52 protein-coding genes and 1 tRNA gene (2 of these 53 cut by a window edge) are annotated in these 55,584 nt (G+C 67.0%); 31 read left to right on the forward strand and 22 right to left on the reverse strand.

Annotated elements, in window-relative coordinates; translation table 11 throughout:
• The 3 genes from ACSFBL_RS12160 to thiD all read right to left on the reverse strand — a co-directional run.
• A protein-coding gene (locus ACSFBL_RS12160; RefSeq protein ID WP_435516041.1) for a hypothetical protein crosses the window boundary here: on the reverse strand, nt 1-61 show its beginning. The gene continues 422 nt to the left of window position 1, outside the view; the window shows 61 of its 483 coding nt (coding positions 1-61); its start codon is at nt 59-61; its stop codon lies off the left edge, out of view.
• 5 nt (nt 62-66) lie between these two features.
• Nucleotides 67-1,350 carry a glutamate-1-semialdehyde 2,1-aminomutase gene (gene hemL / locus ACSFBL_RS12165; protein ID WP_435516042.1) on the reverse strand — a complete coding sequence of 428 codons (1,284 nt, stop codon included), beginning with the start codon at nt 1,348-1,350 and terminating at the stop codon, nt 67-69.
• A 126-nt stretch (nt 1,351-1,476) separates the two neighbouring features.
• Complete coding sequence (thiD, locus tag ACSFBL_RS12170) at nt 1,477-2,442, reverse strand: bifunctional hydroxymethylpyrimidine kinase/phosphomethylpyrimidine kinase (protein WP_435516043.1); 966 nt, start codon at nt 2,440-2,442, stop codon at nt 1,477-1,479.
• A 110-nt stretch (nt 2,443-2,552) separates the two neighbouring features.
• Here thiD and ACSFBL_RS12175 point away from each other — a divergent pair, with 110 nt between their 5' ends.
• From ACSFBL_RS12175 to ACSFBL_RS12200, 6 genes are all read left to right on the forward strand, one after another.
• Complete coding sequence (locus ACSFBL_RS12175; RefSeq protein ID WP_081781356.1) at nt 2,553-2,723, forward strand: rubredoxin; 171 nt, start codon at nt 2,553-2,555, stop codon at nt 2,721-2,723.
• A gap of 79 nt (nt 2,724-2,802) precedes the next feature.
• Nucleotides 2,803-3,198: a response regulator gene (locus ACSFBL_RS12180; RefSeq protein WP_028249488.1), complete on the forward strand. Its 396-nt coding sequence runs from the start codon at nt 2,803-2,805 to the stop codon at nt 3,196-3,198.
• Nucleotides 3,198-3,563 carry a response regulator transcription factor gene (locus tag ACSFBL_RS12185; protein WP_435516044.1) on the forward strand — a complete coding sequence of 122 codons (366 nt, stop codon included), beginning with the start codon at nt 3,198-3,200 and terminating at the stop codon, nt 3,561-3,563. Before ACSFBL_RS12180 ends, ACSFBL_RS12185 begins: the two co-directional genes overlap by 1 nt.
• Nucleotides 3,564-3,585: 22 nt before the next feature.
• Nucleotides 3,586-4,119 (forward strand): chemotaxis protein CheW, encoded by a 534-nt coding sequence (locus tag ACSFBL_RS12190; protein ID WP_435516045.1) that lies wholly within the window; start codon nt 3,586-3,588, stop codon nt 4,117-4,119.
• A gap of 41 nt (nt 4,120-4,160) precedes the next feature.
• Entirely contained in the window at nt 4,161-6,488 is a 2,328-nt protein-coding gene (locus ACSFBL_RS12195; RefSeq protein ID WP_435516046.1) for a methyl-accepting chemotaxis protein, read from the forward strand.
• A gap of 16 nt (nt 6,489-6,504) precedes the next feature.
• Nucleotides 6,505-12,771: a hybrid sensor histidine kinase/response regulator gene (locus tag ACSFBL_RS12200; protein ID WP_435516047.1), complete on the forward strand. Its 6,267-nt coding sequence runs from the start codon at nt 6,505-6,507 to the stop codon at nt 12,769-12,771.
• 121 nt (nt 12,772-12,892) lie between these two features.
• Here ACSFBL_RS12200 and ACSFBL_RS12205 read toward each other — a convergent pair whose 3' ends face one another.
• The gene (locus ACSFBL_RS12205) at nt 12,893-14,377 is read right to left on the reverse strand and encodes a cryptochrome/photolyase family protein (protein ID WP_435516048.1); all 1,485 of its coding nucleotides are present in this window, start codon (nt 14,375-14,377) and stop codon (nt 12,893-12,895) included.
• On the opposite strand from ACSFBL_RS12205, the gene ACSFBL_RS12210 reads away from it, so the two are divergent.
• From ACSFBL_RS12210 to ACSFBL_RS12235, 6 genes are read left to right on the forward strand one after another with little or no spacing between them, the layout of a single operon-like run.
• Complete coding sequence (locus ACSFBL_RS12210; RefSeq protein WP_435516049.1) at nt 14,376-14,975, forward strand: YqgE/AlgH family protein; 600 nt, start codon at nt 14,376-14,378, stop codon at nt 14,973-14,975. The two genes, ACSFBL_RS12205 and ACSFBL_RS12210, sit on opposite strands and share 2 nt — an antisense overlap.
• An 11-nt stretch (nt 14,976-14,986) precedes the next feature.
• Nucleotides 14,987-15,400 carry a Holliday junction resolvase RuvX gene (gene ruvX / locus ACSFBL_RS12215; protein ID WP_435516050.1) on the forward strand — a complete coding sequence of 138 codons (414 nt, stop codon included), beginning with the start codon at nt 14,987-14,989 and terminating at the stop codon, nt 15,398-15,400.
• Nucleotides 15,397-15,894 (forward strand): bifunctional pyr operon transcriptional regulator/uracil phosphoribosyltransferase PyrR, encoded by a 498-nt coding sequence (gene pyrR, locus ACSFBL_RS12220; RefSeq protein WP_435516051.1) that lies wholly within the window; start codon nt 15,397-15,399, stop codon nt 15,892-15,894. Before ruvX ends, pyrR begins: the two co-directional genes overlap by 4 nt.
• On the forward strand, nt 15,894-16,856 hold the full coding sequence (locus ACSFBL_RS12225; protein WP_435516052.1) for an aspartate carbamoyltransferase catalytic subunit: 963 nt from the start codon (nt 15,894-15,896) through the stop codon (nt 16,854-16,856). Before pyrR ends, ACSFBL_RS12225 begins: the two co-directional genes overlap by 1 nt.
• Entirely contained in the window at nt 16,853-18,127 is a 1,275-nt protein-coding gene (locus ACSFBL_RS12230; protein ID WP_435516053.1) for a dihydroorotase, read from the forward strand. Before ACSFBL_RS12225 ends, ACSFBL_RS12230 begins: the two co-directional genes overlap by 4 nt.
• 18 nt (nt 18,128-18,145) lie before the next feature.
• Complete coding sequence (locus tag ACSFBL_RS12235; protein WP_435516054.1) at nt 18,146-18,889, forward strand: lysophospholipid acyltransferase family protein; 744 nt, start codon at nt 18,146-18,148, stop codon at nt 18,887-18,889.
• A gap of 254 nt (nt 18,890-19,143) precedes the next feature.
• Here the strand turns inward: ACSFBL_RS12235 and ACSFBL_RS12240 are convergent, their stop codons facing one another.
• The 11 genes from ACSFBL_RS12240 to ACSFBL_RS12290 all read right to left on the reverse strand — a co-directional run bounded on the left by ACSFBL_RS12240 (nt 19,144) and on the right by ACSFBL_RS12290 (nt 32,397).
• Nucleotides 19,144-20,205 carry an NUDIX domain-containing protein gene (locus ACSFBL_RS12240; RefSeq protein WP_435516055.1) on the reverse strand — a complete coding sequence of 354 codons (1,062 nt, stop codon included), beginning with the start codon at nt 20,203-20,205 and terminating at the stop codon, nt 19,144-19,146.
• Nucleotides 20,206-20,273: 68 nt separating this feature from the next.
• Nucleotides 20,274-20,813 (reverse strand): Rrf2 family transcriptional regulator, encoded by a 540-nt coding sequence (locus ACSFBL_RS12245; RefSeq protein WP_435516056.1) that lies wholly within the window; start codon nt 20,811-20,813, stop codon nt 20,274-20,276.
• A gap of 114 nt (nt 20,814-20,927) precedes the next feature.
• Entirely contained in the window at nt 20,928-21,269 is a 342-nt protein-coding gene (locus ACSFBL_RS12250; protein WP_435516057.1) for a hypothetical protein, read from the reverse strand.
• A 63-nt stretch (nt 21,270-21,332) separates the two neighbouring features.
• A complete protein-coding gene (locus ACSFBL_RS12255; RefSeq protein ID WP_435516058.1) occupies nt 21,333-22,325 on the reverse strand; it encodes a Bug family tripartite tricarboxylate transporter substrate binding protein in 993 nt (330 codons plus the stop codon).
• 85 nt (nt 22,326-22,410) lie between these two features.
• A tRNA-Arg gene (locus ACSFBL_RS12260) sits at nt 22,411-22,485 on the reverse strand.
• A 24-nt stretch (nt 22,486-22,509) separates the two neighbouring features.
• Complete coding sequence (locus ACSFBL_RS12265; RefSeq protein ID WP_435516059.1) at nt 22,510-26,574, reverse strand: translocation/assembly module TamB domain-containing protein; 4,065 nt, start codon at nt 26,572-26,574, stop codon at nt 22,510-22,512.
• Between the two features lie 13 nt (nt 26,575-26,587).
• Nucleotides 26,588-28,480 (reverse strand): autotransporter assembly complex protein TamA, encoded by a 1,893-nt coding sequence (locus tag ACSFBL_RS12270; protein WP_435516060.1) that lies wholly within the window; start codon nt 28,478-28,480, stop codon nt 26,588-26,590.
• A 67-nt stretch (nt 28,481-28,547) separates the two neighbouring features.
• Nucleotides 28,548-29,462: a 2OG-Fe(II) oxygenase gene (locus ACSFBL_RS12275; protein WP_435516061.1), complete on the reverse strand. Its 915-nt coding sequence runs from the start codon at nt 29,460-29,462 to the stop codon at nt 28,548-28,550.
• Nucleotides 29,463-29,619: 157 nt separating this feature from the next.
• Entirely contained in the window at nt 29,620-30,807 is a 1,188-nt protein-coding gene (locus ACSFBL_RS12280) for a vWA domain-containing protein (protein WP_435516062.1), read from the reverse strand.
• 6 nt (nt 30,808-30,813) lie between these two features.
• The gene (locus tag ACSFBL_RS12285; protein ID WP_435516063.1) at nt 30,814-31,428 is read right to left on the reverse strand and encodes a GNAT family N-acetyltransferase; all 615 of its coding nucleotides are present in this window, start codon (nt 31,426-31,428) and stop codon (nt 30,814-30,816) included.
• A gap of 126 nt (nt 31,429-31,554) precedes the next feature.
• Nucleotides 31,555-32,397 (reverse strand): AAA family ATPase, encoded by an 843-nt coding sequence (locus ACSFBL_RS12290; protein WP_435516064.1) that lies wholly within the window; start codon nt 32,395-32,397, stop codon nt 31,555-31,557.
• Between the two features lie 150 nt (nt 32,398-32,547).
• Here ACSFBL_RS12290 and ACSFBL_RS12295 point away from each other — a divergent pair, with 150 nt between their 5' ends.
• On the forward strand, nt 32,548-33,231 hold the full coding sequence (locus ACSFBL_RS12295; RefSeq protein ID WP_435516065.1) for a c-type cytochrome: 684 nt from the start codon (nt 32,548-32,550) through the stop codon (nt 33,229-33,231).
• A gap of 74 nt (nt 33,232-33,305) precedes the next feature.
• Here ACSFBL_RS12295 and pcaG read toward each other — a convergent pair whose 3' ends face one another.
• Nucleotides 33,306-33,914, reverse strand: a complete 609-nt coding sequence (gene pcaG, locus ACSFBL_RS12300; protein WP_435516494.1) for a protocatechuate 3,4-dioxygenase subunit alpha — start codon at nt 33,912-33,914, stop codon at nt 33,306-33,308.
• 11 nt (nt 33,915-33,925) lie between these two features.
• Nucleotides 33,926-34,654 carry a protocatechuate 3,4-dioxygenase subunit beta gene (pcaH, locus tag ACSFBL_RS12305; RefSeq protein WP_435516066.1) on the reverse strand — a complete coding sequence of 243 codons (729 nt, stop codon included), beginning with the start codon at nt 34,652-34,654 and terminating at the stop codon, nt 33,926-33,928.
• Between the two features lie 101 nt (nt 34,655-34,755).
• Here pcaH and ACSFBL_RS12310 point away from each other — a divergent pair, with 101 nt between their 5' ends.
• Nucleotides 34,756-35,730: a LysR substrate-binding domain-containing protein gene (locus tag ACSFBL_RS12310; protein ID WP_435516067.1), complete on the forward strand. Its 975-nt coding sequence runs from the start codon at nt 34,756-34,758 to the stop codon at nt 35,728-35,730.
• Here the strand turns inward: ACSFBL_RS12310 and ACSFBL_RS12315 are convergent.
• Complete coding sequence (locus ACSFBL_RS12315; protein ID WP_435516068.1) at nt 35,691-36,125, reverse strand: DUF1841 family protein; 435 nt, start codon at nt 36,123-36,125, stop codon at nt 35,691-35,693. The genes ACSFBL_RS12310 and ACSFBL_RS12315 overlap by 40 nt on opposite strands.
• 61 nt (nt 36,126-36,186) lie before the next feature.
• Here ACSFBL_RS12315 and ACSFBL_RS12320 point away from each other — a divergent pair, with 61 nt between their 5' ends.
• The 16 genes from ACSFBL_RS12320 to ACSFBL_RS12395 all read left to right on the forward strand — a co-directional run bounded on the left by ACSFBL_RS12320 (nt 36,187) and on the right by ACSFBL_RS12395 (nt 51,008).
• Nucleotides 36,187-37,137 (forward strand): LysR family transcriptional regulator, encoded by a 951-nt coding sequence (locus ACSFBL_RS12320; protein WP_435516069.1) that lies wholly within the window; start codon nt 36,187-36,189, stop codon nt 37,135-37,137.
• 75 nt (nt 37,138-37,212) lie between these two features.
• The gene (locus tag ACSFBL_RS12325; protein ID WP_435516070.1) at nt 37,213-37,584 is read left to right on the forward strand and encodes a hypothetical protein; all 372 of its coding nucleotides are present in this window, start codon (nt 37,213-37,215) and stop codon (nt 37,582-37,584) included.
• 175 nt (nt 37,585-37,759) lie between these two features.
• Nucleotides 37,760-38,269 (forward strand): cupin domain-containing protein, encoded by a 510-nt coding sequence (locus ACSFBL_RS12330; protein ID WP_435516071.1) that lies wholly within the window; start codon nt 37,760-37,762, stop codon nt 38,267-38,269.
• 18 nt (nt 38,270-38,287) lie between these two features.
• Nucleotides 38,288-39,295: a hydroxyquinol 1,2-dioxygenase gene (locus ACSFBL_RS12335; RefSeq protein WP_435516072.1), complete on the forward strand. Its 1,008-nt coding sequence runs from the start codon at nt 38,288-38,290 to the stop codon at nt 39,293-39,295.
• Between the two features lie 57 nt (nt 39,296-39,352).
• Nucleotides 39,353-41,095, forward strand: a complete 1,743-nt coding sequence (locus ACSFBL_RS12340; RefSeq protein WP_435516073.1) for an FAD-dependent oxidoreductase — start codon at nt 39,353-39,355, stop codon at nt 41,093-41,095.
• Complete coding sequence (locus tag ACSFBL_RS12345; protein WP_435516074.1) at nt 41,092-41,466, forward strand: c-type cytochrome; 375 nt, start codon at nt 41,092-41,094, stop codon at nt 41,464-41,466. The genes ACSFBL_RS12340 and ACSFBL_RS12345 overlap by 4 nt, the downstream gene beginning before the upstream one ends.
• Before the next feature lie 16 nt (nt 41,467-41,482).
• Complete coding sequence (locus ACSFBL_RS12350) at nt 41,483-41,944, forward strand: nuclear transport factor 2 family protein (protein ID WP_435516075.1); 462 nt, start codon at nt 41,483-41,485, stop codon at nt 41,942-41,944.
• Nucleotides 41,945-42,115: 171 nt separating this feature from the next.
• A complete protein-coding gene (locus ACSFBL_RS12355) occupies nt 42,116-43,579 on the forward strand; it encodes an aldehyde dehydrogenase family protein (RefSeq protein ID WP_435516495.1) in 1,464 nt (487 codons plus the stop codon).
• A gap of 5 nt (nt 43,580-43,584) precedes the next feature.
• Nucleotides 43,585-44,652: a maleylacetate reductase gene (locus ACSFBL_RS12360; protein ID WP_435516076.1), complete on the forward strand. Its 1,068-nt coding sequence runs from the start codon at nt 43,585-43,587 to the stop codon at nt 44,650-44,652.
• A 56-nt stretch (nt 44,653-44,708) separates the two neighbouring features.
• Nucleotides 44,709-45,968, forward strand: a complete 1,260-nt coding sequence (locus ACSFBL_RS12365) for an ABC transporter substrate-binding protein (RefSeq protein ID WP_435516077.1) — start codon at nt 44,709-44,711, stop codon at nt 45,966-45,968.
• Between the two features lie 5 nt (nt 45,969-45,973).
• Nucleotides 45,974-46,693 carry an ABC transporter ATP-binding protein gene (locus ACSFBL_RS12370; protein WP_435516078.1) on the forward strand — a complete coding sequence of 240 codons (720 nt, stop codon included), beginning with the start codon at nt 45,974-45,976 and terminating at the stop codon, nt 46,691-46,693.
• Nucleotides 46,690-47,391: an ABC transporter ATP-binding protein gene (locus ACSFBL_RS12375; protein WP_435516079.1), complete on the forward strand. Its 702-nt coding sequence runs from the start codon at nt 46,690-46,692 to the stop codon at nt 47,389-47,391. The genes ACSFBL_RS12370 and ACSFBL_RS12375 overlap by 4 nt, the downstream gene beginning before the upstream one ends.
• A 25-nt stretch (nt 47,392-47,416) precedes the next feature.
• The gene (locus tag ACSFBL_RS12380) at nt 47,417-48,277 is read left to right on the forward strand and encodes a branched-chain amino acid ABC transporter permease (RefSeq protein WP_435516080.1); all 861 of its coding nucleotides are present in this window, start codon (nt 47,417-47,419) and stop codon (nt 48,275-48,277) included.
• 4 nt (nt 48,278-48,281) lie between these two features.
• Nucleotides 48,282-49,358: a branched-chain amino acid ABC transporter permease gene (locus tag ACSFBL_RS12385; RefSeq protein WP_435516081.1), complete on the forward strand. Its 1,077-nt coding sequence runs from the start codon at nt 48,282-48,284 to the stop codon at nt 49,356-49,358.
• Nucleotides 49,342-50,211 carry an intradiol ring-cleavage dioxygenase gene (locus ACSFBL_RS12390; protein WP_435516082.1) on the forward strand — a complete coding sequence of 290 codons (870 nt, stop codon included), beginning with the start codon at nt 49,342-49,344 and terminating at the stop codon, nt 50,209-50,211. The genes ACSFBL_RS12385 and ACSFBL_RS12390 overlap by 17 nt, the downstream gene beginning before the upstream one ends.
• A 29-nt stretch (nt 50,212-50,240) precedes the next feature.
• Nucleotides 50,241-51,008, forward strand: coding sequence for a class I SAM-dependent methyltransferase (locus ACSFBL_RS12395; RefSeq protein WP_435516083.1), 768 nt, complete (start codon nt 50,241-50,243; stop codon nt 51,006-51,008).
• Between the two features lie 10 nt (nt 51,009-51,018).
• Here ACSFBL_RS12395 and ACSFBL_RS12400 read toward each other — a convergent pair whose 3' ends face one another.
• The 4 genes from ACSFBL_RS12400 to ACSFBL_RS12415 form a co-directional block, all read right to left on the reverse strand.
• Nucleotides 51,019-51,309, reverse strand: a complete 291-nt coding sequence (locus ACSFBL_RS12400) for a GYD domain-containing protein (RefSeq protein ID WP_435516084.1) — start codon at nt 51,307-51,309, stop codon at nt 51,019-51,021.
• Nucleotides 51,310-51,370: 61 nt separating this feature from the next.
• A complete protein-coding gene (gene rbsK, locus ACSFBL_RS12405; RefSeq protein WP_435516085.1) occupies nt 51,371-52,309 on the reverse strand; it encodes a ribokinase in 939 nt (312 codons plus the stop codon).
• Nucleotides 52,310-52,324: 15 nt separating this feature from the next.
• On the reverse strand, nt 52,325-53,311 hold the full coding sequence (dhaK, locus tag ACSFBL_RS12410) for a dihydroxyacetone kinase subunit DhaK (protein WP_435516086.1): 987 nt from the start codon (nt 53,309-53,311) through the stop codon (nt 52,325-52,327).
• A gap of 61 nt (nt 53,312-53,372) precedes the next feature.
• Nucleotides 53,373-54,404: a LacI family DNA-binding transcriptional regulator gene (locus tag ACSFBL_RS12415; protein ID WP_435516087.1), complete on the reverse strand. Its 1,032-nt coding sequence runs from the start codon at nt 54,402-54,404 to the stop codon at nt 53,373-53,375.
• 281 nt (nt 54,405-54,685) lie between these two features.
• On the opposite strand from ACSFBL_RS12415, the gene ACSFBL_RS12420 reads away from it, so the two are divergent.
• Nucleotides 54,686-55,584 carry the 5' portion of an ABC transporter substrate-binding protein gene (locus tag ACSFBL_RS12420; protein ID WP_435516088.1) on the forward strand. It continues 439 nt past the right edge of the window, so only the first 899 of its 1,338 coding nucleotides appear in the window; the start codon lies at nt 54,686-54,688; the stop codon falls past the right edge of the window.

The raw sequence follows: 55,584 nt of genomic DNA on the forward strand, positions 1-55,584 counted from the left end.
GGGCCAGGGCAAGGCCGGGCAGGAGCAGGCTCGCGCCTGCCAGGAGCGTTGGCAACTTCATGGGGACTACAGCGTCTTGAAGATTTGCCGGGCGGCTTCGATCGTGGCGGCGATGTCGTCCTCGCTGTGCGCCGAACTTACGAAACCCGCTTCGTACAAGGCCGGCGCGATGTAGACGCCGCGGTCCAGCAGGCCATGAAACAGCTTGTTGAACTTCGCGCCGTCGCTCTTCATGACGGCCGTGTAGTTCTGCGGCAGCGCATCGAGCAGGAAGAAGCCGAACATGCCGCCTTCGCTGTCGGCGCTGAATGCCACGCCTTCGGCCGCCGCCGCGGCCTTCAGGCCATCGGTGAGGGAGCGCGTCTTCTTCGACAGGGCTTCGAAGAAGCCGGGTCTGGCGATTTCCTTCAGCGTCGCGAGGCCGCAGGCCGTTGCCACCGGGTTGCCCGACAGCGTGCCGGCCTGGTAGACCGGCCCCAGGGGGGCAAGCTGTTCCATGATGGCGCGGGGGCCGCCAAACGCAGCGAGCGGCATGCCACCCCCGATCACCTTGCCCAGCACCGTCAGGTCCGGCGTGATGCCCAGCACGCCCTGCGCGCCGCGCAACCCGACCCGGAAGCCGGTCATGACCTCGTCGAAGATCAGCAGCGCACCGTGCTGCGTGCAAAGCTCGCGGCAACGCTTCGCGAAAGCGGCGCTGGCGCGCACGAAGTTCATGTTGCCCGCGATCGCCTCGATCATCAGGCACGCGATGTCCTGACCGTGGAGCGCGAACGCTTCCTCGAGTTGCGACAGGTTGTTGTATTCAAGAACCAGCGTGTGCTGGACCACCTCGGGCGGCACGCCGGCCGAAGTCGGATTGCCGAAAGTCGCGAGGCCGGATCCCGCCTTGACCAGCAGCGCATCCGCATGCCCGTGGTAGCAGCCCTCGAACTTGATGATGTACTTTCGTCCCGTCGCGCCGCGCGCGAGACGCAGCGCACTCATCGCCGCCTCGGTGCCCGAACTCACGAGCCGTACCATCTCCATCGACGGCACCAACGCAAGGATCGCTTCGGCCAACTCGATCTCGCGCTCCGTCGGCGCCCCGAACGAAAAGCCCTCGGTGACGGCACGCTGCACCGCTTCGACCACAGCAGGATGCCCGTGACCCAGGATCATCGGCCCCCACGACCCGATGTAGTCGATGTAGCGCTTGTCCGCCGCGTCCCAGAAGCAGGCCCCCTGCGCGCGCTTCACGAAACGCGGCGTCCCTCCCACCGCCTTGAAAGCCCGAACAGGCGAATTCACGCCCCCCGGTATCACAGCGCGCGCGCGCTCAAAAAGAATGTCGTTCTGATCAGTGTTCATCGGTCGTCAATCGGTATTCAAGCAAGCGAGGGCCGCCGCGCCCGGCCGCCCGTAGCGGCCGGCCCGCCCCCGGTAGGGGGTAGGCGAAGCGACACGCAGTGCGCGCAGCCTGGGGGCGAGCAACACTTAATGCCGAGTGTCGTGCGGCGGCAAGGCAAAGTCGGTCGGGGAGGCGGGGTCGCCATTGTCTTCGTCCTCGTCGTCTTCGGGCTGCGCCCAGAACAGGCGGTCGGGCAGCACGTGTCCCATGCCGGGTCGGAAACCCGCATCGAGGCACCGGTCCATGTAGCTCAGCGCCTCGCTGGTGGCCGCGACGAGATCGGTGCCACTGGCCAGCAGCGCAGCCAGCGCGGCGGACAGCGTGTCGCCGGCGCCTGCGAACACGGCATCGAGCCTTTCGTATTTTTCGCTCGCGAGCACCGATTGCGGCGATGCCAGCACGTTGTCGATGAACTGTTCGGGCAGCACGAGCCCGGTGACCAGCGTGTAGGGCACGCCGAACTCGCCCGCAGCCTTCGCGATGTCGCGTGCAGTGGGAGGGCGCTCACCGCTCCAGTCGGGCAGCAGCCAGCGCCACAGCGTGCTGTGGTTGCCGACCAGCACGGTGGTCTGTGGCAGCACCAGTTCGCGGAAAGCGTCGAGGTAGGCCTCGATCTGGGCGTCTTCCCACCACGAGAGGTTGGGCATGTAAGCGACGACAGGCACCTCGGGGTAGTCCGTGGCGGTCTCGGCCACGGTGCTCAGGTTCTCCGGCGAACCGACGAAGCCGATCTTGATGAGCTGCACTTCGACGTCTTCGAGGATCGCGCGAGCCTGCTCCGCGACGGCCTCTTCGTCGAATGTGAAGTGATCGAAGATTTCCGCGGTGTCGCGCGCGTACGCGCCGGTCACGACGGCCAGCATGTGGGCTCCCACCGAAGCCATGGCCAGCGCGTCGCCGCCCAGTCCACCCGCCCCGCTGGGGTCGCTGGCATTGAAGACCAGCACGCACGGCGGATTCAGATCGCTCTCTGCGGTGTCTTCGGGGTTCGAGGGGTCGGTAAGATCGCTCACTTTGTGATCGTGCTCTGTTGGTAGTAAAGAAGTGTTCATACCCAATCAGGGCTCACCGGATGGTGGCATATCTGAGACGATTCTCACGGGAATTGAGGATACGTCTGGATACGATCGTTGCATTTGATGAACAGGGACTTTAAGCTGCGATGAATACGAAAACCTGGATGTGCCTGATTTGTGGGTGGATCTATGACGAATCGGTGGGCGTGCCGGAAGATGGTATTGCAGCCGGTACGGCATGGGCTGATGTTCCGATGAACTGGACCTGCCCCGAGTGTGGAGCGCGCAAGGAAGACTTCGAAATGGTTGAGATCTGAAGCATGGCATAGGGCCGCGCTTCCTGCGCTCCCGAGGGAGTGCAGTGATCATCAAGGTGTCACAAGAGGAGCGGTGCGAATGAGCGCGAATGGATCCGGTTACAAGGTGCTCGTCATCGACGACAGCAACACCATTCGGCGCAGTGCCGAGATCTTCCTCAAGCAGGGCGGTCATGAAGTCCTGCTGGCCGAGGACGGCTTTGATGCCCTGTCCAAGGTCAACGATCACAAGCCCCACCTGATTTTTTGCGACATTCTGATGCCGCGCCTCGACGGCTATCAGACCTGCGCCATCATCAAGCGCAACTCGCATTTCTCCAATGTGCCTGTCGTGATGCTCTCGTCCAAGGACGGCGTCTTCGACAAGGCGCGCGGCCGCATGGTCGGCTCGCAGGACTATCTCACCAAACCTTTCACCAAGGATCAGCTGCTCCACGCCGTGGAGCAGTTCGGTATTGTTCAGGAAGCGCAGTAATGCCAATTCGCAAAGTGCTCGTGGTCGATGACTCGAAGACCGAACTGGTCTTTCTGACCGACCTCCTCCAGAAGAACGGCTTCTCGGTGAAAACCGCCGAGAACGCCGACGACGCCATGCGTCGTCTCGAGGAAGAGCAGCCCGACCTCATCCTCATGGATGTCGTGATGCCCGGTCAGAACGGTTTCCAGCTCACGCGTGCCATTGCACGCAATCCGCAGTACGCCGCGGTGCCGATCATCCTGTGCACGAGCAAGAACCAGGAGACCGATCGCGTCTGGGGCATGCGGCAAGGCGCCCGCGACTACATCGTCAAGCCCGTCAACGCGGCCGAGCTGATGGCCAAGATCAGCGCGCTGGCCTGATCGCGCAAGCAGCCCTCCGTCCATGGCCAACCGCGACGCTCTCCGCGCTTTCCAGTCCCGGCTCGCCAGTCGCCTCCAGGCGGCCCGCACCTCGGGCGTTTCCGCATCGTGGCTCGCCGTGGAGGCGGGCGAATCGAACTACCTGTTCCCGCTCGGGCATGCAGGCGAAATCTTTCCCTGGACACCTCCGCAGCACGTGCCTTACACCGAGCCCTGGTTCCTCGGCGTGGCCAACCTGCGCGGCGGACTCTACGGCGTCGTCCAGCTTTCGACCTTTGCCTCCGGCGCGGCGACAGCGCCCGCGGCCAGCGAGACGACGCGCGCGCAATCCCGGCTCGTTGCGCTCAACGAATTGCTCGAAGTCAACTGCGCGCTGCTGATCGACCGGCTGGTCGGCCTGCGCGGCGTGGACGCCTTCGTCGCATCGCAGCCGCCGGCCAGCGATGCGCCAGCCTGGCACGGACATGCCTACACCGACGCGGCGGGAGGGCGCTGGCAGGAAATCAACCTGCAGGCGCTTTCGCAGCAACCCCAATTTTTGAGCATCGGCGCCTGAGCGGACCGCCTTGCACCGACCCACCACCTGAAGGACCGACCGTGAGCTCGATCGCCGACAAGTTCAAGAAATTCCTGCCCGTGAGTGGCAGCAGCGTGTCAGTGGGCGCCGATAGCGCTGCAGCCCTGACGCTGGACAATGTCGAAACCTTGCAGCCCGAGGAGAAGACAGTGCTCATACGTAGGGATGCGTCTCCCGAATCGACCGCCCTTCCGGCCGACGCCGAAACCGATGCGACCGTGGGACAGGCCGCGGAGCAGGCGCCCGAGCCGGCGGCGTCGGTCGCCGAATCCGCCGCGCCGCGTGCCAGCCGGACGAGGCGCTCGCAGCGTTCGAGTCCGGCGCGCCAGCAGCGGATCCTCGCGATGGCACTGGCCGGCGTGGTGCTCCTGCTTCTGCTGGTGGCCGGCTCCGCCATCCTTCGCGCCGAACGCCTCGCGCAGCAGGTGGCTGCCACCGGCCAGTCGCTGATGCAGTCGCAGCGGCTCGCCAAATCGGTGTCGCAGGCGCTGGTCGGCAACGTCGCGGCTTTTGCGGAAGTCAAGGACAGCTCGGACGACCTGACCCGCCGCGTGCAGGGCCTCTCGAACGGCGACGACGCCCTCAAGCTCGAACGCGTCGGCACCCAGTACGACATGGAACTGAGCAAGATCACGCCGCTGGTCGAGCGTGCCGACAAGAGCGCCAAGGCCGTGCTGGCCCAGCAGCAGATCCTGACGCAGGTCGGCAACGCGCTGCGCGACATCAATCGCCAGTCGTCGGACCTGCTCGAAATGACCGAGACCGTGGCCTCGCTCAAGATGCAGCAGAACGCGACGCTGCCGGAGATTTCGGCTGCCGGCCAGCTGGTGATGCTGACGCAGCGCATCGGCAAGTCGGCCAACGAATTCCTCACCGTCGAAGGCGTGAGCCCCGATGCCGTGTTCCTGCTCGGCAAGGACCTGAACACCTTCCAGGAAGTCACGCGAGGCCTGCTCGACGGTAGCGCCCAGCAGCGCCTGCCCGGCACGCGCGATGCGCAGACCCGCCAGCAGCTCGAAGCCATCCTGAAGACCTACGAACAGACCCGCACGCAAGCCGGCGCCATCCTGGGCAACCTGCAGGGCCTGGTCGCCGCACGCGAAGCGCAAGCCGCCATCCTGGCCGACAGCGAACCCCTGCGCACGTCCCTGGGCGACCTGCAGGAAAAGCTCTCCGCACGCACCGGCCTGGGCGCTGGCACGGTGGTGATGCTCTTCGTGCTGTCGCTGGCCGCCCTGGCACTCGCCGGCGCGATCGGTTTCGTGCAGGTGCGCGAAGGCCGTGAACGTGCGGCTGCCGCCGAACGCGATCGCGTCGAAGCCGAGCGGGTCAGCGAGGACGCCAGCCGCGTCAACGCCGCCAACCAGGCCGCCATCTTGCGACTCATGAATGAACTGCAGACCGTCGCTGAAGGCGACCTGACGCAGGAAGCGACCGTGACCGAGGACATCACCGGCGCCATTGCCGACTCGGTGAACTACACGGTCGAAGAACTCCGCCTGCTGGTGGGCAACGTGCAGAACACGGCAACCCGCGTGGCACAGACGACGTCGCAGGTGGAAAGCACCTCGACCGAACTGCTCGCCGCATCGACCGAACAGCTCCGCGAGATTCGCGAAACCGGCCAGTCGGTGCTGACGATGGCCGAACGCATCAACGGCGTGTCCTCGCAGGCGCAAGAGTCCGCCACTGTGGCGCGCCAGTCGCTGCAAGCCGCATCGTCGGGCCTGCAAGCCGTGCAGAACGCGATCGGCGGCATGAACTCCATCCGCGACCAGATCCAGGAAACCTCCAAGCGGATCAAGCGCCTCGGCGAGTCGTCGCAGGAGATCGGCGAAATCACCGAACTGATCTCGGACATTACCGAGCAGACCAACGTGCTGGCGCTCAACGCCGCCATCCAGGCAGCGTCCGCTGGTGAAGCCGGCCGCGGCTTCTCGGTGGTGGCAGAAGAAGTGCAGCGACTGGCCGAGCGCTCCGCGGACGCGACGCGCCAGATCTCGGCGCTGGTGAAGGCGATTCAGACCGACACGCAGGACGCGGTCGGCGCCATGGAACGGTCCACGCAGGGTGTGGTGGAAGGGGCCAAGCTGTCCGACAACGCCGGTACCGCGCTGTCCGAGATCGACCGCGTGTCCCGCCGCCTCGCCGAGCTGATCGAACAGATTTCGCAATCCGCCTCCCGCGAAGCGGATTCGGCCAACGTGGTGGCAGCCAACATCCAGCACATCTTCGCCGTGACCGAGCAGACCGGCGAAGGTACCCGCACCACCGCGCAACAGGTCCGCGAGCTCTCGCACATGGCCGAGGAACTGCGTCAGTCCGTGTCTCGTTTCAAGATTGCCTGAACGCCGAGCGCCCAACGTGTCGACCTTAAGCCCAGCCACCGCCCACACAGCCGGCAACGCGCCGGCGACCGAGGACCTTGGGCCGCTGGCCTGGGTGCTCGGTGAGATCCAGAAATCGCTCGAAGGTGTGGGCAAGACGTTGCGGCGCTTTGCCCGCGACGCGTCCGCCGCCCTGCCGGGTGCCGAGATCGACACCGCGCCGCTGCGCCTCGCGCGGCAGCAGCTGCATCAGGCCGTCGGCGCATTGCAGATGGTGGGCCACACGGCGCCGGCCCTGGTGCTGGGTGCCATGGAGTTCGCGGTCCAGAGCTTCGTCACGGAGCCGCTTCGCTGCACCGATGCCGCGGTGCAGAAGATCGACCGTGCAGGTTTTGCTGTCGCCGACTTCCTGAATGCGTTGATCGCAGGGAAGGTCGTCTCGTCGGTCGCGCTCTTCCCGCAGTACCGCGAAGTGCTCGAACTCGTCGGCAACGAACGGGTCCACCCCGCCGATCTGTGGAGCATGACCTGGCGCTGGGTCGAGATCAAGCCCGCGCCCACCCAGACCGCGCTGGTGTACGACCCTGCCGTCCGCTCGAAGCTCGACCGCGAAGTGCTGAAGGTCGTCAAGAGTGGCGACGATCACGCCGCCCGCCGCCTGCAGGCCCTGTGCCTGGGGCTTGGCCGTGGCGCATCGGTGCCGCGCGTCGCCAGTTTCTGGACGCTCGCCGCCGGTTTCTTCGAGGCATTGGCGCTCGCGCTGATCCCGACCGACGCCCACGTGAAGCGCGCCGCCTCGCGCGTGCTGCTGCAGTACGCCACCCTGGCACGCGGCGACAACACCGTGTCCGACCGCCTGGGGCAGGATCTGCTGTTCTTCTGCGCGCAGGCTTCGCCCGGCGCGCGCGACGAGGCCGCCACCCTCCGCGCGGTGCGCGTTGCGTGGGGCGTTGCCAACGAGCAATCGGTCGACTACACGATCGAACAGTTCGGCCGCTTCGATCCGGTCGTGCTCGCGCAGGCGCGCAAGCGCATCGAGGCCGCCAAGGAAATGTGGTCGGCGCTTTCGGGCGGCGACGTGAACCGCACGCGGCAGGTGGCGGATACCTTTGCGCAGCTCGGCGAATCGCTGCAGAAGCTGCATCCGCCGAGTCAGCCGATGGTGCAGGCGCTGAACAACGCGGTCGAAGCGTCGCTTCGTACCGGCCAGCCGCCGGCGACGGAGCTGGCGATGGAAGTCGCGACGTCGGTTCTCTATCTCGAAGCGGCTTTCGAGGACCTCGATCCGCACGACCGCCAGCTCACGGCCCGTACCGTGCAACTCGCCGGCCGGATCGAGCGCGCGCGCGATGGCGGTCGCTCCGAGCCTCTCGAGCCGTGGATGGAAGAGCTGTACCGTCGCGTCAGCGACCGCCAGACGATGGGCACCGTCGTCGGCGAGCTCCGCAGCCACCTGAGCGAACTCGAAAAGTCGATGGACCAGTTCTTCCGTCGACCCACCGACAAGGGGTTGCTCCGCACCGTGCCGAGCCAGCTGCTGCAGATGCGCGGCGTGTTCTCGGTCCTCGGCCTGGACCAGGCGGCCCAGACCGTGCAGCGCATGCGCGAGAACGTCGACCAGTTGCTGGCCGACGAATCTTCCGCAAACGAGATCCAGGCTTTCGATTCGCTGGGCAACAACCTGGGCGCGCTCGGCTTCCTGATCGACATGCTCAGCTACCAGCCTGCGCTGGCCAAGCGGCTCTTCGTGTTCGATGCCGAGATCGGCGAACTGAAGCCGCTCATGGGTCGGCAGGCCAGCGATGCCAGCCTGCCCGAGGCGGTGGCGCCCGCGTCCTTCGCCTCGGCCGCCGGGCCGGTCGCGGTCACCGACACGGTGCTCAGCGTCGAAGAAGTCGATGCCCAGATCGCAGCCAAGCTCGCCGCGCTGGCGGGGCCGGGAAACCGCAAGGCGCCGCCGTCACCGATCGAGGAATTCAGCCGCGCCACGGCCAGCTGGACCGCGAAGATCACTGGGCCCGCGCCGCTGGAGGGGCTGCCCGACACCGAAGTGACGGAGCTCGAGGAAGACGACCTCCAGAACATCTTCCTGGACGAAGCCCGCGAAGTGCTGCACAACGGCCTTGCCGCCGTCTCCGCGCTCGGTTCGCGCCCGGACGACAGCGGCGAACTGACCGTGCTCCGCCGTGCGTTCCACACCCTCAAGGGAAGCTCCCGCATGGTCGGGCTGATGGACTTCGGCGAAGCCGCCTGGTCCTTCGAGCAGGTGCTGAACACCTGGCTCGCCGACCAGCGACCCGCCACGCCGGAACTGCTCGCCGGCACGAAGAGTTCGCTGCAGGACTTTGCGAAGTGGGTCGAAGCCATCGCCGCCGGCGAGCCGCACACCTGGCAGTCGGCGCCTTTCCGCGCCATTGCCGAGGCCCTGCGCACCGGCGAGCCGCTGGCGCCGCCGCCGGCCCCCGTCGCCGACGCCGATGCGCTGGTGGCCGCCGCCCGTCACATCGCCGCGGAATCGATCGTCGAGGCGCCGCCTGCGCCGATCGAGCCGTTGCCGCTCCCCGAGATGCCGGATCTTCCCGATCTGGAACTGGATTCGGAGCCGCTCGTTTTCGAAGCGCCGGTGGAGGAGGCGAAGCCTGCCGCGCCGCCGGCCGAGGAGACCACCGTCTGGTCGGGTCTCCACAATGCCGACAAGCATCGGGAAGAGGAAGTCGAACAGGAGCCGCAGCGCGAGGAAGAAATCGGCAGCGACGACGGATTCGCTTCGACGGACTTCCTTGATTTCGATGGCAAGCCCGAGGCGCCGCCGGCCAGCGAGGAGGTCCTCGGCGAACTTGAGGATGTCGATTTTCTGGAAACGGTGCACACGTCGCTCGAACCGATGCGTACACCGCAGCCGGAGCCGCAGCCGATGTCGGAGCCGATCCCGGCGCCGATGCACGCCTCGGACGCCGAGATCGAGGCCATGTTCGATGTGCCCGCACCGGCGCCCGAAGAGATTCCGGCGCCCGTGGAGGATCTGGCCTTCGAGCTGACGTTGACGCCGGAGTTCGAGGTCGAGCCAGAAGCCAAGGCAGAACCGGAGCCCGTGCTTGAAGCAGAGCCCGCGATCGAAGCAGCGCCGGCGCTTGAAGCCGAGCCTGAGATCGTCCCGGAGGCCGTGATCGAACCCGAGCCCGCGATCGAGCCGGAAGCCGTGGCCGAACCCGAGGTCGAGATCGTCGCGGAAGCCGCGATCGAACCCGAGACCGTCGCCGAGCCCGAGCCGGAAGCGCTCGCACCGATCGAGGAGGTGGTCCAGGAGGCGCCGCTCGAACCCATGGCCGAAGCAATCGAGCCGCCCGCTCCGGTGGCGCCGGTCGAAGCCGTCGCAGAGCGCGCCGCGGCAGCGAGCACCGAGGAACAAGTCAAGGTCATCGGCCCGCTGCGCATCGGCATCGCGCTCTACAACGTCTATCTGAACGAAGCCGACGAGTGGTCGCGGCAACTGGCCACCGAAGTCGGCGAATGGGCACTCGAATCGCACGAGCGGGTTGCCGACTCGACGATCGGCCTGGCGCACTCGCTGGCGGGCAGTTCGGCGACCGTGGGCTTCCAGAGCCTGTCGAACATGGCGCGCCTGTTTGAAGCGGCACTGCAGCATCTACAGATGCAGGGCCGTGGAACGCCGGAGCAGGGCGTGGTGCTGGTCGTGGCGGCCGAGGAACTGCGTCGCCTGCTGCATCAGTTCGCTGCAGGCTTCCTGCGCGATCCCACCGAGGAAACACTGCAGGCACTGCGCGAAGTCGCAGCCTCGCAACTGCCCGTCGAGCCGGTCGAAGGCCGCCTGGTGACTTTCCATGTGCCGCGCGATGCGATGGCGGACGTGGCGCTCGACGATTCCGAGGATGCGATCGATGTCGCCGACGCTGTCGACGTCGACCTCTTCCCGATCTTCGAGGAAGAAGCGGCGGAACTGCTGCCGCAACTCGGCGCAGCACTGCGCGACTGGGCGCAGCACCCGGAAGTCAGCGCGCCGCGCGCCTCCACCCTGCGCACGCTGCACACCCTCAAGGGCAGTGCGCGGCTGGCCGGCGCGATGCGCCTCGGCGAGCGCGCGCACCGCATGGAGTCCGACATCGAGTCGCTCGGTTCCGAAGGTGCCGACCGTCAGTCGATCGAACAACTGCTCACGCGCTTCGACGCATTGCAGGCCACCTTCGATGCGCTGCGTGCTGCGGATGACGCGGTCCAGACCGAACTGGCGCAACGCGCGGTCGCTGCTGCGCCCGCGCCGAAGCCGGTCGAACTGCCGGTCGCCGTCGAGCTGCCGGCCATCGAGAAGAAGGAAGAAGAGGCCCCTGCTGTCGAGCCCGAATCCGTCGTGGAACGCGGCACGGTGGCGATGCCGTCGCCATCGGCGCTCACGCCGCTGCGTTCCATCTCGAACCAGGCGGTGCGCATCCGCACGCACCTGCTCGACCGGCTCGTCGCACAAGCCGGCGAGGTGATCATCACGCGTTCGCGCCTCGAGGCCGAACTGGGCCAGTTGCGCAGTTCGCTCGGCGACCTGACCGGCAACCTCGACCGCCTGCGCCAGCAGTTGCGCGACATCGAGGTCCAGGCCGAAAGCCAGATGCAGTCGCGCCTGGCGCAGGCGAAGGATTCGCAGCAAGGCTTCGACCCGCTCGAGTTCGACCGCTTCACGCGCGTGCAGGAACTCACCCGCATGATGGCCGAGTCGGTCAACGACGTGGCGACCGTGCAGCGCACGCTCCAGCGGACGGTGCAGGCCACGGAAGACGACCTGAGCGCCCAGGCGCGGCAGACCCGCGAGCTTCAGCGCGGCCTGTTGCGCACGCGCATGGTCGAGTTCGAAGGCATCTCCGAACGTCTGTACCGCGTCATTCGCCAGGCCTCGAAAGACACCGGCAAGCAGGTGCGCCTGGACATCGTCGGCGGCTCGATCGAGATGGACCGGGGCGTGCTCGACCGCATGACGCCGGCTTTCGAGCATCTGCTGCGCAATTGCGTCGCGCACGGCATCGAGGACGCCTCGGTGCGCGAGAAGGCCGGCAAGGATCCGAGCGGCCTCATCGTCATCGAGCTGCATCACGAAGGAAACGACGTCTCGGTCAGCTTCCGCGACGACGGCGCCGGTCTGAACTTCGATCGCATTGCCGCCAGGGCCTTGTCGCTCGGCCTGATCCCGCAGGGCAAGCAACTCAGCAACGAGGAAGCGGCCGAACTGATCTTCCAGCCCGGCTTCTCCACGGCGGAGCAGGTTTCCGAACTGGCCGGTCGCGGCATCGGCATGGACGTGGTGCGCGCGGAAGTCGCGGCACTCGGCGGGCGCATCGAAACGAACAGCCAGTCGGGGCAGGGCACGGTCTTCAAGCTGGTGCTGCCGCTGACGACCGCCGTGACGCACGTCGTGTTGATGCGCGCGGGTTCGACGTCGATCGGCGTGCCTTCGAGCCTGGTCGAACTGGTGTTGCGTGCCGGTGCCTCGGATCTCGAACTGGCCTACCTCAACCAGCGCTACGCCTTCGGCGGCGAACAGGTCCCGTTCTACTGGGCCGGTGCGCTGCTCCAGTCCTCCGCTGGCAGCGAACGTGCGCCGGGCAAGGCCAACACGATCGTCATCGTGCGAAGCGCCGCGCAGCGGATCGCCCTGCACGTCGACGAAGTCCTGGGCAACCAGGAAGTCGTGGTCAAGAACCTCGGGCCGCAGCTTTCCCGGCTGCCGGGCATGGCCGCCATCTCGGTGCTGGCCTCCGGCGCGGTGGCGCTCATCTACAACCCGGTCGCACTGGCCGCGGTGCATGGCGAACAGGCCCGCGAGCTCCAGGCATCGCGCAGTCGTCAGGGAGCGAGCAAGGATGTCGGCAGCGCGGAGCCCACGCAGCACGTGCCGGCAACGGTGCCGCAGGTTCCGCTGATCCTGGTGGTGGACGATTCGATCACGGTCCGGCGCGTCACGCAGCGCCTGCTTCAGCGCGAAGGCTATCGCGTGTCGCTGGCGGCCGATGGCTTGCAGGCGCTCGAACGGCTCCAGCAGGAGCGCCCGGCGGTCGTGCTGTCGGACATCGAGATGCCTCGCATGGACGGCTTCGACCTCGCGCGCAACATCCGCGCGGACGAGTCGCTGGCCGACCTGCCGATCATCATGATCACGTCGCGGATCGCGGAGAAGCACCACGACCACGCGCGTGCGCTGGGCGTCAACCACTACCTGGGCAAGCCCTACTCGGAAGAGGAGCTGCTGCGTCTGGTGCGAAGCTACACCGGCGTCGAAGTGCCAGTGGCCTTGGTGGCTTGACCAGGCTCACCCCCAGGCTTGCTCACTTCGTGTAGCCGCCTACCCCCTTCCAGGGGGCGCAGCCCACGGCCCGGCGGAGCCGGTTCCGTGGCTGCCCACCAAGAGTGGCGTCGCGCTGCGGCTACTTTTTCACCACGGCGTAGCGCTGCAGGGTGCGGTCGCGTGCTTCGGCGTGGTCGACGATGGGCTTGGGGTAGGTTTCGCCGAGCTTGACGCCTGCGGCCACGAGTTCGACGGGCTTGGCGGTCCAGGGCGAGTGGATTTGTGCGTTTGACAGTCCGGCCAACTGCGGCAGGTAGCGGCGGATGAACTTGCCTTCGGGGTCGAAGCGTTCGCTTTGCGTCACGGGGTTGAAGATCCGGAAGTAGGGCTGAGCGTCGCAGCCGCTGGAGCTTGCCCATTGCCAGCCGCCGTTGTTCGATGACAGCTCGAAATCGTTGAGATGCACGGCGAAGTAGCGTTCGCCGCGGCGCCAGTCGATGCCGAGGTCCTTGCAGAGGAAGCTCGCCACGATCATGCGGAGGCGGTTGTGCATGTAGCCGGTCTGGTTGATTTGCGCCATGGCGGCGTCAACCAAGGGATAGCCGGTCTGTCCGTTGCACCAGGCGTCGAAGAGGCTGTCCGCGTGCTTGCCGTGGTGCCACTGGATCTTGTCGTACTCGGGCCTGAAGCTGCGGGACTCGCCGCCCTCCGCCACGTGGGGATGGTGCGCAAGGATCTGGAAATAGAAATCCCGCCAGATGAGTTCGCTGAGCCAGGTCGCTGCGCCTTGGTCGCCCTGCAGCGAAAGCTGGTGCGCGACGCCTGCGAGCTGCCGGATCGAGACGGTGCCGAAACGCAGGTGCACGCTGAGGTAGCTGGGTCCGCGCACCGACGGGAAGTCGCGTGCCTGGTGGTAGCGGTCGATGCGCTGGAAAAAGTCGTCGAACAGTGCGGCGCCGCCCTGGCTGCCGGTCGGGATGTCCAGCTCGGCCAGGTTGCTTTTCTCGAACCCGATCTCCGCCAGCGCCGGCACCGGCGCGTCGTACTTCTCCGCCATGCGCGCCAGCGCGTCCGCGTAGGTGCGCACGGGATAGGGCTTCAGGTAGAAGGGATCGACCTTCGACAGCCAGGCGCGCTTGTAGGGCGTGAAGACGGTGTAGGGTGCGCCCGCCTGGGTCAGGACCTCGTCGCGCTCGAAGACCGTATGGTCTTTGTAGGTATGGAAGGAGACGCCGGCATTGGCGAGCGCGCCGAGCACCTTGGCGTCGCGTGTCAGCGCGTCCGGTTCGTCATCGCGGTTGGCGAAGACGGCCTGGACGTCCAGCGCGCGCGCCAAGGGCGCGATCTCGTCTTCCGCGACGGCATGGCGAACGATAAGTCCGCCTCCCAGGGCTCGGAGGTCCGCATCGAGCTCGACCAGCGATTCGCGGATGAATTCGACGCGCCGGTCCACGCGGGGCAGCGGATCGAGGATCGCCCGGTCGAAAACGAACACGCAGACCACCTGCCGGCAAGCGCGCAGGGCCTGGTAGAGCGCCGCGTTGTCGTCCACGCGCAGGTCGCGGCGAAACCACATCAGGCCCTTGGGATAGATCTTGTCGACGGCCAGTAAAATCGGCGGCATGGCTTCCGATTCTGCCCCGATGAACCTCACGCATCATTTTCTGATCGCGATGCCGGGGCTGGAAGACAAATCCTTCAGCCGCAGCGTCGTCTACCTGTGCGAGCACAGCGAGCGCGGCGCGCTCGGCCTGGTGATCAACAAACCCAGCGATATCAACCTGAAGGTGCTTTTCGAGAAGATCGAACTGCATCTCTCCAGTCCCGAACTCGGCAAGGCGCCGGTGTTCCAGGGCGGCCCCGTCCAGACCGAGCGCGGCTTCGTCCTGCATGAGCCGGTGTTCGCCCAGGCGGACAAGCCGAATGAATCCGTCTATGCGTCGACCATGACCATTCCCGGCGGCCTGGAAATGACCACTTCCAAGGACGTGCTCGAAGCCCTCGCGACCGGCGCCGGCCCGCGCAAGGTGCTGGTCTCTCTCGGCTACGCGGCCTGGGGCGAGGGCCAGCTCGAATCCGAACTCGCCGAGAACAGCTGGCTGACCGTCGGTGCCGACCCTGCCGTGATCTTCGATACGCCGATCGAGCAGCGCTACGACAAGGCGTTGTCGTTGTTGGGCCTGGAAGCGTGGACCTTGTCACCTGACGCGGGGCACGCATGAGCGTTGTGGCGATGCCTGACGCTCCGGTTTCCGTTCCCTCCCATTTCCAAAGCTTCCTGGCCTTCGATTTCGGCCAGAAACGCACCGGCGTCGCCAGCGGCAATCGCCTGCTCGGGACTGCGACCCCGCAAGCCACGATCAAGGCCGAAGGCGACGCGCGCTTCGCGCAGGTCGAGGCCCGCATCCGCGAGTGGCAGCCCGACGCCCTCGTCGTTGGCGTACCCTGGCACCCCGACGGCGCGCCGCACGACAACACCCGCGCCGCCCAGCGCTTCGCCCGCCAGCTGCACGGACGCTTCAAGCTGCCCGTGTACGAGGTCGACGAGCGCTACAGCACGACCGAGGCGCTCGCCTCGGGCGCGCGCGACGCCGACGCCGCGTCGGCCTGCATCATCCTTGAACAGTTCCTGAGGAGCCTTCCGTGAACTCCATCCCTGACGCCGAAGCGCTCTACGTCGAGCTGCTGAGCGGCGTGAAATCCCTGATGCGCCCGGACACGCGCCTGGTCGGCATCACCTCCGGCGGTGCCTGGCTGGTCGAGCGCCTGCAGAAGGACCTGGGCCTGCCCGGCGCGCCGGGCGTGATCTCCTCGGCCATGCACCGCGACGACTTCGCGCGCCGCGGGCTGGCCGCGAGCGCGCAGACCACCTTGCCCTTCGACGTGAACGGGGCCGACGTGCTGCTGCTCGACGACGTGCTCTACACCGGCAGGACGATCCGCGCCGTGCTCAACGAACTGTTCGATTTCGGCCGGCCTGCACGCGTGCGCCTGGCGGTGCTGATCGACCGCGGCGGTCGCGAGCTGCCGATGGCGGCCGATTTCTCGGCCCAGCGTCTCGAACTGCCCGCGACGCAACTGCTCGCGCTCGCACGCAGCGAGAAAGGCGCCTTCAGCTTCAAGGTCGAGGAAAACACCTGATGCTCTACAAACGAAATCCCCAGCTCAACAAGCATGGCGAATTGATCCACCTGCTGTCCATCGAAGGCCTGCCGAAGGACATCGTCACCCACATCCTCGACACCGCCGCCAACTTCACGAGCGTGAGCGACCGCGAAGTGAAGAAAGTGCCGCTGCTGCGCGGCAAGAGCGTGTTCAACCTGTTCTTCGAGAACTCGACGCGCACCCGCACCACCTTCGAGATCGCGGCCAAGCGGCTGTCGGCCGACGTGATCAACCTCGACATCGCCCGCTCGTCCGCGACCAAGGGCGAATCGCTGCTCGACACGATCGCGAACCTCAGCGCGATGGCGGCCGACCTGTTCGTGGTGCGCCACAGCGAGTCCGGCGCGCCTTATCTCATCGCGCAGCACGTCGCGCCGCACGTGCACGTGGTGAATGCGGGGGATGGCCGGCATGCGCACCCGACGCAGGGCCTGCTCGACATGTACACGATCCGCCACTACAAGAAGGACTTCGCGAACCTCACCGTCGCGATCGTCGGCGACGTTCTGCATTCGCGCGTCGCGCGCTCGGACATCCACGGGCTCACCACGCTGGGCTGCGCCGAAGTGCGCGTGGTCGGCCCCAAGACCCTGGTGCCGACCGACATGGCGCAGATGGGCGTGCGCGTGTGCCACACGCTGGAAGAGGGCATCAAGGACTGCGACGTGATCATCATGCTGCGCCTGCAGAACGAGCGCATGAGCGGCGCCCTGCTGCCGTCGTCGCAGGAGTTCTTTAAGACCTTCGGCCTCACGCCCGAGAAGCTGCAACTGGCCAAGCCGGACGCCATCGTCATGCATCCGGGGCCGATCAATCGCGGGGTGGAGATCGACTCCGCCGTCGTCGACGGCAGGCAGAGCGTGATCCTGCCGCAGGTCACTTTCGGCATCGCGGTCCGCATGGCCGTGATGAGCATCGTCGCCGGGAACGAAGCATGAGCAAGCTACTGATCACCAACGGTCGCGTCGTCGACCCCGCATCGGGCCTCGACCGGAAGGCCGATGTCGCCATTGCCGACGGACAGGTCTTCGCCATCGGCGACGTCTCCAGCGAGTTCCGCGCCGAGCGCACGCTCGATGCCGAGGGCTGCCTCGTCGTGCCCGGCCTGGTCGACCTCGCCGCGCGATTGCGCGAGCCCGGCTACGAGCACGAAGGCATGCTCGAAAGCGAAATGGGCGCGGCCGTCGCCGGCGGCGTGACCAGCCTCGTCTGCCCGCCGGACACCGACCCGGTGCTCGACGAACCCGGTCTGGTCGAGATGCTCAAGTTCCGTGCCGAGAAGATGCAGCGCGCACGCCTCTTCCCGCTCGGCGCGCTCACGCGCAACCTCGCCGGCGAGGTGCTCACCGAAATGGCCGAACTCACGGAGGCCGGCTGCATCGGCTTCGGACAGGCCGACATCCCACTGGGCAACACGCAGGTGCTGCAGCGCGCGCTGCTTTACGCCAGCACCTTCGGCTACACCGTGTGGCTGCGCCCGCAGGAGCGCGACCTGGGCAAGGGCGTTGCCGCGAGCGGTCCTCTTGCCACCCGGCTCGGCCTCGCAGGCATACCTTCGGCGGCCGAGACGATCGCGATCTTCACGATCATCGAGCTCATGCGCAGCACCGGCGCGCGGGTGCACCTGTGCCGCCTGTCGAGTGCGGCCGGCGTGGCGCAAGTGCGGGCGGCCAAGGCCGAAGGTTTGCCGCTGACTTGCGACGTCAGCATCAACTCGCTGCACCTGGTGGACACGGACATCGGCTATTTCGACAGCCGCGCGCGCCTGAATCCGCCGTTGCGCCAGCAGCGCGACCGCGATGCGCTGTCGGCCGGCCTCGCCGACGGCACGATCGACGCCCTGGTGTCCGATCACACGCCGGTCGAAGCCGATGCCAAGACCCTTCCCTTCGCCGAAAGCGAAGCCGGTGCGACAGGTCTCGAACTCCTGCTGCCGCTTGCGTTGCAGTGGGCCGAACAAAGTGGGGCGGGATTGATGCGCGCGATCGAAGTCGTCAGCGCCGCCCCCGCCAGGCTGTTGGGCGCGGAAGGGGTGGGCCGGCTGGCGAAGGGCGGCGTGGCGGACCTTTGCGTGGTCGACCCGGCACTCGAATGGCAGGTGCAGCCCGACGCGCTCAGGAGCCAGGGCAAGCACACGCCTTTCAGCGGCTATGCCATGCATGGCCGCGCGCGCTTCACGCTGGTCGGCGGACGCATCGTCCACGGCTGACCCGAAGAAGCCGCCCGGATGCACGCCCTCTCCGCGAGCCTCAGGCTGCTGCGCGCCATTGCGCACATTGCAACGGGCTGGTGGACCATTCGCGCGCGATTTCCGCGCCTGTCGCCCGCCGAGCGTGAACTGCTTGTGCAGCAATGGGCCGAGCGGATGTTGAACCTCATGGGTATCAGCCTGACGGTGCAGGGCACGCCGCCTCCGCACGGCCCGGTCCTGCTGGTTTGCAACCACCTGTCATGGCTGGACATCCTCACGATCCACGCGGCACGGCACGTGCGATTCGTGTCCAAGTCGGTGGTGCGGCACTGGCCGGTGATCGGCACTCTGTCGACAGGCGCCGGCTCCCTCTACATCGAGCGCGAAAGGCGACGCGACGCGGTGCGCGTGGTACATCACATGACGGAAGCACTGCGCAGCGGCGACGTGATCGCGGTCTTTCCCGAAGGCACGACCAGCGACGGACACGGGCTGCTGCCGTTCCATGCCAACCTGCTGCAGGCGGCCATTTCCTCAGGTGTGCCGGTCCAGCCCGCAGCGCTGCGATTCGCGGACGCCGAAAGCGGGGAGACCAGCTACGCGCCGCGCTACATCGACGACGACAACCTGCTCGTCTCGGTATGGAACACCCTCAAGGCGCCGCCGCTGCTGGCGATCGTGCGTTTCGGCGAGCCACAGTCGTCGGTCGGACGCGATCGCCGCGCCTGGGCGAAGTCCCTGCACGCCGACGTTCAGGCCTTGCGCCGAGAACTCAAATAGCGACGCCCAAAAAAACAGCGCCCCGAAAGGCGCTGTGTAACGGCGCCGGGTAGCGCCGGGAGGAGGAATCGTTCACAGGACGCCGAAGACCTTCAGTCCGATGATGACCACGAGCGGGACGCCGCAGAGCCAAAGGATGATGCTTTTCATAACGGTCTCCGGTTGGTGTGTGTGAACTCACCTTAGTCAAGCGCCGGGCCGCCGGATGCCGGAAAAGACAATGGGACTGCGTGGTCCCGTGCCTACAGGCTGTCTCAGCGCTGAAGCAGTTCGAGGTAGTGATCGAGCATCTGGAAGTGATCGTCCAGAAAGCGATCCTCGCGCGCGCAGAGTTCGGCAATCGGCGTCCATTCGGCTGCGGCGGCATCGTCGTCGGCGCGCAGTGCGGGCGGTTCGCGCTCGCCCAGGTCGAAGAAGTGGCCGTGCGTGATCGTGCGGCCGCGCTGGCTCCTGTCGGGCTGGTCGAACACGTCCGTGGCCTTCAGGCACGCGCGCAGGGCGTCGGGGGGCAGGTCCAGATGCGTTTCCTCGTCGAGCTCGCGGAGAGCGGCCTGCAGCGTTGTTTCGCGTTGTTCCAGGAACCCGCCCGGCACCGCAAACAAGCCCTTGCCTGGCGCTTGTCCACGCCGGATCAGGAGAACCTTGTCCCGGCACTTGACGACGCAATCGACCGTGACCAGCACCGGCGGGTAAGGCGCCGCCGCCCACGACGCCTCGTACTGCCTGAGCAACTCCGCTTCCTCCGCGAGCGCCTCGAAATGCGGCTGTGCGCACCAGGCACGCAGGACGTCGATGCTGCTGGCCGGCATATCGCCAGCGAGCGCCGACAGCGCCGCTTCCGGCGCGGCGAAGAGGGCGTCCCGCATGGCGCTCGCGCGCCGCACCGGTACGCCGTCGGCGGCGTGCAATGTCCAGTCCGGAAAGGCCAGGAGGTATTCGCGGGTTGCATCTCTGAAATGGCCGACGAGAGCGATCGAGGGTGACGCCGATGCGCTGCTGCCGCTCAGGGCCTGCCCGACGGTTTGCCGCACGGCCTGGATCCAGCGCGACTCGTCGAAATAGTCGCGGACGGGCACGCAGTGCAGTCGCTGGCGTTCAGCCTCTGGGACGGACTGGCGGATCATCTCTGCCCGTTCCTGCCAGGTGAAAGGATGCTTGGGCGAGAGGGCCTGGAAGGCCGACCCGACCACCACGACGACCTGCTGCGCCGTGTCGAGCGCCAGCTTCAACAACGACAGATGGCCGTCGTGGAAGGGCTGGAAGCGGCCGATGAGGACAGCGATGTCATGCAGAGGCGAGAGCGGACGGGCGATCATGCGGGGGACGTGTCGTGCGGATGTTCAAGTCCACACGATACGCCCCGGATCGCCCGGATCCTGGTAGGTCAGGAACGTTTTGCCAGCATCGCGCCCAGCGCGAAGACGGAGTTCGGCGCGTTGATCCGGAGAGGAGGCCGGCTGGTCGCGGCGGCGACCGGCTCGCGCAACGGTCGTTCGCGTTCGAGCAGCACGCCCCTGGCGATCTGTTCGTCGACGAGGCTCTGGAGCGTGACCGAATCCAGGAACTCCAGGGCCCGCCGACTGGCGGAAGCCCAGAGCTCGTCCGTCGTGCAGCGCTTCACTGCGCCCGGCACTTCGTCCGGCGACTGCCTCGCCTCGTAGTCGGCGTCGCCATCGATGGCCAGGATGATGTGCGCCACAGTGATCTCGGCCGGCTTGCGGCCCAGCGAATAGCCGCCGCCGGGGCCGCGTGTGGATTCGACCAGTTGATGACGGCGCAGCTTGGCGAAAAGCTGCTCCAGGTGCGACAGCGAAATGCGCTGCCGCTGGCTGATGGAAGAGAGATTGACGGGACCCGTACGGCCCCGGAGTGCCACGTCGATCATGGCGGTGACGGCGAAGCGACCCTTGGTGGTTAGACGCATCGGTGATTCTTTCAGAGGGGGTGGGCGCATCGGGGCGCGCGGACGCGGCGATGCAATGCGCTCGCATCGAGAGGCAGGAGCCGAAGGGCTCTCGAGGCGGCGAGCCTTGGGGGACTAGGCGCGGTCGCGCGGTGGCCGCTTGGGCTGCGCGAGGAAGGGCGAAGGCGTGGCAGTCATCGCCGGTTGCGGGACCGGCTGGGATGCGGACACGGCGAGGAAGGCACGAAATTCACCCGTCGCCGCCTCGGCGCAGTTGGATCCGACATCGTCCTGGAGGGCGGAGGCATCCTCGGTGTCATGCCCGGAAGCGTCGCTGGCGGACAGATCGTGCTGAACAACGTGGGTCGGCACGGCCCCGTCGCGATCGGGCGCGCTCGCCGAGCCGTGCGCGGCGGCCGCGAAGCCGAAGCAGGACAGCATGAAGGCGATGAGAGAAGCGACGAGCCAGCGGGGCATGTGCGCTGATTTTAGGGCATGGCCCGTCCGTCGGCGAACCCCGGGTCTTCCGTGCCTTGGGCGTCAGTCCGGCTTGATGTTGGCCCGCGCGATCACCTTCGTCCAGCGCGCCTGTTCGGATGCGATGAACTGGGCAAACTGCTCCGGCGTGCCGCCGACGGCTTCGGCGGCGTCGCCGCGAAGACGCTCCGAGGCGGCGGGCGAGCGAACGGCCTTCATGGTTTCGGCCGAAAGCTTCGCCACGTTGGCGGGCGCCATGCTCGCCGGGGCAAGCATGCCGTACCACTGCGTCATCTCGAAGCCCGGGAAGCCCTGTTCCGCGACCGTGGGCACATCGGGCAACTGGGGCAGCCGCTTCGCCGAACCGGTCGCGATGCACCGCACCTTGCCGGACTTGATGAAGGGAATGATCGCAGCCGCGCCGATCGCCGACGCGTCGAGCCGGCCAGCCAGCAGGTCGGTCAGCATCGGACCGGTGCCGCGATAGGGCACGTGCAGCATGAAGACGCCCGAAGTCATCTTCAGGTATTCGAAGGCGAGGTGGCCTGCGCTGCCGTTGCCCGCGGAGCCATAGCTGAGCTTGCCCGGCTTGGACTTGGCATAGGCGATGAACTCGGTGAGGTTCTTTGCCGGCACATCCGGATGCAGCACGTACAGGCTGGGCACTTTCGCCAGCAGGCTGACGGGCTTGAAATCCTTGTTGGGGTCGTAGGGCAGCTTGTCGAAGATGTACGGATTGACCGCCAGCGTGCCGATGTGGCCGAGGATGATCGTGTGCTGGTCGTCACTGCGCGCGACCTCGGCCATGGCGATGTTGCCTGCGGCGCCGGGCTTGTTGTCGACGAAGACGCTCTGCCCGAGGGTGTTGGAGAGCTCGGCGGCAGTCGAGCGGGCCACGATTTCCGAACTCCCGCCGGGCGCGAACGGGACCACGAAGCGCACGGACTTGGTAGGCCACGCGGCCTGGGCCATCGCCATCGATGGGAGAAGACCGCCGAGACCGAGGGCGCCCGTGGCCTGGAGGAGCCGACGGCGGGCGAGAAGGGCGGGGTTCAATGAGTCTTCGGAATCCGCAGGCAAGGTGTCTCCGTTTCAGGGGGCTGGTCGCGCGTGCCTCATGGTCCGAGGCGACGGTATTCCGTGGTGCCCTCGACAGGAATCGAACCTGTATCTGAGTCTTAGGAGGACCCCGTTCTATCCATTGAACTACGAGGACGAAAGCGGCCGCAACTTTACCAGTTCAATCGAAGTGCAAGGTGTAGATCAGGTCCATCCCGCTTGGCTGCCCCGCCTGGGCGCGCAGGGTGAGCCGGGTGGTCAGGTCGTAGAAGATGAACAGCGTCCCCAGCGTCCCCGCGAGGCTGCGCTCGTAGGTGACGTAGAAATCCCGTGCCAGTCGTTTGCCGACGGTGACCGCCGAGTCGCGCACTTCGCCGCTCTCGCCCGGTCCCTTGAAGCCGATCTCGTCGAGTCCGAAGCGGCTCGCGAGGCCTCCGCCGGTGTTGCCGGTGCCGAGGCCGCCCAGCACCGCCAGCGCGGCCTGCTGCAGGATCACCGATTCGCCGCCGCTGGTGGCCGAGGCGCGGCCCAGCATGAGCCATGAGAGCGTCTCCTGGTCCGAAAGCTGCGGCGACGAGTACAGGCGCACGCGCGGCGACTGCGCGGTGCCGGTGATGGCGACGCCGGCCCGCTGGGAGATGTTCGGGCGGATGGCCAGGACGTCGAGTTGCGGGTTGTCGAACGGGCCGTTGAAGCGCGCGATGCCGGTTTCGATGTTGAGCTGCTGCCCATAGGCGCGATATTGGCCGTTGACCGTCCGGACCTCGCCCGTGATGCGTGGTGGCGCGCCGACGGCGTTGCTGCGGATGTCGAGCTTGCCCGCGAGCCGGGTGGTGACGCCGCGCCCCTGGACCGCGAAGTCTTCGCCGAGGTCGAAGGTCACCGCGATGTCCGGCGGCTTGGCGGTCTGGGCCTTGGCCACTTCCGCCTGGTTGGCCGCCGCGCGGCGCTCGGCTTCGATCGCGGCCTCGCGGTCGATGGCGGCCGAGCGGATCACGACGTCGCTGCCGAGGCTGGGCGCGGTCTGTTCGGGCAGGATGATGACGGCGCGATCGGTGCGGAGATCGCCCCGCACGGTGAACTGGCCGCCTTCCAGCTTTGTCTGCACATCGCCCGAGAGAGTGACCTGCCGATCGGCGCGAACCAGCACGCGCAAGGCGCGAACCTGGGCCTGCATCGACATTCGGATGCCCGTGCCGGCACCCGCGGCGGGCGAAGGGCCCCACGACAGTTCGCCGCGCGCGGAAACCGTGCCGCCGTCGCGCGAGGCCTCGCTCGCGGCGGTGCTCAGGTTGCCGCTCTGGCCTGCAATGCGGGTCTGGCTGCCAGCACCGCCCTTGAGCGTGAACTCGGTGATCTCGACGCGATTGCCCTCGAGCTTCGCCCGCAGGCGTCCGTCGCGAAGGTCCAGGCCTTCGACCAGCGCGCGCAGCGCGAGCTGGTCGGCGCCCAGTGTGCCGCTCCAGCGCGGGTCGGCGCGGGTGCCCGAGAGCGTGGCGTCGGTCTGCAGCGTGCCGGCCATGCGCCAACCGGGCGGCGCCAGCATCGACCAGACGCCGAGGTTGGGCATCCGCGCCGTGACGCGGCCGGTCAGCGGTGCGTCGGCGGCCCATTGCCAGCCGCCCTGGCGTTGCTGCACGCGCGTGCTGGCCTCGATGCGGATCTCGCCGGCGCGTTCGCTTTCCCACGCGAGATTGCCACGCACCGTGTCGCCTTCGGCGTCGACTTTCAGTTCGGCCAGGCGAAGGCCCGCGGGTGTGCTGGCGCCAGGGCCGGCCGCGTCCATGGTGGTTTCGCTGGGCGTGCCGGTGCCGTGGCTGGTGATGCGCGTGACCATCGCGGCCTCGCCGGCTTGCACGCGAAGGTCGCCGCTCTTGCGGATCAGTCGGGCGTGGGCGCCCAGCTTGTCGCCGGCATCGATGTCCCAGTCGCCGTCGAACACGAGGTCGCCGCTGAAGCCGACCGTCGAGAGGGTTGCACCTTGACCGAAGGCTTCCGCCCATGCCATCGGCAGGCCCTGCATCCGGCCCTTGGACTGGACGCGGAACGCGCGGCTGGATTCCGCGCCGGAGCGGCTGACGCGCAGGGGCTCCCAGTCGATCTGCACCGTGCCGGGCAGGGGACCGCGCAGCGTGGCCGCCGCGGCGGACGCCTCGACCTCCAGCCGCGCATTGGTGCCCGCGACGTTACGGATCGTGGCGCTGACGGCGCGGCTCAGTTCCACCGTCCACGGACCGGGACGGGTGCTGTCCTGCGCCTGGACGCGCAGGCTGGCGAGCGCGGCGCGCCACTGGTTCGCGCGTTCGATGCCGCCGCTGCCGCGGGCGTCGAGGGTGACCTTCTGCGTGCCGCTCATCGCTTCGCCCTTGAGCGCCAGCGTGGCCTGGGCCAGGCTGCCCCCCACCTCCGCACGCACGCCGCTGAAGGCGATGGCCGTTGCGGGGTCCGCCGGGGTGGCGGGCGGAAGGCGCAGATCGAGCTTGGGCGCCGTCAGGGTCGCCTGCAGGGTCGGCTCGCCGACACCGCGCGGTGCGGGTTCGTTCGCGTTCTGGAAGCGACGCTGCATGGCCTGCCATCCGCCTTGCCAGGTGGCGTCGAGGCGTGCGTTGCCCTGGACGGACACGCCGCCGAACGGGTTGTTCAGTTCGGGCAGCCCCTCGATCCAACCCTGCAATGCACCGGCATCTTCGACCTGGGCCGTGACCTGCCCACTGCCCGTGGCGGGCGCGATGCGGCCCTGCACCTGCACGCTGCCGCCCGGCACGACGAGGTTCAGGTTGCCGTTGCCGGCCTGCTCGTCGACAAGCAGTTGCAGCCGACCGTCGAGGCTGGCGCGCCGGGCTTCGACGCGCAGGGTGCGCAAATCGAGAACCCTGTCCTTCCACTGGCCCTGCGCTTGGGCGCGCTCGAGCCGCAGGCCGTCCGCATCCCTGCTGCCCGCGCCGCCGTCGGCCCGGAGCGCGACGTCGAAGCGCAGCGCTTCGCCCTGCTGGTCGGCTTTCACGGTACCCGTGAGGGGTGCGCCGGCGAGTTGCGTGTGGAGCGCGCCGAGCTGCACGCCGCGGATGGTGGCGTTCGCCTTCCAGGGCGCTGGCGCAGGGCTCCAGTTGCCGTCGGCCTGGATCTGGCCGCCGCCGGTCTGGATCGTGGCTTCGGGCAATGTCCAATTGGTGCCGTCGAAGGTGGCGCGCGCCCTGGCCTGCTCGGCGGGTAGCTTGCCGGTGTCCCAGGGGCCGGGCGCCGCGTTGCGGATGTCGGCGCTGGCCTGCCAGCCCAGGGCGCCGAGCGTCGCGTCGGGCCCGGCCTCGATCTCGCCGGTGAGCTGGGTGGCGGGCGCTTCTGGCCACAGGCGGGCGAGATCGACGTTCTCGAGCTGCGCCTTGGCGTCGATCACGGGCTGCGTTTGCCAGGGCGCGATGTTGGCCTGCACCTGCGCCCGCATCGGCGGCTCCGCACCTTCCTCGACCGGTTGCAGATTCGCTGCCACGGCGAGGCGCGCGTCGGCGCCGGCCAGCGTGCCCTTCGCGCTGGCTTCGGCCAGCACGTCGATGCTCCGGTCCGCGGCGAGCGCGGCGCGCACGCGGCCCTTGAGCGTCGCATCGATCGCCATCGGCGCCGGACCCTGCAGCTTGACTTGCGCGCCGTAGTGGCCGTCGGCGACGTCGACGCCTTCCACATCGAGCAGATGGTGCGAATCGACATAGCGGTAGCGGCCTGCAAGCATCGTGGCCTGGAGCGCCGGCGGACCGGCCCAGCGCAGATCGTCGACGCGGAACGGTAGCTCGATCTCCACGGGCAGCACGATCTGCTGCAGCGGCTCGACGGGCTTGTCGTCGCGCGGGCCGCGTTGTTCGATCAGCACCTGGCCGGCGTGCACCTCGCCCAGCTGGACTCGGCGTCGGAGCAAGGGCATGAGTTCCCAGCCGATACGGGCGTCCGTCACCTCCACGGCCAGGCTCGGGCTTTCCCATCGTAGCCAGGCAATCCGTCCGCCTGCACGGAGCGAACCGGTGACGTCACGGCTTTGCAGCGTCTGGTCGGAGGGAAGGTAGCGTGCCGTCTGCGCAAGGGCGAAGGCGAGGGATTGGCTCGTGCCGAGCCACCACCACGCGCCGGCCGCGACTGCCAGCACAAGGAGAACCAGCCCGGTCACGGTCCACGCGAATGCGCGGAGCGCGCGACGCCCGAACGAACGGCGCGCCGGCGGCGGCGGCGGCGTGGCTTGTTCGGAGGTTTCGGTCGCCATGGGTCTGCTGATCTCAGAAGGTGAAGCCGAGCCGGAAGTGAAGCCTGAACTGCTGCACCTGCACGCCATAAGCCACATCGATCTGCACCGGCCCGATCGGGCTGCGCCAGCGGGCGCCGACGCCGACGCCCACCTGGGCCTTCATGTCGCTGGGATGGTCGGCCACCGCGCCGACGTCGACGAAGACTGCGCTCTCCCACTCGGTCATTTTTCCGTCGTACACGATGGGCCGTTGCCATTCGACGCTGGCAAGGCCGAGGTAGCGCCCGGCAACGACGGCGGTGTCGGGCCGGATGGCGCCGATGGAACGATAGGCGTAGCCGCGCACCGTGGTGTCGCCACCGGTCAGGAAGTTCAGCGTGGCGGGAATCTGCGCGTTGTCGTTGGCGACCACCGCGCCGAGTTCGGACCGCAGCTGGATGCGGCTGCTCCGGGCCTGCGACCGGTCTGCGCTTTCCACCGAGCCGACCGGAACGATCCCGACCCAGCGTGCATAGGTGCGCGTGAAGGGAAAGCGCTCGCCGGTCAGCGTGTAGCCCGCGGCGAGTTCCAGCGCGATTCCCTGGCCGCGGGACGGCGCCGCGGCGTTGTCGAAATAGCGGCCGGTCCAGCCCCAGTTGACGCTCAACGCCGAAGCGGATGGCGGAGGGAGAAAGCCATGGTTCTGCGCATAGTCGTACTGCAGGAAGTAGCTGCGGTCGATATGGTCGCTGGCCTGGCTGCGGCCGCCGCGCAGGCGCCCGCTGTCGACCGTGTAGCTGCCGGAGACTTCGTTCTTGAGCTGCGCCGATCCGAACGAACGCCATCCGTCGTCGCCCGGGATCGCGCTCCACTCGGTGCCGAGCGATTTTTTGTCCTTGTCGTAATAGAGGCCGGTCACGGCCCGCCAGCCCAGCAGGGGCATGCTGTTGTGGATGTGGTCGAGCGACACGCGAAACCCGCTGTCGGTCGTGAAGCCGACGCCGGCCACGACTTTCTGCAGTTGCGCTTCGCGCACCTGCGCGATCACGGGTGCCGTCTGTGGATCGGTGTCCTGCGTGTCGAGCGTGAGGAACACGGACTCGAAATAGCCGCTGGCGGCCAGCCGCTGCTGCGCGTCCAGGAGCTGCTGGCGGTCGTAGTCGGATCCGAAAGGGACGCGCGCGATCCGGCGGATGCTGTCGGCGTCGTACCGCTGATTGCCCTGCACCACCAGCGGGCCGAAGCGATAGGCGGGGCCTGACGCGAGCGTGACGCCCAGCTTGGCCTCGCTCCGATCGGCGTCTATCTCGGCGCGGCTCGTGAGGATGCTGCCGGTCGGATAGCGCCGTGCCGTCAGGCTGCGGACGGCGGCGGCCTTGGCGTTGTCCCAGGCCTGTTGGTTGAACGGCTGGCCCGCGCGCATCGGCCAATCGACGCGGATGGCGTCGCGCCGCGATTCGGACGCCTGATCGTCCGCGATGGGGCCGCTGAAATCGATCTTCACGTTGCTCACGCGCGTGAGTTCGCCCGGCTCGACCGTGATCCTCACCTCGCGCGGGGCCTTGCCGTCGGGCGTTTCCAGCAGTTCGAGCGTCAGGCTCGGCGTGAAGTAGCCGAGGGTGTTCAGGAGTTCGCGCGCGTTGCCCTCGGCCGCGACCATCAGGCGCGACAGCTCGATGGCACCGAGGTCGTCGACCTGGCGGTAGCGCTGGATTTCCAGGTTGTTCACCAGGTAGTCGTGCACGGCGTCCGGGGCGCGTACGTCGACGGTGAACGCATCGCGGCCCTTGGTCCCGCGGGTCTCACCGGCGACCGGGCTCGCGGCCGAGCCCGTCTCTGCGCCCTCTTTGGACGGCAGAAGGCTGCAACCCTGCAAAAGTAGGATGCCTGCAAATAACAACGCCGGCATCCAAGCCGGCGTGAGTAGAGGGACCAACCCAAGCATGCGGGCATTTTGACAGCATGCGAACCCGCTTCCGGGTCACCCCGGCCAGTCGAACGCCCAGCGGCGATCAGCGCCCGGTGATTTTTCGTCCCAGTGCCCAGACAACGGGCGGCACGATCATGCGGGCGAAGGTCTTGACCTTGTCGACACGCGCGGGCCGCATGAAGACCGAAGCGGACTCGTCGCCGTGCAGCTTGCCGGCAAGCGGACTGGTGTAGTAGTAGGCCGCGACCGAACGGCGCGGGCGGCCATCGGGCGTCTGAAGGACCTTGGTATGCCCGTGGTAGCTCTTCTGGCCGTGCGGCAACAGAATGGTCCGCCCGAATTCAGGCTGGACGGTCGACACGATGTGATTCGCCTTCTTGTCCCAGAGCTCGAGCGCCGAACCCCATTCCGGATCCCAGCCCTTGTTGAGGTAGGTGATGAAGACCATCTCGTTCTTCAACCCAAGATGCCGGTGGTGGTTGAAGTCGCGGTGCACCGCAAAGCTCGCTCCGTTGCGGCTCTCGTGCAGCCCGCCGCCGAAGAGTTTGGGGTCGGGCAGCAGATAGGCGACGTCGGTAAGGGACGAGAGCCATTCGGTGAACCAGCCCGAATTGACGATGTCGAAGTAGACCTGCTGTGCGGGACCCAGCGCCACCCCGAGGACCGAACGCCGCGTGCACTCGTACTTGCTCCTGATTTCGGCCCAGGCGGATTCCGGAACCATGTCGAACTCTTCCGCGACCAGATCCAGCAGATCCGGGTTGAAGATGCCATCGAGCACGAGATGCGGGAAGGGGCTGGCGTCGAGGAGCCTGTGCCGGAGGCGCTGTCGATGCTCGGGAACGAACAGCGACTGGTCGACGAGTTCGTCGACAGGCAATCGCACGCCGCGAATACTGAGATAGTCGGGCGGTGTCCTGAAGGCCGCCTTGGCCGAATCGACCGCGAGGGTTCGTTCATGCACCGAGGACTCGGGGAATGACAGCAGGGCAGACACGGCAGCACCTCCTCGGATTCGGGTGGAAGAGTTTTTCTGAATCCTTAAGTGTTAAATGTAGCGGACACTCAAGCTGTGTGTGACAAAAGTTTTCCGCCGCGTGTCGATTAGTTGACAGTTTCTACCCCCGACAAGGGAGAGTGACGGAACCGTTACTTTATTTTGACAACAGCCGCATCGCATCCTCCAGCCCCCGGAGAGTGAGCGGATACATGCGGTGCGAAACCAGCTGCTGCATCACGGCGATGCTCTGGCGGTATTGCCAGACGCCCTGAGGCTCCGGATTGACCCAGGCGAACTTCGGGAAGGCGTGCGTGAGGCGCTGGATCCACTCGGCGCCCGCTTCCTCGTTGTTGTATTCGACGCTGCCGCCCGGCTGCAGGATCTCGTAGGGGCTCATCGTCGCGTCGCCCACGAAGATCAGCTTGTAGTCCTTGTTGTACTTGCGGATGATGTCCCAGGTCGCGAACTTCTCGGAATAGCGGCGGCGGTTGTTCTTCCACATGAAGTCGTACACGCAGTTGTGGAAGTAATAGAACTCCAGGTGCTTGAACTCGGTCTTGACCGCCGAGAAGAGCTCCTCGACACGCTGGATGTGCTCGTCCATCGTGCCGCCGACATCCATCAGCAGCAGCACCTTCACGTTGTTGTGACGCTCGGGCCGCATCTTGATGTCGAGATAGCCCGCATTGGCGGCGGTCTTGTGGATGGTCTCGTCGAGGTCCAGTTCTTCCTCGTGGCCTTCACGCGCAAACTTGCGAAGCTTGCGCAAGGCCATCTTGATGTTGCGCGTGCCGAGTTCCTGGCTGTCGTCGTAGTCCTTGTAGGCCCGCTGATCCCACACCTTGACCGCGCTCTTGTTCTTGCCGGCGCCGCCGATCCGTACGCCCTGCGGGTTGTAGCCGCCGTGGCCGAAGGGTGAGGTGCCGCCCGTCCCGATCCATCGGTTGCCGCCTTCGTGCCGTTCCTTCTGCTCTTCGAAGCGCTTCTTGAGCGTTTCCATGAGCTCGTCCCAGCCCATCTTCTCGATCTTGGCCTTTTCCTCGGCGGTGAACTCGCGCTCTAGCGTCTTGCGCAGCCAGTCGAGCGGAATCTCCTTGGTGAAGTCGGCCAGCATCTCGACGCCCTTGAAGTAGGCGGCGAAGGCGCGATCGAACTTGTCGTAGTGCTTCTCGTCCTTTACCAGCGCGGTACGCGACAGGTAATAGAAATCGTCGAGGCTGAAGGCGTCCTCGGAATTCGGGCCGACGACGTCGGCCTGCAAGGCTTCGAGCAGGGTGAGGTATTCCTTGACCGAAACCGGCAGCTTGGCGGAACGCAGGGTGTAGAAGAAGTCGATCAGCATGGCGAATCACTCCTGAGGCGAAGGGCTCGTGTGGGGCTTGTCCAGCAGGTAGAGCAACTGGGCCCGCACCTCGGGCCACTCCCCCGAGCGCAGGCTGTACATGACGGTGTCGCGGATGGTGCCGTCGCGGCGCAGCGCATGGCCGCGGATCACGCCGTCCTTCCTCGCGCCGAGGCGCTCGATGGCACGCTGCGACGCGTGGTTGAAGTTGTCCGTGCGCCAGCCCACCACGTGGCAGCCGAGCGCATCGAACGCATGGCTGAGCATCAGGTACTTGCAGGTGGTGTTGACGTGCGTGCGCTGGCAGCGGCGGGCATACCACGTGTAGCCGATCTCGACCCGCTTCACCGCGGGCAGGATGTCGTGGAAGCTCGTGCTGCCGAGCACCTCGCCGCTGGCCTCGTCGGTCACGGCGAAAGCGAAGCGGTTGCCGGCCTCGCGCATCTGAAGCGCGCTTTCGATGTAGCTGCGCGTGTCCTTCGGTTCGGGCACCGAGGTCACGCGGATGTTCCACAACTCGCCATCGGCCGCCGCGGCGCGAAGGCCTTCCTCGTGATCCAGCGACAACGGCACCAGCGCGATCCCGCGCGCCGTCAGCGTGACAGGTTCGACGAACGCCATCCCGTCATCCTCTCAAAGGCAAAGGCGACATGCCAGGAACACCGCGGAACCGGCTTCGCCGGGCCGCCGGTGTTGCCCCCTGGAAGAGGGTAGGCGAAGCGACACGGAGTGCGCGAAGCCTGGGGGTCATCGATTATTCCGTTGCATGAAGACGAGCTTCTCGAACAGGGTCACGTCCTGCTCATTCTTGAGCAACGCGCCGACCAGCGGCGGCACGGCGACCTTGTCGTCCTTGCTCTGCAGCGCTTCCAGCGGAATGTCCTCGGCAACCAGCAGCTTGAGCCAGTCGAGCAGCTCGGAGGTCGACGGCTTCTTCTTCAGGCCGGGCAGGTTGCGCACGTCGTAGAAGGTCTTCATCGCCGAGGTGAGCAGCTCCTGCTTCAGTCCGGGGAAGTGCACCGCGACGATGCTCTTCATCGTATCGGCATCGGGGAACTTGATGTAGTGGAAGAAGCAGCGGCGCAGGAAGGCGTCCGGCAGTTCCTTCTCGTTGTTGGAGGTGATGAACACCACCGGGCGGTGCTTCGCGCGGATCAGCTCGCGCGTCTCGTAGCAATAGAACTCCATGCGATCGATCTCGCGCAAGAGATCGTTCGGGAATTCGATGTCGGCCTTGTCGATCTCGTCGATCAGCAGCGCCACCGGCTCGTCGGAAGTGAAGGCCTGCCACAACACGCCCTTGACGATGTAGTTGTGGATGTCCTTCACGCGCTCGTCGCCCAGCTGCGAATCGCGCAGGCGGCTCACCGCGTCATATTCATAGAGACCCTGCTGGGCCTTGGTGGTCGACTTGATGTGCCACTGGAGCAGCGGCAGGTCGAGCGCCTGGGCCACTTCTTCCGCGAGCATCGTCTTGCCGGTGCCGGGCTCGCCCTTGACGAGCAGAGGTCGTTTGAGCGTGATGGCCGCGTTGACGGCGAGCATCAGATCCTGTGTGGCGACGTAGTTGTCTGAACCCTTGAATTTCATGGATGGCGTGGTGCAGGGTGGTTGAAAGAACACAACATTGGCCAGCGCTGCCGAGCGTTCCGACTGCCTCGCCCATGGGGGCCACAAGGAGCCCCCATATAATCAAATGTTGATTTGAAACCTGTTTCTCCACGAGATTGTGCGCGCAAAATGAACAAGTTGTTGACCACGATGTTTGCCCTTGCTGTCGCTTGCGTGACGGTCTCGGCCCAGGCCCAGAAGATCACGGGCAATGCTGAAGCCGGTGCGAAGAAGACGGCGATGTGCGTGGGTTGCCACGGCATCATCGGCTACCAGGCCAGCTTCCCCGAGATTCACAAGGTCCCGATGATCGCGGGCCAGAGCGCGACGTACATCGTCTCGGCACTCACCCAGTACAAGGGCGGCGATCGCAAGCATCCGACCATGCGCGCCATCGCCGACTCGCTGAGCGAGCAGGACATCGCCGACCTCGCCGCCTACTACAGCCAGCTTGGCGTGAAGGAAGGCGGCGCACCGCCGCTGACCCTCGCCAGCCATCCGAGCGAAACAGTACAGGCCCTGATCGCGCGCGACAAGGACAACGCCTGCACCAAGTGCCACGGCGCCAACTTCAACACGCCGAACGACGGCACGGTACCGAAGCTCGCCGGCCAGCATGCGGACTACCTCTACGTCGCGCTCAAGTCGTACAAGGTGCAGAACCAGCACCAGCTCGGCCGCTCGAACGGCGTGATGAGCGGGCAGGCCAAGAAGTACACCAACACCGAGATCAAGGAGTTGGCCAGCTACATCAGCTCGCTGCCCGGCGAGCTGAAGACGGTGCCGGAGTCGATGATCCACGACCCGAAGTAATCGCCCCGATCGTCCTCGATTCCCCAAAAACAAAGCCCGCTTGCAGCGGGCTTTGTCGTTTCAGCGTTCGGACTTCAGACGTCGAAGAACACCGTCTCGTTCGGACCTTGCATGTGGATGTCGAGACGATAGGTCACCGAGCCGCCGGCTTCGCTGCGTTGCGCGACCAAGGTGCCGCGACGTTCGGCCGGCACGCTGTTCAGCACGGCGTCCTTGGCATTGGCCTCGGCCTCGTCGCTGAAGTAGACGCGCGTGAAGGCGTGCAGCAGCATCCCGCGCATCAGCACGATCACATTGATGTGTGGTGCTTCGCCGGCCGTTTCCGCACCGGGCTTGACGGTATGGAAGACGAAGCGGTTCTGCGCGTCGGTGCCCGTGCCCACGCGACCGAAGGCCCGGAAGCCGGTGTCGCGCGCATCGTCGACCGATTGCGGGTATTCGCCCGTGCCGTCGGGCTGGCTGATCTCGACCAGGGCGTCGTTGATCGGATTGCCGTCGCCGTCGATCACACGCCCTTCGATGCGGATGCGCTCGCCGCGCGCGCCGTCGAGCGCGAGGACCGCGTCGAAGGGCTGGTCGAAGTCATAGCCGTATTGCGTCGCCGTGAGACCGTAGGCGAAGTAGGGGCCGACCGTCTGCGAAGGGGTTTGGCCGAAGTTGGTTTCGAGTGCGCTCATCATGATTCGGTGTCTCCTCAGCGGTTTTCGAAAGGCGTCTCGTCGGCGCCGCGCAGCACGATGTCGAACACGTAGCCGAGCGCATAGCCGTCTTCCGTGACGTCGAGGCTGAAGTCGGAGATCAGGCGATTGCGCACCTTCTCGGGTGTGCCGGTGATCATCGGGTCGTACTGCAGGAGCGGGTCGCCCGGGAAGTACATCTGCGTCACCAGCCGGCTTCCGAAGTGCTCGCCGAACAGCGAGAGATGGATGTGCTGCGGCCGCCAGGCGTTCGGGTGGTTGCCCCAGGGATAGGCGCCCGGCTTGATGGTGAGGAAGCGGTAGCGGCCCTCGCTGTCGGTCAGGCAGCGGCCTGCGCCGAGGAAGTTGGGGTCGAGCGGGGCGTCGTGCTGGTCGACCTTGTGCACGTAGCGGCCGGCGGCGTTGGCCTGCCACAACTCGACCAGCGTGTTGCGCACCGGGCGGCGGCGCTCGTCGAGCACCTGGCCGGTCAGGATCATGCGTTCGCCGAGCGGCTCGCCATTGCGGCGGGCGTTGCGCGTGAGGTCATGGTCCAGCTCGCCGATGCTGCTGTGGCCATAGACCGGCTGGCGCAGCTCGCCGAGCGATGTCTTGAGCGGGATCAACGCCTGCGTGGGGCCGCGCTTGGCGGTCGAGCGATAGCCTGAATAGACGTACGAGGGGTGGCTGGGCCAGTCGCGCGGTGAAAGCTGGGGCAGCTTGGCGGCGGTCGGTGAAGAAGGCATTCGATTTGTCTCCGGATCGTGGGGATGCCCGAGACTCTATTCATGCGCAATGCTGATGTAAATTGACGGCTTGACGATTTTTCATAACCAGCGGTAATACGATGCCAGCCAGCTCCGAAGCCTTCGTCCGTGGCGTTCAACTGCGGCATTTGCGCTGCCTGGTGGCCGTCGCCCAGGAACGCCATCTGGCACGGGCGGCCGAGCGACTGGCGCTCAGCCAGCCGGCCGTCTCCAAGACCCTGGCTGAACTCGAGGAACTGGCCGGCGCGCGCCTGGTGGAACGTGGCAGCGCCGGCCGGCGCGGCATCCAGGGCTTCACCGCGGCGGGCGAGCATCTGCTCGCGCATGCGCTGCGTGTGCTGGAGGCGCTCGATGCCAGTGCCGAGGCGGTGATGCCGGCATCCGGCGCGCGGCTCCAGCGCCTCCGCGTCGGCGCGCTCCCCAGCGTCGCGCCCTCCCTGCTGCCGCCCGCATTGGCCGCGTTGCGCGAACGCCTGCCGGATCTGCAGGTGCAGGTGCACACCGGCGCCAACGCGCCGCTGCTCGACGACCTGCGTGCGGGCGAACTCGATCTCGTCGCAGGTCGCATGAGCGATCCGCAGTTGATGACGGGGCTGACCTTCGAACTGCTCTACACCGAACCGCTGGCGATCGTCGCCCGGCCCTGCCACCCCCTGGCCGGCGGCGCGCCGTCGGTGCAGGACGTGCTGCGCCATCCGCTCTTGGTGTACGGCGAAGGCACGATTCCGCGGCACCACACCGAGAGCTTCCTGTCCGGGCTGGGACTGCGCCTGCCGGCCCATGTCACCCAGACCCTGGACCTCTCGGTGGCGCGGGCCCTGGTGGTCCGCTCGGATGCCGTCTGGTTCACGCCCGTCGGCGCGGCGTGGGACGACCTGGAGTCGGGCCACCTGATACGGCTGGCCATCGACACCACAGGCACCGAGGAACCGGTCGGCCTCCTCCTGCGCATCGACGCCGAGCCTTCGGCCGCCCGCCAGACACTGATCACCCTGCTGCGCGAGACCGGCGTGGCTCAGTCGCGTGTCGCGCGCCGCTGGACGCAGGCCACGTAGGCCTCGCCATCCGGCGGCCGGCCGGCGCGCTGGCTTTCCCACATCATCTGGCCCAGGCACTCCATCGCCTCGTGGTGCGCATCGAGCAGCGAGTCGCGGCGCGCAGCGAGCAGTTCGACCGCCTGCCGGATGCCCCGCGGCTGGTCGATGGAGCACTGCTCGCTGATCGACAGGTGCATCGAGAGGTGCAGGAAGGGGTTCTCGCGCCCGTCCTTGCCGTCGTAGACGCGCGCCACGGCGGCATCGGCGTCGGACAGGTCGGCGTGGTATTCAGGGTGCTCGTCGATCCAGCGGCTGGCGATGATCTCGAGCGCTTCCATCGGCTCGCCCCGGCGGCTCTTGGCGAAGACGTCGCAGAAGAAACGACGCACTTCCTCTTGGGAGGGATTGAACATGCGCAGAGGTTAGCACCGACCCTCAGAACGTATTCGGCCCGCCGCCGTACATTGCCAAGCCATGGACCGCCTCGAAAACATTGAGACATTCGTTCGCGTCGCGCAGACCCAGAGCTTCGCGGAAGCCGCGCGGCAGATGCGCGTGGCGAAGTCGGTGGTCACCAGCCGCGTGAAGCAGCTCGAAGACCATGTCGGCGCGCCGCTCTTCCATCGCAGCACGCGCGTGGTGCGGCTCAGCGACGTGGGGCAGGCCTTCCTGCGCGACTGCACCGAACTCGTCGGGCGGGCCAACGACATCATGGACCAGATGCGCGACGCGCGGGCCGGGCCCACCGGCACGCTGCGCATCCATGCCTTGACCGGCTTCGTGCTCGGGCATTTCGCGACGCTGCTGCGGGCGTTCCAGGTCAGCTTTCCGGACATCCATCTCGAACTGATCGTGAGCGATGCGGTGGTGGATCCGGTCAAGGCCGGTGTCGACTGCGCCTTGCAGATTTTCCCGGCGGCTTCGACCGAACTGGTGTCACGTCCGCTCTTTCCGGTGCGTCGCGTGTTCTGCGCCACGCCCGAATACCTGCGCACGCACGGCGCGCCGGAAAGTCCGCGCGACCTGCACAAGCACACGCTCGGCCTCTATTCGGGGTATCCGACGCGCGACCGCTGGACCTTTCATCACGCCAGCGAGCAGGTGACGCTGTACATGAGCGCCGCCTTGCTGACCAATAGCGTGCACCTGCTGCGCGAGTACGCGATGGAGCACGCCGGCATCGTCTGCCTGCCGACGCTGGTCGCGGGCGATTCGATCCTGCGCGGCGACCTGCAGGTCGTGCTGCCGGACCACCTGCTGTCGTCGTTCTCGCTGAGTGCTGTCTACGCGGAGACCTCGCGCAACGCCTTCAAGCTCAGGCTGTTCATCGAGCACCTCACGGCGGCGTTCACGCGTGTCCCGCCGTGGGATGCGGCCATGATCGATCGCGGGCTGCTGCCGACGGGGCTCATCGCGGACGCATGAAGGCGGAACCGCCGTACGGCGCTACCATCGCGCCCATCCCATCCCCCTGCGCCGGGCGATCGGCGCGCCCGCCCCATGAGCGATCCACAGACATCGCCTGAACCCACCCGCATTCCGCCGCAGGCGCCTCGTCCGCGCGCGCCGCTGCCACCGGGCTATCGCGAGGGCATGATCACCGCCGTCACGGTGATCATCGGCTTCTCGCTTTCCTTCGTGCGGTACTGGGCCTTCGAGGCGCCCGGCGAGTGGACTTCGCGCTCGGTGATCGCGCTCCTCGCGCTGCTCGTTCCGATCGTCGCGGAGATCTACACGCTCTACCGCGCGCTGCTCGTCGCGGACGACGACGAGGCCACCTACGGCATCACCGTGCGCTGGTTCATCGGCTCCGTGTGCGGGATGCTGGTGGCCGTGGCGCTGGCGGCGGTGGTGCTCTCCGGCGGACACTGAACGGCCTCTGATCGCCGGTGCGCGGCCTCGGAAGACAGGGGTAAACCCTGCGGATTGACCGGATTCCGCGAACAATGCGGCCCGGATTTGAGGCCTACCGGAGCCGCCCCTCGTTTCCTAAAGTGCAGTCACCGCAGCCCACCGCTGCCTTGTTGGCACCCAGAGGAGACACACCATGACTGCCGCCTACCAGACCCGCTTCGGGTCCCTCAAGCACTACGAGAAGGGCCACGTGGAGCCCATCGACGACGACGTGCGCCACTACGCTTTCTCCAACTGCTTCGACATCGCGAGCAAGAGCAAGCCGTACGAGAAGGTCGTCTTCGGCCAGAACCAGATCTACGTGCTGGAGACGCTGCGCGCCGAGGGCACCTCGCCCTGGTACACCAGCGCGCACGACGAATTCGCGCTGGTGATGGACGGCGACGTCGAGGTGCATCTCGTCAAGCTCGACGCCAGCCAGACCGTTCAGGACGAAGAGAAGAACGGCGCCGTGCTCGTGAAGGGCGAACCCAAGGGCGCGAAGATGGGCTGGATGAAGCTCTCGCGCGGCCACCAGGGCCTGCTGCCGAAGAACACCGCCTACCAGTTCCGCACCGCGGGCTCGCCCGGCGTGATCGTCCTGCAAACCTGCAAGGGCGACCTGTCGGTAGAGAAATGGGCAGACATCTGCCAGACGCACTGAGCCAGAAGGAGCCACACCATGAACGCACCCGCTGAACTCGCCAAGGTCATCGCGTCGCAGCCCGACGCCACGCTCGGCTACAAGGACTTCTCGCTCGGCAGCTTCGGTTTCCGCCGCGACGAATACTTCGCCCACATCACCTGGAAGACCCGAGACGGCCGGCCGATGAGCCACACGCTGGACATCGGCAACTACCTGCGCGCGCTGATGCGCGACGTGGCCTGGGGCTTCTTCTATGGATGGGTCAATTTCGACGACGTGGTCGGCACGGTCAACCACTACCAGTCGGTCGACCTCTACGCAGGCAGCTTCAACGGCACCATGAAGGAAGCCGGCATCGACCTGCTGGAGAACTTCCCGACCGCGCAGATCCGCGCCACCTTCGAGGCCATGCTCGACGACTGGACCAACGAAAGCTTCGACCCCTTCTCGGCACCGCAGGAAACCGGCTCGCCCTACGGCCGCAAGCAGGGCAACAACACGGCCAAGATCACCCGGGCCCGCGAACTGGCCAAGCGCTGCGTCGGCCTCAAGGGCGATCTCGACCTGCGCAGCGACGAGCGCGGCGCGCCCGTCAACCGCGCCTTCGCCGACGTGCCGCAGGCGCAGCCCGAACTGCACCCCGAGCCCGGCTTCGAGAACGACGTGCATGCCTTCAATCTGTTCGGCTTCCTGAGCCGTTCGCAGGTCACGTGGAACCCGAGCTTCACGTCGGTCGTCAAGCACAGCTACATGTGCCCGACCACCGAGGAGCACATCCTGCCGATCATCCACGGCAACGACCGCGTCGAGTGGTTCTTCCAGATGACTGACGAGATCCACTGGGACTGCGGCGACAAGAACACGGGCAAGCCGATGGCCCGCGTGATCATGAAGGCCGGCGACATGGCCGCCATGCCCGCCTACTGCCGCCATCAGGGCTTCAGCCCGAAGCGGTCGATGCTGCTGGTCTGGGAGAACGGCTCGCCCAGCCTCGTCTACGAGATCCAGAAGGGCGAGAGCCCGGAGATCCCGGTCCAGTTCTAGCCCGTATTGGCGACGCTGCGCGGCAGGGCTGCGCAGCTTCACGACAAGGAGACTCTCATGGCAGACCGCATCCGGTCCGGTGCCGGCGCAGCTTCGCGCCGGCAATTCATCCAGCACGCCGGCGCGGGCACCGCCGCGGTGGCGGCGGCCACCCTGGGCCTGGCCGCGGCGCCGGCCGAGGCGGCCCAGGCCTTCGACGGCACCTATGACGTCGTGGTCTGCGGCAGCGGTTGCGGCGGCCTTGCCTCCGCCCTGTTCGCGCGGTGGCAAGGCAACAGCGCGGTGATCCTCGAGAAGGCCGGCGCCATCGGCGGCACCACCTCGAAGGCGGCGTTCTGGTACTGGGTGCCGAACAACGAGGCCATGAAGAAAGCCGGCATCTCCGATCCGAAGCCCGACTTCCTGAAGTACGTGGCGCGGCTGTCGAACCCGCAGGGCTTCGATCCGGCGCATCCACGCTTCGGCCTCACGCAGTGGGAGTACGACATGTGCGAAGCCATCTACGACAGCGCCTCGCCGGCCGCCGAACTGCTGGCCGCCAAGGGCGCACTGCCGTATCGCCATGTGCCCGACGTGCCGGACTACTTCGCGGAGTTGCCCGAAGACAAGGCACCCAAGGGCCGCGTGCTGGTGCCGGCGGACGCCATCCCGAGCATGGCCGACGGCGGCTTGGTCGCCGTGCGCACCATGTCCACCAAGGCGCGCCAGGAAGGCATCCCGATCCGCACCGGCATGCGCGTGACGAAGATCCTCCAGAACCCGAATGGACGCGTGATCGGCGTCGAGGCCGAGGACGAACTCGGCGCGACGGTGCGCCTTCGCGCCAAGAAGGCGGTGATCTTCGCGACCGGTGGCTTCACGCACAACGTGGAACTGCGCAAGAACTTCCTCAACGGCCCGATCTACGGCGGCTGCGCCGCACCCAGCAACGAGGGCGACTTCGTGAAGATGGCCGGCCCGCTCGGCGCCCAGTTGCGCAACATGAACTACGCGTGGAGCTGCCCGGTGCCGCTGGAGAAGGCCGTGGCGCGCGACGGCTCGATGTCCGGCATGTTCTCGGTCGCCGGCGACTCGATGCTCTTCGTCAACAAGTACGGCCGGCGCACCGTCAACGAAAAGCTCCAGTACAACGAGCTGGCGCAGACCTTCTTCGAATGGGATGGCGCCAAGGCCGAGTACCCCAACCTGGTCCGCATCGCCGTGTGGGACCAGCGTTCGCAGCAGAACTCGGCGAGCGCGGAGTACGGCCGGCTGATCGTGCCGCCGGGCACCGACGACCGCCACGTGATCAAGGGCGCAACCCTGCAGGACCTGGCCCGCGCGATCGACGAGCGATTCGTCAAGTACGCCGGCGTGATCGGCGGGGCCCGGCTGTCGCCGGATTTCCTGCCGAACCTCCAGGCATCGATCGCGCGCTTCAACGGCTTCGCGAAGACCGGCAAGGACCTCGACTTCAAGCGCGGCGAGCGGGTCGTCGAACTGCTCTTCAATGGCGACGTGAAGCAGGAGCCGGGGCGCGCCAATCCGACCATGTGGCCGCTGTCCGACACGGGTCCGTACTACGCCGCGCTGGTCGTCTCCGGCACCCTGGACACCAAGGGCGGACCGAAGACCGACACGCACGGCCGCGTGCTGGACGCCCGCGACCAGCCGATCCCGGGCCTCTACGGCGTCGGCAACTGCGTCGCATCGGCATCGGGCCGCGCCTACTGGGCCGGCGGCGCGACGCTGGGGCCGATCATCGCGTTCTCGTACCGTGCTGCGAACGCGGCGCATGCCGAGTCAGGGAGCGCGGCATGAAAGCCGGACTCGCCAACGCTGTGGCGTTCGGCCTGCTCCTGCTCGGCGCGGTATCCGTGCACGCCCAGTCGCCGGGCGAGCGCCTCGCCCAGAACAGCTGCACGCAATGCCACACCTTCGGCAAGGGCGAGCCCAACGGCGTGGGACCGAACCTGTTCGGACTGCTCGGCCGGCAGGCCGCCAGCAGCCCGGGCTTCACCTATTCGAAGCAGTACATCGACGCGATGAAGGGCAAGACCTGGGATCGCGCGCTGCTCGAACGCTGGCTCACCGACACCCAGGCCGTTGCGCCGGGCAACACGATGGTCTATTTCCAGGACGACCCGAAGAAGCGCGCGGCGCTCATCGAGTACATGCAATCACTCAAGTGAAAGAAGGAGACTCACCATGGCACTCACCCGTCAAACCATGACCGACGAGCAACGCAAGTCCGTGGCGCTCGAATACCTCAAGGCCTACGACAACGGCGGCGTCACTTCCACCGGCGGCTCGATCCTGGACCTGTTCGCGGACGACGCGCAGGTGTATTTCCCCAAGTGGGGCCTGGCGAACGGCAAGGAGCAGATCGGCAAGCTGTTCGGCGAGGTCGGCAGCCGGGGCAAGTCGATCCGGCACGACTACGCGGGCTTCAACTGGATCTTCTCGGGCACCGACCTGTTCGCGTGCGAAGGCACGAGCTATGGCGAGCACGCGGATGGGCCCTGGCGCGCCGGTGTTCCCGAATGGGGCGCGGGCAGGTGGTGCGACGTGTTCGAGGTCCGTGACTTCCTGATCCAGCGCTGCTTCATTTATCTGGACCCCGACTACGCCTCGAAGGACACCGCCCGCTATCCCTGGCTTGGGCAATGACACACCCCCAGGCTCGCGCACTTCGTGTCGCTCTCCACCCCCTTGCAGGGGGCAACACCTGCGGCCCGGCGAAGCCGGTTCCGCGGTGTTCCCCGCTTTTCGCAGTGACAGCCTAGAGAACTTTGTATGAACCTCGCAGACATCCAGCTGGCCGCCGGCCTCAAGACGCCCATCCGGCACCAGCTCTTCATCGACGGGCGCTTCGTCGACGCGGAATCGGGCGAGACGCTCGCGACGCTGAACCCGCACGACAACTCGACCATCGCCGACGTGGCGCTCGCCGGCAAGGCGGACGTCGACAGGGCCGTAGCGGCCGCGAAGCGCGCCTTTCCGGCGTGGAGCCGCATGGCGGCGGCCGACCGCGGACGCATCCTGCTCAGGCTCGCGGATCTCATCGAGGCCAACAGCGAGGAACTGGCGCGCCTCGAATCGCTGGACACCGGCCATCCGGTGCGCGACTCGCGCAAGCTCGACGTGCCGCGCACGGCGGCCTGCTTCCGCTATTTCGGCGGCATGGCCGACAAGTTCCAGGGCGAGACCATTCCGGTCGAGGCCGGCTTCCTCAACTACACCCTGCGCGAGCCGGTGGGCGTCGTGGGCCAGGTGGTGCCGTGGAACTTCCCGCTGATGTTCACGAGCTGGAAGATGGCGCCCGCGCTCGCCGCGGGCAACTGCATCGTGATGAAGCCGGCGGAGATCACGCCGCTCAGCTCGCTCAAGATCGTCGAGCTGATGGCCGAGGCCGGCATGCCGGACGGCGTGGTCAACATGGTGCCGGGGCTGGGCCACGTCGTGGGCCAGTACATCGCAGAACATCCGGAGATCGCGAAGGTCGCCTTCACCGGCAGCACCGCGACCGGCCGGAAGGTGGTGCAGGCCAGCGCGGGCAACCTGAAGAAGGTGCAGCTCGAACTCGGCGGCAAGGGGCCGAACATCGTGTTCGAGGACGCCTTCCTCCCCGCCGCGGTCAATGGCAGCGCCTGGGCCATCTTCCACAACCAGGGGCAGGCCTGCATCGCGGGTTCGCGGCTGATGCTGCACGAGAAGATCGCCGACGCCTTCCTCGACAAGTTCATTCCGCTCGCGCAGTCGATCCGGCTGGGCAACCCGCTCGACGACGCGACCGAGATGGGGCCGCTGACGAGCGCGCAGCATCGCGAGCGGGTGCTGAACTACGTCGAGGTGGCGAAGGGCGAAGGCGGGGAAGTGCTCGTGGGCGGCAGATCGCCCGGCGGCGACCTGGCGCGCGGCTGCTATGTCGAGCCCACGGTGGTGCGCGCGAAGTCCTACCGCGACCGCGTGGCGCAGGAAGAGGTGTTCGGCCCCTTTGTCACCGTGCTGACCTTCAAGACCGACGAAGAGGCGATGGAGATCGCCAATGGCACCGACTACGGCCTCGGCAGCGGCCTCTGGACCAGCAACCTGCAGCGCGCCCACCGCGTCGCGCGCGACCTGCACGCCGGCATGGTCTGGATCAACAGCTACAAGCGCGTGAACCCGGGTTCGCCCTTCGGCGGCGTGGGGCAGAGCGGGTATGGCCGCGAGATGGGTTTCGACGCGATGCGCGAATACACGCAGGTGAAGAGCGTTTGGGTCAATATCGACGCCCAGATCCCTCCTCACTTCGAACGCTGACCATCATGCGCGCCTTCATCTACACCAGCCATCCCCAACGCGTCGTCTTCGGCGCCGGTTCGCTCCAGCACCTGGCGCGAGAAATCGACGCGCTGGGGGCGCGCCGCGCGCTCGTGCTCTCCACGCCCGAGCAGCGCGGCCAGGCCGAGCGCGTGGCCGACATGCTCGGCGCGCAATCGGCCGGCATCTTCGACCGCGCGGTGATGCATGTGCCGATCGAGACGGCGCGCGAGGCGCGTGAAGTCGCGCGCAAGCTCGATGCCGATTGCGCCGTGGCCATCGGCGGCGGCTCGACCACCGGCCTCGGCAAGGCCATTGCGCTCGACTCGGGATTGCCGATCCTCGCCATCCCGACGACCTACGCCGGCAGCGAGATGACGCCGATCTACGGCCTCACCGAGGCGGGCCTCAAGAAGACCGGCAAGGACCCGCGGGTGCTGCCGCGCACGGTGATCTACGACCCCGAACTCTCCCGCACCTTGCCGGTGGGTCTCAGCGTGACAAGCGGCATCAACGCGATCGCCCACGCGGCGGAAGGCCTCTATGCGCAGGACAGCAACCCGGTGATGGACCTGATGGCGCGCGAAGGCATCGCCGCGATCGCGCGGGCACTGCCGCTGATCCGGCTGCAGCCCGACGACATCGAGGCGCGGTCCGATGCGCTCTACGGCGCGTGGCTGTGCGGCAGCGTGCTCGGCAATGTCGGCATGGCGCTGCATCACAAGCTGTGCCACACGCTGGGCGGCAGCTTCAACCTGCCGCATGCGGAAGTGCACACCGTGGTGCTGCCGCATGCCATTGCCTTCAATGCCGAAGCGGCGCCGCGCGCGATGGACCGCATCGCGCAGGCGCTCGGCACGGAATCGGCCGCCGCCGGGCTCTACGCGCTCGCACGCGACAACGGCGCGCCCGTCGCGCTCAAGGACATCGGCATGCGTGCCGAGGACCTCGACCGCGCGGCCGACATCGCCGTGAGCAACCCCTACTGGAATCCGCGGCCCTTCGGGCCCGCCGAACGCGACGCGATCCGCGCGCTGCTGCAGCGGGCTTTCGACGGCGACCCGCCGCGCTGAAGCCGCAGGCGATCTTGTGCAGGAAGAGAAAGTAAGAAAGAAAGAAGGAGACAACCATGACATTGAATCGCAGACAGTTCACCCAGGCCGCGGCAGCGTTGGCGGCCACGGGCGCCACGCCGCTGGTCTTTGCGGCGGACACGCTCAAGATCGGCTACGTGTCGCCGCAGACCGGGCCGCTCGCGCCCTTCGGCGAGGCGGACAAGTGGGTCATCGACCAGATGAAGACGGTCTTCAAGGACGGCATCACGGTGGGTGGCAAGAAGTACGACGTGCAGATCGTGCTGAAGGACAGCCAGTCCAATCCCAACCGGGCGGGCGAAGTCGCGAACGACCTGATCCTCAAGGACAAGGTGGCGCTCGTGCTCACGGCCGGTACGCCCGAGACGGCCAATCCGGTGAGCGATGCCTGCGAGCTGAATGAGGTGCCCTGCATCTCCAGCGTGGTGCCGTGGCAGCCGTGGTTCTTCGGCCGCAAGGGCGATCCGGCGAAGGGCTTCAACTGGACCTACCACCTGTTCTGGGGCCTGGAAGACGTCATCGCCAACTTCACCAACGGCTGGAAGTCGATCCCGACCAACAAGAAGGTCGGCGGTCTCTTCCCCAACGACGGCGACGGCAATGCGTGGGGCGACAAGGAACTGGGATTCCCGAAGCCGCTCTCGCAGATGGGCTTCACCCTCGTCGATCCGGGCCGCTTCCAGAACGGTACGCAGGACTTCAGCGCGCAGATCGCGGCCTTCAAGAAGGACGGCGTGGAGATCGTCACCGGCGTGGTGATCCCACCCGATGCCAAGACCTTCCTCACGCAGGCGCGTCAGCAGAACTTCAAGCCGAAGATCATCACGCTCGGCAAGGCGCTGCTCTTCCCCGGTGCGATCGACGCCTTGGGCGACCTGGGCGACGGCTTGTCGACCGAGGTGTGGTGGAGCCCGTCGCATCCCTTCACGTCGAGCCTGACCAAGCAGAGCGCCAAGTCGCTGGCCGAGGCCTACGAGGCGGGGACGAAGAAGCAGTGGACGCAGCCAATCGGCTTCGCGCACGCCTTGTTCGAGGTCGCGTCCGATGCGCTGTCGCGCTCCAAGTCGGTGAAGGCTTCCGACGTACGCGACGCGGTCGCCGCGAGTTCGCTGGCGACGGTGGTGGGTCCGGTGAAATGGGGCGGGCAGGGTCCGTTCAAGAACGTCAGCAAGACGCCGCTCGTGCTCGGGCAGTGGGGCAAGGGCAAGAAATACAAGTACGAGCTGACCATCGTGAGCAACGAGGCCGCGAGCAACATCCCGGTCGGCGGCAGCCTCCGCCCGATGCCGAGCTGAACGCCATGACGCTGCTTGCACTCCATGCCGTGAGCAAGGCCTACGGCGCGCTCAAGGTCACCGACGACATCACGCTCTCGGTGACCGAAGGCGAGACGCTGGGCATCCTCGGGCCGAACGGCGCGGGCAAGACCACGCTGTTCAACCTGATCTCGGGCGACGTGCATGTGGACGCGGGCCGCGTCGAGTACGAGGGCAAGGACGTGACCGCGCTCAAGCCGCACCAGCGCTGCCATGCCGGCATCGGCCGCAGCTACCAGGTGCCGCAGCCCTTCGGCAACATGAGCGTGTTCGAGAACCTCGTGACCGCCGCCTGCTTCGGCGCGCAGGAGCGCGAGCAGGAGGCCTGGCAGACGGCACATGAAGTGCTGGCGCAGACGGGCCTGATGCCGCATGCGAACAAGCCGGCCGGCGGGCTCACTTTGCTGGACCGCAAGCGCCTCGAACTCGCGCGTGCGCTGGCGACGCGTCCGAAGCTGCTGCTGCTCGACGAGATCGCGGGCGGGCTGACCGAGCCCGAGGCGCGGCAACTGGTCGAGGAGCTTCAGCAGATCAAGGCGCGCGGCGTGACCATGATCTGGATCGAGCACGTCGTGCATGCGCTGCTGTCGCTCGCCGACCGGCTGTTCGTCATCAACTTCGGGCAGAAGCTGGCGGAAGGCGAGCCGCGCGCGGTGATGAACGATCCCGAGGTGCGCCGGGTGTACATGGGGATGGAAGCATGACTGCCTTGCTGGAAGCCCGCGGCCTCGAGGCCTTCTACGGCGATGCGCAGGCGCTCTTCGGTGTCGACTTCTCGTTGTCGCAGGGCGAACTCGTCGCGGTCATCGGATCGAACGGCGCAGGCAAGTCGACGTTGCTCAAGTGCCTGACCGGCCTGGTCCGCGCGCCACGCGAGGCCGTGCATTTCAAGGGCGAGGCGATCGGCGGCCTGCCGCCGGGCGAGATCGTGAAGCGCGGGCTGGCGATGGTGCCGGAAGGGCGCCGCCTGTTCCCGAGCCTCAGCGTCGAGGAGAACCTGCAGATCGGCGGGCTCACCGGCCGCAAGGGCCCGTGGAACCTGGATCGCCTCTACGCGCTGTTTCCCATCCTCGCCGAAAAGCGCCACAACCCGGGCACTGCGCTCTCGGGCGGGCAGCAGCAGATGGTGGCGCTCGGCCGGGCGCTCATGAGCAATCCCGAGGTGCTCCTGTGCGACGAACTGTCGCTGGGGCTTGCGCCGATCGTCATCCGCGAGATCTACGCCGCGATGCCCGACATCACGCGCGAAGGCATGACGGTGGTGATCGTCGAGCAGGACGTGACGATGGCGCAGCGCGTGTCGCAGCGCATCTACTGCCTGCAGGAAGGGCGCGTGTCGCTGCAGGGCCGCTCCAACGCGCTCACGCGCGAGCAGATCTCGCAGGCCTATTTCGGGCTGTGAGCCCGGACACACGAGGAGACATCCCTTGCTCGAAACCATCCTCCAGGGCGTGCTGCTCGGTGGCCTCTACACGCTGTTCGCACTCGGGCAGTCGCTGATGTTCGGCGTCATGCGCCTCACCAACACGGCCCAGGGCGACTTCATCATCCTGGGCGCCTTCGCGGTGATCGCGGGAACCACGCTCTTCGGCGACGCGCCGCTTCTCATCACGCTGGCGGTGCTGCCCGTCGCCTTCGGCTTCGGCTATGCGCTGCAGCGCTACGTGCTCAACGGCACGCTGGGCAAGGACCCGCTGCCGTCGCTGGTCGTCACCTTCGGCCTTTCGATCGTGATTCAGAACCTGCTGCTCGAAGTGTTCTCCGCCGACCCGCGGTCGATCGAGACCGGCGGCCTCAACACGCAGGGGCTGCGCATCGGCGACTTGCTGTCGATCGGTGTGCTGCCGCTGATCGTGCTGGCGATCGCGCTGGTGGCGACCGGCGCGCTGCAATGGCTGTTCGCAAACACGGCGCTCGGGCGCTCCTTCCGCGCGGTGTCGGACGACCGCGAGATCGCCGAACTCATGGGGCTGAACGCGAAGAAGGTCTATGCGCTGGCGACCGCCATCGCCTTCGTGCTGATCGCAGTGGCGGGTGCCTTGCAGGGGATGCGCACGACCGTATCGCCATCGGACGGACCACTGCTGCTGCTCTTCGCCTTCGAGGCGGTGATCATCGGCGGCATGGGCTCGTTCTGGGGCACGCTGGCCGGGGCGATGATCCTCGGCATCACGCAGCAGATCGGCTTCAGGCTCGATCCCGGATGGGGCATCTGGGTGGGCCACCTGGTTTTCCTGCTGGTACTGGTACTGCGTCCCCAAGGCCTTTTCCCCAAGACTCGCGGATGACGAGATGACAAACCTTCCGACTTTCAACGTGGTCCGCAGCACGGCGGCGAGCCGCTCGGCGCTGTGGATCGCGATCGCGCTCGTCGTGCTCGCGGCGAGCCTGCCCTTCTGGGGCGAGTCAAGCTGGATGCGCGAGTTCGTGGAGATCGCCTGTTACTTCATCTTCGCGATGATGTGGAACCTGCTCGCGGGCTACGGCGGCATGGTGAGCATCGGGCAGCAGGCCTTCTTCGGCTTCGGCGGCTACGTGATGCTGATGCTCGGCAACTTTGCGGGACTCAATCCCTTCATCGCCATTCCGCTCGGCGCGCTGGCGGCGGGCGCGATCGCGGTGCCGGTGTCCTTCGTGGCATTCCGGCTGTCGGGCGGCTACTTCGCGATCGGCACCTGGGTGATCGCGGAAGTGTTCCGGCTCAGCTTCGCCAATGTGTCGGCGGTGGGCGGGGGCTCGGGCACCACGCTGACCGCGTTGCGCGGCATCGAGAAGGCGACGCGCGAAAGCGTGACCTACTGGATGGCGCTGGCCTGCGTGGTGGCCGCGATCGCGCTGGTGTACCTGTTCCTGCGCAGCAAGCGCGGGCTGGCGCTGCTCGCGATCCGTGACAACGAGGTGGCGGCGGAATCGCAGGGCATCCCGGTGGCCCGCATGAAGCTCGCCGTGTACGTCGTCGCGGCCTTCGGGGCGGGCCTCGCGGGGGCGCTGTACTTCGTGGGCAACCTGCGCATCAGCCCGGATGCCGCCTTCAGCGTCAACTGGACCGCCTTCGCGATCTTCATGGTGGTCATCGGCGGTATCGGCCGCATCGAAGGGCCGCTGGTGGGCGCGCTCATCTTCTGGGCGCTCAACAAGTTCCTGAGCGACTACGGCACCTGGTACCTGCTCGGCCTGGGCGTGCTCGCGATCGTCGTCACCATCTTCTTCAAGCAGGGCCTGTGGGGATTCGTGCAGCAGCGCTGGGGCTGGTCGCTGTTCCCGACGCAGCGGCGCCTGGTGACCGGCCAGACGGCGACACTCAAGCGACCCGTGTCCTCCGCCCTTCCTACCGACCTGGAGTTCCATCCCCATGCGAAACATCAATGAACACACCATCACCGCCGCCGTGCTCGACCGCATGGCGCAGTGCGAAGACCCGCGGCTGAAGGAGATCATGTCGGCGCTGGTGCGCCACATGCACGACTTCGCACGCGAAGTGAAACTGACCGAGGCCGAATGGGCCGCCGGCATCGACTTCCTGACCGCGACGGGCCAGAAGTGCAGCGACAAGCGGCAGGAGTTCATCCTGCTGTCGGACACGCTGGGGCTGTCGATGCTCACCGTGGCACTCAATCACGCGAAGAGCGCCCAGGCGACCGAGGCCACGGTGTTCGGTCCCTTCCACGTGCACGGCGCGCCGAAGCTCGCGCTCGGCGGCGACATCTCGGGCGGGGCGAAGGGCGAGCCGTTGTTCGTCAACGCCACGGTTCGAGGGCGCGACGGCGAGCCGGTGGCCGATGCCGAAGTCGATGTGTGGGAAGCCGACGCCGAGGGCTTCTACGACGTGCAGCGCGTCGGGCTGGATCACCCGGAGGGGCGCGCCGTCTTCCGCACGGATGCCGAGGGCCGGCTCTGGTTCCGTGGCGTGATGCCGGTCGCCTACCCTATCCCGACGGACGGGCCGGTGGGCGTCATGCTGCGGGCGACCAAGCGCCATCCGTGGCGGCCCGCGCACGTCCATTTCATGATCAAGGCGCCGGGCTACGAGACGCTCATCACCCACGTGTTCCGCGACGGGGACCAGTACCTCGACAGCGATGCGGTCTTCGGCGTGCGGAGTTCGCTCATCGGCGACTTCGTGTCGCACCGTGATGGCGTCGCGCCGGACGGCAGCGTGCAGGCCACGCCGTTCCACACGCTGAAGTTCGACTTCGTGCTCGAGCCTGAATCCGCCGCTTGATGCCGGGTCGAGGTGGTCATAATGGCTCGATGCAGGAACCCCGCTCGTCCATCACGCCGCCCTCCGTGCTCGCGCCGCACACACCGCTGCCGGCCTACTACGGTGACGAGGTCGAACACGAGAGCTTCCTGCGCCGCATCTTCGATGACACCGCACCCGACTACAACCGCATCGAGCGAGTGCTCGCACTCGGATCGGGGCCGTGGTATCGGCGCTCCGCGCTGCAGCGTGCGGGGCTCGTGGCGGGCGCGCACGTGCTCGACGTCGGCATCGGCACCGGCCTGGTCGCGCGCGAGGCGCTGAAGCTCATCGGTTCCGGCGGCCATCTGGTCGGCGTCGATCCGAGCCCGGGGATGATGAGCGAAGTCGGCCTGCCCGGTGTCGAACTGGTCCGCGGGCGGGCCGAGGCGCTGCCGCGGCCCGACGCCAGCAGCGACTTCATCAGCATGGGCTACGCGCTGCGCCACATCGCCGACGTGAACGCGGCGTTCGCGGAGTTCTTCCGGGTGCTCCGCCCGGGCGGGCGCCTCCTGGTGCTCGAGATCAGCAAGCCAGCCGGACGCGTGGGCACCGCCGTGCTCAAGGCCTACATGCGCAGCGTGGTGCCGGTGATCGCGAAGGTCGTGGCGCGGAATCACGACACCTCCGAGTTGTGGCGCTTCTACTGGGACACGATCGAGGCCTGCATTCCGCCGGAGTCGGTCGTGAGTGCCTTGCGCGCCGCCGGCTTCGACAAGGTTCAGCGCCACGTCGAACTCGGCATCTTCTCGGAGTACACGGCCGTCAAGCCAGCCTGAGATCAGGGCATCAGGGCATCAGGGCGATGATCTTCTTGAACTCGTCCTTGGAATAGGCGCGCAGCGTCTCCGAGCGAACATTGCCCATCGAGCCGACGCTGAGCAGCGCGGCCATCGTCGCTTCGTCGCCGCCTTCGGTAACGATCACCAGGTCGTAGGCGCCGGAAGTCCAGTGCATGCTCTTGATGGTCAGGCCCAGCTTGGTCGCCACCGCGGTGAAGGCTTCCGCCCGGTTGGGCGACTCCTTGACGCTGCGGATGCCTTGTTCGGTGAAGCTGACGAGAGAGATATAGGTGGACATGGCATGGCCCTCGTTGCGGCTTGGCAAGCCGGGGGCCAAAAGTCTAGACCTCCGGCGCGCTTCAGGCCAATGTCACAACACTGGGACAGTCCACGGCCGGCATCGCGAGCAGTTCTTCGCGGCGCGGGATCGATGCCTGGGCGCCCGCGCGCGTGACGCACACCGCGGCGGCCTGGATGCCGAGTGCGATGCCGTCGTCGATCGACTCGCCTCTCGCGAGCGCGGCGCACAGCGCACCGATGAAGGTGTCGCCGGCGGCGGTGGTGTCGATGGCCTTCACCTTCAATGCGTTGAAGTGGCGGCAGCCCCCGGCATCGCAGGCCATCACGCCTTCGCTGCCCATCGTCAGGATCACGTGCGCCGGGCCGAGAAGGCGCAGTGCGTTCGCGGCGCGCGCCGCGCCGGCTGCGTCATGCACGGCGATGCCGCACAGCATCGCCGCCTCGGTCTCGTTCAGCACGAGGATGTCGACGAGTTTCCACAGCGCGTCGGGGAGCGGCTCGGCAGGCGCGGGGTTCATCACCACGGTGCAGCCGCGTGGGTGCGCCAGTGCGGCCGCATCGACGACGGCCTGCATGGGGACTTCGAGTTGCAAGAGGAGCAGGCGTGCCGTTGCCAGGTCTTGTTCCAGGCGCTGCGTGTCGTCGGCGCCGACCAGTCCGTTGGCGCCCGGGATCAGCGCGATGCGGTTCTGCGCGCTGTCGTCGACCATGATCAGCGCCACGCCGGTCGACCCCGCCGCGGTGGCAACGTGCCCGACCTCGACGCCATCGGCTGCAAGCGATGCCTTCAGCGACAGCCCGAACGCGTCGTCGCCGACGCGGCCAATCATCGCGACCGAGGCACCCTGGCGCGCACAGGCCACGGCCTGGTTGGCGCCCTTGCCGCCCGGATTGCTCATGAACGAGTGGGCCTGCAGGGTTTCGCCCGCGCTGGGCACGCGCGGCACACGGACCACCAGGTCCATGTTGAGGCTGCCGAATACGACGATCTCTGCCATGGATGGCCCCGGGTTCTACCAACGCAACGCGGTGGTGTGCACCGGCGCATCCCACAGGCGCTTGGCTTCGTCGTCCAGCGCGGTGACGGTCAGCGAGGCACCGGCCATTTCCAGCGAGGTCGTGTGGTTACCGACCAGCATGCGCACGACTTCCAGGCCTTCGGCGGCAAGCCGCAGGCGCGCATGGTGGTGCAGCAGATAGAGCTCCATCAAGGGCGTGCCGCCAAGGCCGTTGACGAGCAGCAGCACCTCGCGACCCCGCGCGAGCGAAAGATCCTTGAGGATCGGATCGAGCAGCAGGTCGACGATGCCGGCCGCGGGCGCGAAGGGCATGCGCTGCCGGCCCGGCTCGCCGTGGATGCCCACGCCCAGTTCCATCTCCTGCTCGCCGATCTCGAAGGTCGCCACGCCCGAGGCAGGCACGATGCAGCTGTTGAAGGCCACGCCCATCGACGCCGTGCCGCCGTTGATGCGGTCGCCGAGTGCCTTGCAGTCGAACAGGTCCGCGCCGGCCTCGGCGGCAGCGCCGACCATCTTTTCGACGATCACCGTGCCGGCCACGCCGCGGCGGCCGCTGGCGTGCATCGAATGTTCGATCGCCACGTCGTCGTCGACCACGACCATCAGGTGATCGGTGTCGACCAGCATGTCGCTCGCCATCTGGAAGTTGAGGCGGTCGCCGGCGTAGTTCTTGACGATGAAGAGCACGCCGCGTCCCGCGTCCACGCTGTGCGCCGCGGCGAGCCACTGGTCGGGTGTCGGCGAGGTGAAGACCTGGCCCGGGCAGGCGGCATCGAGCATGCCGAGGCCCACGTAGCCCGTGTGCAGAGGCTCATGGCCGGAGCCGCCGCCGGACACCACCGCCACCGCGTCGCGCTTGGGCACGCGCCGCGCCACGAAGGTCGGGTCGAACTCGACGCGCAGCAGATCCGCGTGCGCCGAGGCCAGGCCCGACAGGCTTTCGGCAATGGCGTCGTCGACGTAGTTGATGAATTTCTTCATCGTGTGTCCTCGAGGAAATCCCGGTCAGGGTGAGGCATCGTGGGCCCATCGCGCCCGGCTGTCATGCGAGGTTCTCCGCAGTCAGGATGTCGACCCGGGGGTTGCTCACCGCCAGCGCCCCGCGCACGCCTTCGCACAGCGCACGCAGCACCCGCGCAGCGGTGGTGACGGCGTAGTGCACGTCCTGGTGCAGCACGAAGGTCAGCGCGCCGGAGATCAGCATCGATCGGTGCACGTCGAGCAGGTCGTGCGCGACCATGCCGAGCGACGCATCGTAACCATGTTCGGCCAGCGCGCGGTGCACGCCGTGGCTGCCGGGGCCGACGTTGTAGACCGCCGTGAGGCGACCGCCCGTCACCTGCGGATCGAGCGCCTCGCGAGCGCGCCGGTACGCCTCGTCTTCCGATTCGGGCATGTCGTCCACCCGCAGGAGGCCGGCACCTTCGAAGCGCTCCTCCAGCACCTGCGCGAAGCCGATGCCGCGGTCGATTTCCGCGGCGTAGCGCGTCGCGGGTGAGAGCAGGGCGCAATGGCCCTGGCCGGCGGGCGCCTCGCGCCCCAGGAGCAGGCCGGCGGTGCGGCCGGCGGCGCGATTGTCTGCGCCGATGAAGGTCTCGCGCATCGAGCCCGCGACGTCGGAGAACAACGTGACGACATGCACGCCCGAGCGCACCAGCTCGTTGACGGCGAGCTTCACCGACGGTGTGTCAGGCGCCAGCAGGGCGACGCCGTCCATGTCGGAGAGGCGTGCGAGCTCGTCGGCGAACGCGTTGGGTTCGCTGGCCGGCAGGCGGCGCGTGACCTCGGTGATGTGCTGGTGGCGGAAATCGCCGGCGGCCTGGGCGATGACCCGGTCCACCAGGTCGAAGAAGCCGCGTCGCGCGGAGGGCAGCACGAAGGCGAAGCGGTAGCTGTCGGTGGAGCGTGGCCGCCCGCGCATCGGCGCGGCGGCGCCGAGGCCCTTCATCGCTTCGCGCACGCGTTGCACGGTCGCGGGGTTGACGCCGGGGCGGTTGTTCAGCACGCGGTCGACGGTGGCGGTGCTGACGCCGGCCGTTTCGGCGATCTGGGTGATGGTGACGGAAGTGGCCAAACCGGAAAAGAGCCTCAATAAATCAATCAGGAGTGTCGCCGAAGTCTCGTCCAGGCTTTCCTCGGGCTATCCCGCACGGGCGCCGCGCGCGGCCGGGCGCCGCCTGATGTCATAGGGTTTGCATTGATTGATTTATTTATTGCGCTTTTTATTCTTCCATCAAGCCGAACCGCTGTCGCCGAGAGGTGGGGCGGGCGCAGGCCGGTAAGCGCCAGACCGACGAATGGCGCATCCCTCTCCGCGGCGCAAGCCGCCTGTCCTCACACACAGGAGATGAGCAAATGAAGTGGTTGAACAAGCGATCGACTGTCGGCACTGCGCTCGTCGCGGCGCTGGCCCTGGCTTCGGGTGCCGCGCAGGCCCAGGCCAAGCAGCTCACGCTGTGCTGGGCGGCTTGGGATCCGGCCAATGCGCTGGTCGAGCTGTCGAAGGACTTCACCGCGCAGACCGGCGTGCAGATGAAGTACGAGTTCGTGCCCTGGCCCAATTTCGCGCAGCGCATGCTCAACGAGCTCAACTCCAAGGGCAAGCTCTGCGACCTGCTGATCGGCGACAGCCAGTGGATCGGCTCGGCCGCGACCGAGGGCCACTACATCCAGCTCAACGAGTTCTTCGACAAGAACGGCATCAAGATGAGCGACTTCATGCCGGCCACCGTGGAGGGCTACTCGACCTGGCCGAAGGGCACGAAGAACTACTGGGCGCTGCCCGCCATGGGCGACGCGGTGGCCTTCACCTACCGCAAGGACTGGTTCGCCAAACCCGAGCTGCAGGCCGAGTTCAAGGCCAAGTACAACCGCGAACTCGCGCCGCCGAAGACCTGGGACGAACTCAAGGAGATCGGCCAGTTCTTCCAGAACCGCACCATCGACGGCAAGAAGGTCTACGGCGCGGCCATCTACACCGAGCGCGGTTCCGAAGGCATCACCATGGGCGTGACCAACACCATGTACGCCTACGGCATGGAGTACGACAACCCGAAGAAGCCGTATGACATGAAGGGCTACATCAACGGGCCGGAGGCCGTGGCCGGGCTCAAGTTCTACAAGGAACTCTTCGACTGCTGCACGCCGCCCGGGCACTCCAATGCCTACATGACCGAGGACCTCGACTCCTACAAGTCGGGCCAGGTCGCGATGCAGATGAACTTCATCGCCTTCTTCCCGGGCATTGCCAAGGA

Source organism: Variovorax glacialis, assembly GCF_051216375.1.
Taxonomy (GTDB): Bacteria; Pseudomonadota; Gammaproteobacteria; order Burkholderiales; family Burkholderiaceae_C; genus Variovorax.

What these genes read in the sequence shown, in the direction of transcription:
- hemL (WP_435516042.1), bottom strand. Translation starts at nt 1,350, where the DNA reads ATGAACACTGATCAGAACGACATTCTTTTTGAGCGCGCGCGCGCTGTG.
- thiD (WP_435516043.1), bottom strand. Translation starts at nt 2,442, where the DNA reads ATGAACACTTCTTTACTACCAACAGAGCACGATCACAAAGTGAGCGAT.
- ACSFBL_RS12175 (WP_081781356.1), top strand. Translation starts at nt 2,553, where the DNA reads ATGAATACGAAAACCTGGATGTGCCTGATTTGTGGGTGGATCTATGAC.
- ACSFBL_RS12180 (WP_028249488.1), top strand. Translation starts at nt 2,803, where the DNA reads ATGAGCGCGAATGGATCCGGTTACAAGGTGCTCGTCATCGACGACAGC.
- ACSFBL_RS12185 (WP_435516044.1), top strand. Translation starts at nt 3,198, where the DNA reads ATGCCAATTCGCAAAGTGCTCGTGGTCGATGACTCGAAGACCGAACTG.
- ACSFBL_RS12190 (WP_435516045.1), top strand. Translation starts at nt 3,586, where the DNA reads ATGGCCAACCGCGACGCTCTCCGCGCTTTCCAGTCCCGGCTCGCCAGT.
- ACSFBL_RS12210 (WP_435516049.1), top strand. Translation starts at nt 14,376, where the DNA reads ATGGCTTCCGATTCTGCCCCGATGAACCTCACGCATCATTTTCTGATC.
- ACSFBL_RS12205 (WP_435516048.1), bottom strand. Translation starts at nt 14,377, where the DNA reads ATGCCGCCGATTTTACTGGCCGTCGACAAGATCTATCCCAAGGGCCTG.
- ruvX (WP_435516050.1), top strand. Translation starts at nt 14,987, where the DNA reads ATGCCTGACGCTCCGGTTTCCGTTCCCTCCCATTTCCAAAGCTTCCTG.
- ACSFBL_RS12225 (WP_435516052.1), top strand. Translation starts at nt 15,894, where the DNA reads ATGCTCTACAAACGAAATCCCCAGCTCAACAAGCATGGCGAATTGATC.
- ACSFBL_RS12230 (WP_435516053.1), top strand. Translation starts at nt 16,853, where the DNA reads ATGAGCAAGCTACTGATCACCAACGGTCGCGTCGTCGACCCCGCATCG.
- ACSFBL_RS12235 (WP_435516054.1), top strand. Translation starts at nt 18,146, where the DNA reads ATGCACGCCCTCTCCGCGAGCCTCAGGCTGCTGCGCGCCATTGCGCAC.
- ACSFBL_RS12240 (WP_435516055.1), bottom strand. Translation starts at nt 20,205, where the DNA reads ATGATCGCCCGTCCGCTCTCGCCTCTGCATGACATCGCTGTCCTCATC.
- ACSFBL_RS12245 (WP_435516056.1), bottom strand. Translation starts at nt 20,813, where the DNA reads ATGCGTCTAACCACCAAGGGTCGCTTCGCCGTCACCGCCATGATCGAC.
- ACSFBL_RS12250 (WP_435516057.1), bottom strand. Translation starts at nt 21,269, where the DNA reads ATGCCCCGCTGGCTCGTCGCTTCTCTCATCGCCTTCATGCTGTCCTGC.
- ACSFBL_RS12265 (WP_435516059.1), bottom strand. Translation starts at nt 26,574, where the DNA reads ATGGCGACCGAAACCTCCGAACAAGCCACGCCGCCGCCGCCGCCGGCG.
- ACSFBL_RS12270 (WP_435516060.1), bottom strand. Translation starts at nt 28,480, where the DNA reads ATGCTTGGGTTGGTCCCTCTACTCACGCCGGCTTGGATGCCGGCGTTG.
- ACSFBL_RS12280 (WP_435516062.1), bottom strand. Translation starts at nt 30,807, where the DNA reads ATGCTGATCGACTTCTTCTACACCCTGCGTTCCGCCAAGCTGCCGGTT.
- ACSFBL_RS12285 (WP_435516063.1), bottom strand. Translation starts at nt 31,428, where the DNA reads ATGGCGTTCGTCGAACCTGTCACGCTGACGGCGCGCGGGATCGCGCTG.
- ACSFBL_RS12290 (WP_435516064.1), bottom strand. Translation starts at nt 32,397, where the DNA reads ATGAAATTCAAGGGTTCAGACAACTACGTCGCCACACAGGATCTGATG.
- ACSFBL_RS12295 (WP_435516065.1), top strand. Translation starts at nt 32,548, where the DNA reads ATGAACAAGTTGTTGACCACGATGTTTGCCCTTGCTGTCGCTTGCGTG.
- pcaH (WP_435516066.1), bottom strand. Translation starts at nt 34,654, where the DNA reads ATGCCTTCTTCACCGACCGCCGCCAAGCTGCCCCAGCTTTCACCGCGC.
- ACSFBL_RS12310 (WP_435516067.1), top strand. Translation starts at nt 34,756, where the DNA reads ATGCCAGCCAGCTCCGAAGCCTTCGTCCGTGGCGTTCAACTGCGGCAT.
- ACSFBL_RS12315 (WP_435516068.1), bottom strand. Translation starts at nt 36,125, where the DNA reads ATGTTCAATCCCTCCCAAGAGGAAGTGCGTCGTTTCTTCTGCGACGTC.
- ACSFBL_RS12320 (WP_435516069.1), top strand. Translation starts at nt 36,187, where the DNA reads ATGGACCGCCTCGAAAACATTGAGACATTCGTTCGCGTCGCGCAGACC.
- ACSFBL_RS12325 (WP_435516070.1), top strand. Translation starts at nt 37,213, where the DNA reads ATGAGCGATCCACAGACATCGCCTGAACCCACCCGCATTCCGCCGCAG.
- ACSFBL_RS12330 (WP_435516071.1), top strand. Translation starts at nt 37,760, where the DNA reads ATGACTGCCGCCTACCAGACCCGCTTCGGGTCCCTCAAGCACTACGAG.
- ACSFBL_RS12335 (WP_435516072.1), top strand. Translation starts at nt 38,288, where the DNA reads ATGAACGCACCCGCTGAACTCGCCAAGGTCATCGCGTCGCAGCCCGAC.
- ACSFBL_RS12340 (WP_435516073.1), top strand. Translation starts at nt 39,353, where the DNA reads ATGGCAGACCGCATCCGGTCCGGTGCCGGCGCAGCTTCGCGCCGGCAA.
- ACSFBL_RS12345 (WP_435516074.1), top strand. Translation starts at nt 41,092, where the DNA reads ATGAAAGCCGGACTCGCCAACGCTGTGGCGTTCGGCCTGCTCCTGCTC.
- ACSFBL_RS12350 (WP_435516075.1), top strand. Translation starts at nt 41,483, where the DNA reads ATGGCACTCACCCGTCAAACCATGACCGACGAGCAACGCAAGTCCGTG.
- ACSFBL_RS12360 (WP_435516076.1), top strand. Translation starts at nt 43,585, where the DNA reads ATGCGCGCCTTCATCTACACCAGCCATCCCCAACGCGTCGTCTTCGGC.
- ACSFBL_RS12365 (WP_435516077.1), top strand. Translation starts at nt 44,709, where the DNA reads ATGACATTGAATCGCAGACAGTTCACCCAGGCCGCGGCAGCGTTGGCG.
- ACSFBL_RS12370 (WP_435516078.1), top strand. Translation starts at nt 45,974, where the DNA reads ATGACGCTGCTTGCACTCCATGCCGTGAGCAAGGCCTACGGCGCGCTC.
- ACSFBL_RS12375 (WP_435516079.1), top strand. Translation starts at nt 46,690, where the DNA reads ATGACTGCCTTGCTGGAAGCCCGCGGCCTCGAGGCCTTCTACGGCGAT.
- ACSFBL_RS12385 (WP_435516081.1), top strand. Translation starts at nt 48,282, where the DNA reads ATGACAAACCTTCCGACTTTCAACGTGGTCCGCAGCACGGCGGCGAGC.
- ACSFBL_RS12390 (WP_435516082.1), top strand. Translation starts at nt 49,342, where the DNA reads ATGCGAAACATCAATGAACACACCATCACCGCCGCCGTGCTCGACCGC.
- ACSFBL_RS12395 (WP_435516083.1), top strand. Translation starts at nt 50,241, where the DNA reads ATGCAGGAACCCCGCTCGTCCATCACGCCGCCCTCCGTGCTCGCGCCG.
- ACSFBL_RS12400 (WP_435516084.1), bottom strand. Translation starts at nt 51,309, where the DNA reads ATGTCCACCTATATCTCTCTCGTCAGCTTCACCGAACAAGGCATCCGC.
- rbsK (WP_435516085.1), bottom strand. Translation starts at nt 52,309, where the DNA reads ATGGCAGAGATCGTCGTATTCGGCAGCCTCAACATGGACCTGGTGGTC.
- dhaK (WP_435516086.1), bottom strand. Translation starts at nt 53,311, where the DNA reads ATGAAGAAATTCATCAACTACGTCGACGACGCCATTGCCGAAAGCCTG.